Origin of the sequence: Pseudoxanthomonas jiangsuensis (genome assembly GCF_010093185.1) — a bacterium.
In the GTDB taxonomy this organism is placed as follows: domain Bacteria; phylum Pseudomonadota; class Gammaproteobacteria; order Xanthomonadales; family Xanthomonadaceae; genus Pseudoxanthomonas; species Pseudoxanthomonas jiangsuensis.
In genome coordinates this window covers 57,672-102,528 of record NZ_PDWL01000016.1, presented here as the reverse complement: position 1 = coordinate 102,528, position 44,857 = coordinate 57,672, and the positions used below count along the sequence as shown (strand labels likewise).

Here is a 44,857-nt window from a genome sequence, read left to right as displayed (position 1 = left end):
GAAATGTGTTTTAGTTTTTTTTGACAGAAGAAGCCGGCATACGAGAGAGGAGCCCGTATCGTGGGCTCGGAGATGTGTATAAGACACCGGCGTTCGGGTGCATTCGGGGACGGGAGTGACGTGGAGGTTCGAATGTTATAATCTATCAATCACGTCGACCGCCACCCCCCAGAGGTCATGCCCCTCATGTCCGAAGACCACCGCCACCTGCTCGATCGTTTCGGTGCCACCGGTTCGCTGCTGTGCGCGATCCACTGCGCGCTGACGCCGTTGCTGCTGGCCGCGCTGCCGGCGCTGGGCCTGAGTGTCTGGTTCGACGGCAGCGTGGAGTGGGCGCTGGTCGCCTTCGTGACCCTGCTCGGCCTGTCGAGCCTGGGCTGGAGCTATCGCCGGCACCGTGCCCTGCGCGCGCTGGGCCTTCTGCTGCCCGGGCTGGGCGCGCTGTGGCTGGGCCTGCTGTACCCGCCCTTGCACGAGGCGGTGGTGCCGCACGCGGTGGTGATGACCTTCGGCGGCACCCTGGTCGGGCTGGCGCACCTGACCAACCTGCGGCTGAACCACGGCCACGTCCACGACGCCAGCTGCGCCCACTGAGGCCTGCGTGCTAGGCTTGCCCGCCTGACGCGCGCCTGCGCGCTCGCTATTTCATGAGAATCAAGGAGTTGAAAGATGGGCAAGGGTGACCGCAAGACCGCCAAGGGCAAGCGCTACAACGCCAGCTACGGCAACGCGCGCAGCCACGTTGGTACCCGTGCCGCCGCGGGCGCCGATGCGCCGGCGGCCCGCAAGACCGTCGTCAAGCCGGTGGCCAAGAAGGCCGTGGCCAAGAAGACGGTGGCCAAGGCCGGCTGAAGCCCGCCTCGCCTTCGCGATACCGGAAACGCGGCGCCTGGCGCCGCGTTTTTCGTTTGCGGCCCTCGTACCGCCGCGCTTGGCGCGGCGTAGCCGGTCCTACAGCAGACGGTGGGCGCCGCCGAGCTGGCGGCCGCCGATCCAGACCGAGGCGGCCAGTTCGCCGCCGAGCCAGTAGCCCAGCTCGGCCGGCTGGCCGATGTCCCACAGCACGAAGTCCGCGCGCAGCCCCGGCTGCAGGCGGCCGCGGTCGGCCAGGCCCAGCGCGCGCGCGCCGTTCACGGTGGCGCCGCGCAGGGCTTCCTCCGGGGTGAGCCGGAAATGGGTGCAGGCCAGCGCCATCGCCAGCCGCAGCGACTGCAGGGGCGAAGTCCCGGGGTTGCAGTCGGTGGCCACCGCCATCGGCACGCCGTGGGCGCGGAACGCCTCCAGCGGCGGCAGCTGCGTCTCGCGCAGGACGTGGAACGCGCCGGGCAGCAGCACCGCCACCGTGCCGGCCGCGGCCATCGCCCGCACCCCCGCCTCGGAGGTGTGCTCGACGTGGTCGGCCGACAGGCCGCCGAACTCCGCCACCAGCACGGCACCTGCGCCGTCGCTGAGCTGGTCGGCGTGCAGCTTCACCGGCAGGCCGAGCGCGCGCGCGGTTTCGAACACGCGCCGGGTCTGCGCCGGATCGAAGCCGATCCGCTCGCAGAACGCATCGACCGCGTCGACCAGGCCTTCGGCATGCAGCCGCGGCAGCCATTCGCACACGGCGTCGATGTAGGCGTCCGCGCGGCCGGCGAATTCCGGCGGCAGGGCATGGGCGCCGAGGAAGGTGGTGCGCACGTCCATGCCCAGGGTGGCGCCGATCCGGCGCGCGACCTGCAGCATCCGCCGTTCGCCGTCCAGGTCCAGGCCATAGCCGGACTTGATCTCGACCGTGGTCACGCCGTCGCCGAGCAGGGCGCGGGCGCGCGGCAAAGACTGCGCCAGCAGGGCCTCGGCATCGGCGCCGCGGGTGGCACGCACGGTGGAGGCGATGCCGCCGCCGGTACGGGCGATGTCCTCGTAGCTCGCGCCCTGCAGGCGCTGCTCGAACTCGCCGGCACGGTCGCCGCCGAACACCAGGTGGGTATGGCAGTCGACCAGTCCTGGGGTGACCCAGCGGCCGCCGGCGTCGAACAGTTCGCGGGCCAGCGCCGCGGGGGCGCCGGGCAGCTGCGCGCGCGGGCCGGCGAAGGCCAGTTGGCCATCCTGCCAGGCCAGGGCCCCGTCCTCGATCGCGCCATAGCCGGCGTCGCCCTGCAGGGTGGCCAGGCGGGCGTTGAGCAGCAGGCCGTCCCAGCGCGGCGCGGGTATGGGTTCCATCGCCGGATTGTATGCGGCGGACGCGCGCCTGCATGCAAGGCCGGCGCGGGTCCACCGCGTCCGGGTCCTGCGCCGCGGCGCATCGCCAGCGCCGCCGCTTCGGGCGAGAATGCTGGCATGGACGCGATACACGACGCCGCTTTGCTTTGGACCCCGGACGGCTGGCAGGCCGATGCCGGGCTGGCGGTCGCCGACGGGCGCTTCGGCCCCCTGCGTCGGGGCGAGCCCACCGGTTCCGGCGGCTGGCTGCTGCCGGGCATCCCGAACCTGCACTCGCACGCGTTCCAGCGGGCGATGGCCGGCCTGGCCGAGCGCCAGACCGACGTCCGCGATTCGTTCTGGACCTGGCGCGAGACCATGTACCGGATCGCCGCGCGCTTCGATCCGGACAGCCTGCAGGCGGTGGCCGCGCAGCTGTACGCGGAAATGCTGGAAGCCGGCTACACCACGGTCTGCGAGTTCCACTACCTGCACCATGCCTCCGACGGCCGGCCCTACGCCGATCCGGCGGCGATGTCGCAGGCGCTGATCGCCGCCGCGCGCGAGACCGGAATCCGCCTGACCCTTTTGCCGGTGCTGTACATGACCGGCGGCTTCGACGGCCGGCCGCTGTCGGAACGGCAGCGCCGCTTCGGCCACGATCTGGACGGCTTCCTGCGCCTGGTCCAGGACCTGCGCGGGCAGGAGGACGCGACCTTGCGCGTGGGCGTGGCCTTCCACAGCCTGCGCGCGGTGCCGCCGCAGGCGCTGGCCGCGGCACTGGCGGCCTTGCCGGCCGGGATCCCCTTGCACATCCACATCGCCGAGCAGATCGGCGAAGTGCAGGACTGCCTGGCCCTGCGCGACGCGCGGCCGGTGGAGTGGTTGCTGGCCAACGCCCCGGTCGACGCGCGCTGGACCCTGGTCCACGCCACCCACCTGACCGCGGAGGAGACCGCCGGCATCGCCCGCAGCGGCGCCACCGTGGCGATCTGTCCGACCACCGAGGCCAACCTCGGCGACGGCCTATTCCCCCTGCGCGACTACCTCGACGCCGGCGGCGCCTGGGGCATCGGTTCGGACTCGCACGTGTCGGTGTCACCGGTGGAGGAACTGCGTTGGCTGGAATACGGCCAGCGCCTGCACACCCGGCACCGCAACATCGCCGTCGGCGCGGCCGGCGGCAGCGTCGGCCAGACCCTGCTGCGCGGCCCGCTGGCCAGCGCCACGCAGGCGACCGGTCAGGCGCCGGGCGCGCTGGCGCCGGGCCTGGCCGCGGACTGGATCGAACTGGACCGGCAGGCGCCGGCCTTCGCCGGTGCGCGCCCGGAGGACGTGGTCGATCGCTGGCTGTTCGCCGGCAACCGGCCGCTGGTGCGCGAGGTTCACGTGGCCGGGCGAAGGGTGGTCGCCGAGGGCCGGCACCGCGACGCGGAGGCGATCGCTTCGCGCTACCGCGAGGCGGTGCAGACGCTGTTGGCGGACTGATCGGGCGGTTTTCCCTGTAGGAGCCGGTCTTGCCGGCGACCTTGGAGGCGGATGGATCGCTGGTACCCGGTTTCATGCAGACGGCTTCGCCATGGCGGTCGCCGGCAAGACCGGCTCCTACAAGGAAGCACGTGCAAGGCGTGGGGCTTGTACGCCACATTCGTCCTCCCGCGACCGGCGTCCGTCGCCGCCGGTGGGCGGTCCGTCGCAGTGGCCGATGGGGCGGGTGCGCAGGGGCCAGCATGGCGGCGTCCCGACACATTAGGTGCCCGATGAACGTCCATCCCGTCGCCCTGATCCTCGCCCTGTCCGCCTCCCTGGTCGCGCCGCCGGCATCCGCAGCGGCGATGGACGATGCCGCCTTGGCCGAGGTCGTGCGCCAGCGCCTACACGGCGACCGCACCGGCGCCTGCCTGGCGGTGGCGGTGGTGGAAAAGGACAACGTGGCGCGCAGCTTCCAGTGCGCCGATCCGGCCGACGCGGGCCGGATCGGTCCCGACAGCGCGTTCGAGATCGGCTCGGTCAGCAAGACCATGGTCGCCACCCTGCTGGCGCAGCTGGTCCTGGAGGGCAAGGGTTCGCTGGACGACACCCTGGCCTCCTGGCTGCCGCCGGGCACCCCGGTGCCCGACTGGCAGGGCCAGCCGATCCTGCTGCGCCACGTGGTCACCCACACCTCCGGCCTGCCGGCGCTGCCCTCGCGGCTGGGCGCAACGGGCATGGACGATCCCTACGCCAACCTCGATGCGGACGCCCTGCTGGCTTCGCTGGGCGATGCGAAGCTCGCCGCCGCGCCGGGGAGCGCGTTCGAGTACTCCAACTTCGCCTCGATGGTGCTGTCGTACGCGGTCGCGCGCCGCGCCGGCATGGATTTCGAGAGCCTGCTGCGGCAGCGCCTGTTCGTCCCGCTGGGCATGGACGGCGCCTACGTCGATGCGCCGCCGCCCGAGGGCGTGCGCGCCGCCATCGGGCACACCCCCAACCGCAGGCCGACCCCGGCCTGGCACTTTGCCACCGACCTGGCCGGCGTCGGCGGCGTGCGCGCGACCCTGGAGGACATGGTCAGGTACGTGCAGGCCGGGCTGGGCTGGCGGGGCGAGGCGCTGCAGCCGGCGTTGCGGCTGACCCACGCACCGCTCTCGCAACAGCCGCCGATGGCGATGAACTGGATGCTGGCGCGGGCCGGCGAACGCCAGGTGCTGGTCCACGAGGGCGGCACCGGCGGCTTCTCCGCGTTCGTGGCGATCGATCCGCAGCGCGGGCGCGGGGTGGTGATCCTGTCCGACACCACCTGGAACTCGATCGGCAGCCTGGGCAGCCTCGGCCAGCACCTGGTCGACGAGAGCTTCCCGCTGGGCAAGCCGCGGCGCGAGGTGGCGGCCGATCCGGCCCTGCTGCAGGCGCTGGCCGGCGAGTACCAATTGCAGGGCGGGATGAAGATGACCCTGCGCACGCGCGAAGGCAGGCTCCATGTCCAGGCCGAGGGCCAGGGCGAGTACGCGATGGGCCACGACGACGCCGGCGACTTCTATCCGCTGGAACTGGATGCGGTGCTGCATCCGCTGCGCAAGGCCGATGGCCGCTACGGCTTCACCTGGATGCAGATGGGCGCGATGGTGCCGGCCACCCGGATCGAGCCGGGCGCGGCCGCGCCCCCGGCGCCGACGGCCGAGGCGCTGCGCGGCTACGCCGGCGACTATCCGTTGCTGCCCGGCTTCTCGCTGGCGGTGCGCGAACAGGGCGGCGTGCTGACGGCGCAGGCCACCGGCCAGGGCGCGTTCCCTTTGCAGGCCACCGCGGCCGATACCTTCGAGGCGGCCGCGTTCGGCATCGAGATCCGTTTCCTGCGCGATGCCGCCGGTGAGGTGCAGTCGCTGGAACTGCACCAGGGCGGCCAGGTGCTGCGCGGCCGCCGCGAATGAGGCGGTCGACGTTGATGGATGGCCCCGGCGACCGGATCATCGGCACGACCGTGCCGGCGATGCCGACACCGGTAGGATCGATGCGAAAGGAAGGGTGGAACGCGTGAGTGCAGGTCCCGGCTATTCCCTGCGGCAGGCCTTGCCGGCCGAAGTGCTGATTGGCGGCAACGCGGTGTGGAGCCGCTATCGCCAGTACCCGGTGTTCAGCGCGCGCTGGCTGGCCGGGCGCAGCCTGCTGTTCTGCAGCGTGATCGCCGTGGTGGTGGTCTTCACCGGTACTGGCATCAGCCTGGCGCTCCAGGATCCGGGCGTCGGCCTGAGGGTCGCGCTCACCCAGTTCGCCGCGTTCGGCCTGATGGCGATGCTCGGGCCGGCACTGGCCACCCTGGTGCGCCACCGGCGCTGGCCGGAAGCGCGCGAGCGCAAGGCGGTGGTGCTGGCGGTGCTGGCCGGCATGGTGCTGAGCTACGGCATCGACCGGGTGGCCTCGGCCTACGTGGAGGCGCTGGTCCACCCGGGCCTGGCGGCGCTGGGCATGACCCCGCCCAGGCCGCCGGAGCCGGGCGCCGCGCTCAAGGCGTTCGGCATGGCGCTCAACGTGGCGGCGCTGGTGCTGGTCTATGGCCTGTTCGGTGGTGGCCTGGCCCTGCGCGCCTACTTCAGCGAGCGCCGGCGCTGGGACGGGCACCGCCATGCGCAGGCGCTGCACGCGCTGGAAAGCCGGGTGCACGAAGCCGACCTGCGCCTGGGCGTACTGCAGGCGCAGGTGGAACCGCATTTCCTGTTCAACACCCTGGCCTCGGTGCGCGCTCTGGTGCGCCAGGACCCGGCCCAGGCCGAGGCTACCCTGGACGCGCTGGTGGACTTCCTGCGCGCCAGCATCCCGCGCCTGCGCGATGGCCGCGGCCTGGAGACCACCCTGGGCCAGCAGCTGGACCTGTGCGCCAGCTACCTGGCGCTGATGCAGGTACGCACCGGCGACCGCCTGGCCTGGTCGGTGCCGGATGCGCCGGAGCTGCGCGCGCTGGCGTTCCCGCCCTCCTTGCTGATCACCCTGGTGGAGAACGCGGTCAAGCACGGGATCGAACCGCGGCCGGGCCCCGGCCGGATCGACGTCCGTGCGCATCGGGAGGGCGACGCGCTCGAGGTCCGGGTGGAGGACGACGGCGCCGGGCTGCAGCCGGGCCTGGGCAGCGGCATGGGCCTGGCCAATGTGCGCGAGCAGCTGGCGCAGCGCTTCGGCGCGCAGGCCTCGCTGGAGCTGCAGCCGCGCGCGGGCGGCGGGGTGGTGGCCCGCTTGCGGCTCCCGGTGCCGGAACCGGTGGGAGTGCGCGCATGAGCGCGGCGCGCATCACCGGCCTGCTGGCCGAGGACGAGGCGCCGCAGCGCCGCGCGCTGATCGAGCAGCTGGGCCGCGCCTGGCCGGAACTGGAGCTGGTCGCGGTCTGCGAGGACGGATTGCAGGCGCTGGAGGCGGTGCAGGCGTGGCGACCGCAGGTCGCCTTCCTGGACATCCGCATGCCCGGCGTCGGCGGCCTGGACGTGGCCCGCGCGGTGGCGGCGCACGGTGGCCTGGTCGCGTTCACCACGGCCTACGACGACTACGCGGTGCGCGCGTTCGAGGCCGGCGCGGTCGACTACCTGCTCAAGCCGGTGCAGCCGGCGCGGCTGGAGCAGGCGGTCGAGCGGCTGCGCATGCGCCTGGACGAGCGCCGCGGCGGCGATCCCGGCGCCGGGCTACAGGCGCTGATCGACGGCCTGGAGTCGCGGCTGCGCCCGCGCGGCGAGCGCCTGATCCGCTGGATCAGCGCCAGCGCGGGCGACAGCGTGCGCATGTTCGGGATCGAGGACGTGCTGTTCTTCCAGGCCCAGGAGAAATACGTGCGGGTGGTCGCCGCCGACGGCGAAGGCGTGATCCGCACGCCGCTCAAGGAACTGCTGGCGGGCCTGGACCCGGACGAGTTCTGGCAGGTGCACCGCGGCACGGTGGTGCGGGTGCGGGCGATCGAGCGGGTATCGAAGAACGAACTGGGCCGGCACGGCCTGAGCCTGAAGGGACATTCCGAGCGGCTGCCGGTGAGCGGTGCGTTCCTGCACCGCTTCCGCGGGATGTGACGGGCGGGCGTCAGAACAGCAGCGAGGCCATCTTCCGCCGGTACTGGCCGACCAGGTCCTCGTCCTCGACGATCCGGAAGGCGTCGATCAGCGCCTTCTTCGGTAGGCCGTCCTGGTAGCCGCGGTCGCGGCGCAGCATCTCGATCAGCTGCTCCAGGCCGGCCGCGGCGTCGCCGTCGACCAGGTGGTGCACGGCCAGCAGGTGGCGGGCCTTGAGGTCACCGGGATCGGCGGCCACCGCCTGTTCCAGCACCGCCGCCGGCGGCGCGTCCTTGAGCAGGGCGGCGAAGCCCAGGCGCGCACGCGCGCGCACCGCGCGGTCGTCGGTGGCCAGGTTGGCCGGCAGCGCATCGAGCAGCTGCTCGGCCTCGGCCGCCGCGCCGGTCCTGAGCAGGGCCAGGGCCAGGTCGAGCTTGAGCTCGTCCTGGTCCGGCGCGTCCTGCACCGCGTGGCGCAGGCGCACCACCTCGGCGTGCGGGTCCAAAGGCGCTTCCTCGGCGGGCGCGTCCTCCGCACCTGCCTGCGGCTCGACTCCGTGCTGCTGCAGGAACTGGCGCAGCTGGCCTTCCGGCAGGGCGCCCTGGAAGGCGTCCACCGGCTGCCCGCCGACCACCAGGAACACGGTCGGCACCGAGCGGATCTGGAAGGCGGCGGCGATCTCGCGCTGCTGGTCCACGTCGACCTTGGCCAGGACGAAGGCGCCGCCGTACTCGCCGGCCAGCTTCTCCAGCACCGGGGTCAGCGATTTGCACGGCCCGCACCAGGTCGCCCAGAAGTCGACCAGCACCGGCGTCTGCAGCGATTTCTGCAGGACCTCGGTCTCGAAACTGTCGGCGGTGACGTCGATGACGTGGGGCAGGTCGGCCATGGGGGGAGTTCCGGATGCGGTGGGGAATGGCGCCGAGATGGTGCCGGGGGCGGCAGCTTACAAGCGGATGTAAGGTGTAGTTGACATTCTGAGTTCGCGATGTAAATTCAAGATTACATTTTGTTGGCTATGGATGACTTCGATGGGATCGCTGATCGCCGGGCTGGTCGAGTCGATGAACAAGCAGGAAAGGATCGCCTGGCTGGGGGCGGCGGTGTTCTCGACGATGTCGGCCTATCTGGCCTGGCACCTGTTCGCCGGCAACGGGGAAGCACTGGAGCTGGTGCGCGGCCGGATCGGCCACGGCTTCCTCCTGTTCGTCGCCGGCTACTGGTGGATCAGCCGGCGCATGCGCGGCCCGCTGGTCGACGAGCGCGACCGCCAGATCGCCCACCACGCGCTCCAGGCCGGATACGCCGGGTTGGGGCTGTCCCTGTACGTGACAGCCACCCTGGTCGGCCTGGACGATTACTACTCCTTCGCCGGCAGTCGTTCGCCCGCCTGGCAGGAGAATTTCCTGGTGCTGTGTATGGTTTCGTCGCTGGCGCTGGGTTCCTGGGTGCGAGTGTTCCACTACTGGCGCGACCGCCGATGAGCGGCGCCGCCACCCCGGTCGGCAACGACATCCGCCGCTGGCGCTTCGAGCGCGGGGAGATGACCCAGCAGGCGCTGGCCGATGCGTGCGGGGTCACCCGTCAGACCATCATCGCGCTGGAGGCCGGGCGTTACGCGCCTTCGCTGGAACTGGCCTTCCGCATCGCCCGCGCTTTCGGTGTCGGCCTTGAGGAGGTGTTCCATTGGAGGGAGGCGTGAAGCGCCATCGTTCTGGACAGGTGATCGTCCTGGTCGCGATCGCCGGCATGGTGGTCGCGGCGGCCGCGTCGGGCGCGGCGGTGGAGGGCTATTCGCATGGGCGCCATCCGCTGGCCTGGCTGGGCGCGGTGCAACTGGGCACGGCGGGCACGCTGTTCGGCGTGTTCGGCTTCCTCCTGCCCGGGCTGGCGGCGGCCTGGATCGCCTGGGGCCTGCGTGCGGCCTTGCCGGCCGGCAGCGGCTGGATCGCGGGGATCGGCGCGCAACTGGCATTGCTGGCGGCATTGGCCTTCGCCGCGCAGGGACTGCTGCCGCTGGACCTGGAGAATGCCGACGGCGGCGCCGGCCGCGGCCACGCCGCCGCCTGGCTGGGATGGGCGCTGGCCTTCCCGCTGGGCGGCCTGGCGCTGGCGGCCGGACTGCGCGACAGCAATGGAGGACGCCGTCTCGCCGGATGGTCGCTGCTGGCCGGGGCGCTGGTGCTGGCGGGCTGTTTCCTGGTCGGCGGCTGGATCGGCGCGGCCCTGGCCCAGCGTCTGGCGATCGCCGCCTGGCTGGGCTGGAGCCTGGCCGCGGCGCGCGCGCTCAGCCATGGCGCAGCTTGAGCGTCAGGATCAGCACGGCCAGCGCCAGGGTGACGATGTTGGACAGGATCATCGGCCAGGAACCGAGCGCGATCCCGTAGGCCAGCCAGAAGCACAGGCCCACGGTGAACACCAGGTACATGCCCAGCGAGATCGCGCGGGTGTCGCGCGTGCGCAGGGTCTTCACCGCCTGCGGCACGAACGCCACCGTGGTCAGGGTGGCGGCGACATAGCCCAGCCACTCGCCGTTCATGGCGCCGCACCCGGCGCCTTGTACACCACCCCGTCCTTCATCACGAAGGCCACGTCCATGACCACGCCGATGTCGGCCAGCGGGTCGCCGGGCACGGCGACGATGTCAGCGCGCTTGCCGGGCTCGAGCGTGCCCTGGTCGTCCACGCCCAGCACCTCGGCCGCGCGCACGGTGGCGCTCTGCAGGGCCGCGGCCGCCGGCATCCCGGCCTCGACCATGTACAGGAACTCGCGCGCGTTCTCGCCGTGCGGGCCCACACCCATGTCGGTGCCGAAGCCGATCTTCACCCCGGCCCGGTACGCGCGGGCGAAGGTGTCCTGGATCAGCGCGCCGATCCGCGCGGCCTTGGGCCGCACCACCTCGGGGAAGTAGCCGTCGATCTTCGCCTTGTCGGCGACGAAGCGCCCGGCCGAGATCGTCGGCACGTACCAGGTGCCGTGCCGCTTCATCAGCGCGACGATCTCCTCGTCCATGTAGGTGCCGTGCTCGATGCTGGTCACCCCGGCCAGCACCGCGCGCTTCATGCCTTCGGCGCCGTGCGCGTGCGCGGCCACCCGGTAGCCGTAGTCGCGGGCGGTGGCGACGATCGCGCCGATCTCGTCCTCGGTGAACTGCGGCGCGTCGCCGGAGCGGGCGTAGCTGAGCACGCCGCCGGTGGCGGTGATCTTGATCACGTCGCTGCCTTCCTTGTAGCGCTGGCGCACGGCCTGGCGGGCCTGTTCGACCGAGTTGATCACGCCCTCGGTCGGCCCCGGCGGGCCGAGCAGGTGCGAGAGCAGCGAGTTGTAGCCGTTGGTCGGGTCGGCATGGCCGCCGGTGGTGGCGATCGACTTGCCGGCGGCGAAGATCCGCGGACCGCGCACCCGGCCCTGGGCGATCGCGTCGCGCAGGTGCGGGGCGACCTCGCCGCCGAGGTCGCGCACGCTGGTGAAGCCGGCCAGCAGGGTCTTCTCGGCGTAGCCGACGCTGCGGAAGGCGTAGTCGACCGGGTCCAGGCGGAAGCCCTCGGCGTAGCTCTGCGGCCCGGACTGGTCCTCCAGGTGCACGTGCAGATCGGTCCAGCCGGGGGTGCAGGTGTGCCCGCGCAGATCCACCGCGCCGGCGCCGGAAACGGCGGGGATGCCGGCGCTCACCGCGGCGATCCGGCCCTCGCGCACGCTCACCGTGTGCGGCCCGAGCAGGCGGCCTTCGCGCGCCTCGAACAGGCGGCCGCAGTGCAGTTCCAGCGGGGCGGCCGCTTCGGCGTCGTCGGCGCGGGCCGGCGTGGCGGCGAGGACGGCGGTGGCCAGCAGCGAAGCCAGCGGCAGCAGGGCGGGGCGCATGCACGGATCTCCAGGCGGAGCGGGGTGGGCTGCGAGGATGAACGGGCGATGGTCGCGCCGGCAACCATGGCCGGCCGCGGATCGACCATACGCGGCCGGAGCCGCAGGCATGGACAGGCGGCCGTTCAGGTGGAGCGGGATGCTGCGCTGCGGTACCCTTGCCGACTTTGCCGCAGCCGCCGCGACCTGCAATGTCCGCCGTTCCCGAAAACGTCTCCGCCTACGATCCCCGCCCGGTCGAGTCCGCCGCCCAGAACTTCTGGGACGCCACCCGCGCCTTCGAGGTGGACGAAAGCTCCGACAAGCCCAAGTACTACTGCCTGTCGATGCTGCCGTATCCGTCCGGCGCCCTGCACATGGGCCACGTGCGCAACTACACCATCGGCGACGTGATCAGCCGCTACAAGCGCATGACCGGGCACAACGTGCTGCAGCCGATGGGCTGGGACGCGTTCGGCCTGCCGGCGGAGAACGCGGCGATCAAGAACAAGGTCCCGCCGGCGAAGTGGACCTACAAGAACATCGAGCACATGCGCAGCCAGCTCAAGTCGCTGGGCTACGCCATCGACTGGTCGCGCGAGTTCGCCACCTGCACCCCGGACTACTACGTCCACGAGCAGCGCATGTTCACCCGGCTGATGCGCAAGGGCCTGGCCTACCGCAAGAACTCGGTGGTGAACTGGGACCCTGTGGACCAGACCGTGCTGGCCAACGAGCAGGTGATCGACGGCCGCGGCTGGCGCTCCGGCGCGCTGGTGGAGAAGCGCGAGATCCCGCAGTGGTTCCTGCGCATCACCGACTACGCCCAGGAACTGCTGGACGGCCTGGACCAGTTGCCGGGCTGGCCGGATTCGGTCAAGACCATGCAGCGCAACTGGATCGGCCGCTCGGAAGGGCTGGAGATCCAGTTCGAGGTGGTCCACCCCGCCGGCGCCGCGCTGGAGCCGATCCGGGTGTTCACCACCCGTCCGGACACGCTGATGGGCGTGACCTTCGTGTCGATCGCCGGCGAGCATCCGCTGGCGCTGAAGGCGGCCGCGTCCAACCCGGCGCTGGCCGCGTTCCTGGAGGAGCTCAAGCACGGCGGCGTGTCCGAGGCCGAGCTCGAGACCCAGGAAAAGCGCGGCATGGATACCGGCCTGAAGGCCGTGCATCCGGTCACCGGCGAGCAGGTGCCGGTGTGGGTGGCCAACTTCGTGCTGATGGGCTACGGCACCGGCGCGGTGATGGCGGTGCCCGGCCACGACCAGCGCGACTTCGAGTTCGCCAACAAGTACGCCCTGCCGATCGTGCAGGTGATCGCGCTGAAGGCGCCGAAGAACGAGGACGAGAAGGCCTGGGACGCCACCACCTGGCGCGACTGGTACGGCGACAAGAGCCGCGAGGACCTGGAACTGGTCAACTCCGGCGAGTTCGATGGCCTGGACTTCCGCGGCGCCTTCGAGGCGCTGGCCGAGCGCTTCGAGCGCAAGGGCCAGGGCCAGCGCCGGGTCAACTACCGCCTGCGCGACTGGGGGGTGAGCCGCCAGCGCTACTGGGGCTGCCCGATTCCGGTGATCTACTGCGAGGCCTGCGGCGCGGTGCCGGTGCCCGAGGACCAGCTGCCGGTGGTGCTGCCGGAGGACGTGGAGTTCAGCGGCACGGGTTCGCCGATCAAGACCGACCCGCAGTGGCGCGCGACCACCTGCCCGGACTGCGGCGGCCCGGCCGAGCGCGAGACCGACACCTTCGACACCTTCATGGAGTCGAGCTGGTACTACGCGCGCTACACATCGCCGAAAGCCAGGGACATGGTCGACAAGCGCGGCAACTACTGGCTGCCGGTGGACCAGTACATCGGCGGCATCGAGCACGCGATCCTGCACCTGATGTACTTCCGCTTCTACCACAAGCTCCTGCGCGACGCCCGGCTGGTGGACAGCGACGAGCCGGCGACCAACCTGCTGACCCAGGGCATGGTCATCGCCGAGACCTATTACCGGCAGAACCCGGACGGATCGAAGGACTGGATCAACCCGGCCGAGGTGGACGTGCAGCGCGACGAGCGCGGCCGCATCGCCGGCGCGGTGCTGCGCGCCGACGGCCAGCCGGTGCTGGTCGGCGGCACCGAGAAGATGTCCAAGTCCAAGAACAACGGCGTCGACCCGCAGGCGATGGTGGACAAGTACGGGGCCGACACCGTGCGCCTGTTCTCGATGTTCGCCGCCCCGCCGGAGCAGTCGCTGGAGTGGAACGAGGCCGGCGTCGACGGCATGGCCCGCTTCCTGCGCCGGCTGTGGACCCAGGTGCAGAAGCATGCGGCCGACGGCGCGGTGCCGGCCCCGGCGTTCGATGCCGCGGCGCTGGACGCCGGGCAGAAGGCCCTGCGCCGCAAGACCCACGAGACCATCGAGAAGGTCGGCGACGACTACGGCCGCCGCCACAGCTTCAACACCGCCATCGCCGCGGTGATGGAACTGATGAACGCGGTGGCGAAGTTCGACGACGGCAGCGACGCCGGCCGCGGCGTGCGCCAGGAAGCGCTGGAGGCGGCGGTGCTGCTGCTCAACCCGATCACCCCGCATTCCAGCCACGCCCTGTGGCAGGTGCTGGGCCACGCCGAGGCCTTGCTGGAGGACGTGCCGTTCCCGCAGGTCGACCCGGCCGCGCTGGTCCGTGACGCCCTGACCCTGGCGGTGCAGGTCAACGGCAAGCTGCGCGGCACGATAGAAATAGCCGCCGACGCTCCGCGCGAGCAGATCGAGGCCTTGGCCAAGGCCGAGCCGAACACCGCCAAGTACCTGGAAGGCCTGGCGGTGCGCAAGGTGATCGTGGTGCCGGGCAAGATCGTCAACATCGTCGCGGCTTGATCCGCCGCAGGCGGATCAAGCCCCAAAGTTCCGCGTGCGGAACTTTGGGCCCCACGCCTTGAGCTTCCAACCCCCATTCGCGCTATGCGCGAATCGCCCCCGACTCGGGGGCTGGGCGACTCCGGTGGTTGCGCTTTTCCTGTAGGAGCCGGTCTTGCCGGCGACCGCCATGGCTGACGGATCGCTGGCAGAGGGTTTCCACTTGGCGGTCGCCGGCAAGACCGGCTCCTACAAGAAGCGGCCAGACCGGCTGGAAGCGTTCCGGTGCGGTGCCTGCCGACGGGAAGTAAAGGAGGAGATCCTGGCCGCAGGCCGGGATCGGGGGACATGAGTGGCGGCAGGCATCGTGCCGGAACGCCGCTGCCATGCTTCCCGAACGCTGCGCGCCCATCTCAACCCGCGTTCACGCGCCATGCGGCACCCTGCGCGCCTGTTGCCGCTCCCGGCCGGCTCGTCCAGACTTCCCCCATGATCCGAACCGCGTCGATGCCTTCCCGGCTCCTGCTCGTCCTGACCGCCGCCCTGGCCCTGGCCGGCTGCGGCTTCCACCTGCGCGACCGCCTGGCCCTGCCCGAGGACACCCCGCCGGTGCAGGTGATCTCCACCACGCCCTACAGCGAACTGGTGACCATCCTCGAGCGCAACCTGCGCAACGCCGGCGCCAAGGTGGCCGAGGCCGAGGCCAAGAAGGGCGACGTGGCCCGCCTGGAGGTGGTGTCCGAGCGCTGGGGCGATCTGCCGATCGCCATCGACGAGCGCGGCCGTGCCCAGGAATTCAGCCTGCGCTACGCCACCATCTTCTCCTTCCGCCTGGCCGACGGCACCGAGCTGGTGCCGCAGCAGTCGGTCGAGCTGGCCCGCGACTACGTCTCCCCGCCGGAAGACGCCACCGGCACCAGCACCGAGCGCGAGATCCTGGCCGACGAACTGCGCCGCGAGATGGCCGCCTCGATCCTGCGCCGGGTCGACAGCGTGGTCCGCGCCGACCAGGGCCGCCTGCGCGGCGCGCCGCCGGTGCTGCCGGAAGCGCCGGCGGGCGCTCCGGTCTCCGCGCCCGCCTCCACGCCCTGAGCGGGCGCGGGCCGATGGAACTGCGCCCCGACCAGCTGGTCGCCCAGGCCGGCAAGCAGCCCTTGCAGCCGGCCTACCTGATCGCCGGCCCGGAGACCCTGCACGTGCTCGAGGCCGCCGACGCGGTCCGCGCCCGCGCCCGCGCCGACGGCGCCGAGCGCGAGGTGTTCGAGCTGGACGGCCGCGACATCGACTGGGACGCGCTGTCGGCCAGCTTCTCCGCGCCGGGGCTGTTCGCCTCGCGGCGGCTGATCGAGGTGCGCCTGCCCTCGGGCAAGCCGGGCAAGGTCGGTGCCGAGGTGATCTCCGGCTTCTGCGCCGATCCGCCGCCCGACACCCACCTGATGATCGTCGCCGACGAGTGGAGCAAGGCCCACCAGACCAAGTGGGTCGAGGCTCTGTCGCGCTGCGGAGTGGTGTCCATCGCCTGGGCGCTCAAGCCGCACGAGCTGGCCGGCTGGATCGACCGCCGCCTGCGCGAGCGCGGCCTGCGCGCCACCCCCGAAGCGGTGCAGGGCCTGGCCGAGCGGGTGGAGGGCAACCTGCTGGCCGCCGCCCAGGAGATCGACAAGCTGGCCCTGCTGGCGCCGGAAGGCACCCTGGACCTGGAGGCGATGCAGTCGCTGGTCGCCGACGCCGCCCGCTACGACGTGTTCCGGCTGGTCGAATCGGCCCTGTCCGGCCAGGCCGCGCAGGTGCGGCGCATGCTCGCCGGACTGCGCGCCGAAGGCGAGCAGGTGGCCGGGCTGATGCCGATGGTGATCCGCGAGCTGCTGCGCGCCGCCGCCCTGGCCCGGGCCCAGGCGCGCGGCGCCAACCTGGCCGCGGAGATGAAGTCGCAGGGCCTGTGGGAAGCACGCCAGGCGCCGTTCAAGCGCGCCCTGCAGCGCCACGCCACCCCGTTGCGCTGGAACCGCCTCGCCGCCTACGCCTCGCGCGTGGACCGCGCCGCCAAGGGCCGCGCCGCCGGCGACCCGTGGCAGCTGCTCGAACGCCTGCTGCTGGCGATCGCCGAGACGCCGGCGACGCGTCTGCTGGCCGGCGCGGCGCGCTGAGCGGCGACACCCGATCATGGAGCGTCCCGTCACCGAGCAGGCGGCTACGGCGCCGGTGCGCGGGCTGACCCTCTGGTACGGCGGCACCTTCGATCCGGTCCACGAAGGCCACCTGGCCATCGCCCGAGCCGCGGCCGAGGCCTTCGGCGTGGCCGCGACCCTGGTCCCGGCCGCCGATCCGCCGCACCGTGCCGCCACCGGCGCCAGCGCGGCGCAGCGTGCGCGCATGCTCGACCTGGCCGCCGCCGGCGACCCGCGGCTGCGGGTGGACCGGCGCGAGCTGCACCGCGCCGGGCCGTCCTGGACCATCGACACCCTGCGCGAACTGCGTGCCGAACTCGGCGCGCAGGCACCGCTGGCGCTTTTGCTGGGCGCCGACAGCTTCCGTTCCCTGCCGACCTGGAAGGCGTGGCGGGAGCTGCCGGCGCTGGCCCACTTCGTGGTTGCCGCGCGCGAGACCGGCGGCGACCTGGACGACCTGCCGCCGGAGCTGGAGGCGTGGGCCGCCGCGCGCTGGAGCGGAGATCCGTCCGACCTGGCGGCATCGCCCGCGGGCCGGATCCTGCGCCTGCACCAGCCCTTGCGCCCCGAATCGGCCACCACGGTGCGCCGGGCGATCGCCGCCGGCGACCCGGCCTGGCGCGCCTGGGTACCGGCCGCGGTGGCCGGCTTCATCGAGGCCGAAGGGCTGTACCGCGGCGGCTGAGCCGTCCTGCAGCCGTCCCGGGCCCGTGAATACGGCCTGCACCGGGCGGCCCGGTATAATCGCGTCGTCCTTCCCGTGTCCCGACCGAGCCCCACTTGAGCAGCCAAGCCCACGTCATCAAGACCCGCCTTCCCGACCCGCCGCCGCCCGTGGACACGCTGCTGGCCAGCGTCCGCACCGCGGTCGACGAGATCAAGGGCAAGGATGTGGTCGAGATCGACGTGCGCGGCAAGACCAGCGTCACCGACCACCTGGTGATCGTCTCGGGCACCTCGACCCGGCACGTGAAGTCGATCGCCGACGAGGTGATCCGCTTCGCCAAGCAGCTAGGCGCGATGCCGCTGGGCGTGGAGGGCGAGCGCGAGGCCGAGTGGGTGCTGGTCGACCTGGGCGACGTGATCGTCCACGTGATGCTGCCGCGGGTGCGCGAGTTCTACGCGCTGGAGCGGCTGTGGACCGTCGGCGACCAGCCGCGCCAGGACGACGAAGACGACCAGGACTGACGCGTTGGCGGCAGTTCCCGGCGGACGACGCGGCAGCGATGGGTACGCCCGGATCCGGCGAGCGTCCGGCCGTGCGCGTGCCGGCCATGGCCGGCGGCGGCGACGGTACGCTGCCTGACGCGGCTTCGTCGCCGGCACGCCGGCGCTTCGACGGGCTGAGGCACAGGATCGAGCAGGAACGCGCCCTGCTGCGGGCCTGGGGCGAAGCCTTGCCGCGCTGGCACCGGCGCTACCACGAGCAGGCCGTGCCGCTGTTCGAGCGCCGCGAGGCGCTGGACCTGGAACGGGTGTCCCGGCTCGACCACGCGCACGCCGGCTTCGGCCTGGGCAAGGCCGAGCGCGGCTTCCTGTCGGACCTGATCCGCGAGCTGGCCGGTGCGCTGGCCGGGCAGGGCCGGGCGGATCTCGAGCCGCTGCTTGCACGCCACACCGGCTCGGATTCCGGCCAGGTACAGGCGGCCGCCGACGCCCGCATGCGCCAGGCGGTGGCCGAGCATTTCGGCCTGGATCCGGAAGACGTGGACGGGATCGAGGTGCCCGAGGCGCTGCTGCAGCGCCTGCGCGAACGCGAACGGATGCGGCAGGCGCATGCCGAGGGGCGCGGCGAGCGCAGGCGTGCGGGCAAGGCCCGGCGGGCGACGGCCGCCAGCCCCGGCGAGGGCACGGCGATGCCGCTGCGCGAGCTGTACCGCCGGCTGGCCGCGGCCCTGCATCCGGACCGCGAGCCGGACCCGGACGAACGCGCGCGCAAGACCGCGCTCATGCAGAGGCTCAACCAGGCCTACCGCGCCGGCAGCCTGCTGGAGCTGATCGAGCTGCAGCTGGAGATCGGCCAGCTGCAGCCGCAGCAGCTGCGCAGGATGGATGCGGCGCGGATCGACGACTACAACCGCGATCTCGAGCGCCAGCTCGCGGAGGTCGGCCGGGAGCGGGCGCGGATGGAGGCCGCCTTCCGCGCCGACTACGGCCTGGGCGATGGCGTGCGTCTGGATCCGGCGCGGCTGGACACGTTGCTGGCGCGGATCAAGCGCCAGCTGGCCGACGAGATCGCATGGCTGGAGGACGACCTGCGCCGCCTGCAGGATCCGGCGGAATTCAGGCGCTGGCTCAAGGACCAGCGCCGGCAACACGTCCCGCTGGACGATCCCGACGCCGACGGTTGATCGGTGCGGTCGCCGGCAAGCCGGCCCCTACAGCGGCGCGCGCCCGGCGTAGACCCCGAATACCGCGCCGGTGAAGCCACCGGCCACCGCGGTGCTGAGCAGGGTGCCGTCCATGCCGGCGAGCAGGGTGCGCCAGCGGCCTTCCTCGAGCGCGTACTGGAACTCGTAGCGGTCCCCGCGCGCGCGGATGCGCAGGTAGAGCGGCTGCCCGGCGACGCTGTCCGGCAGCGTCGCCGCGGCCAGGCGGGTGCCGGTCCGGTCCTGGCCGCGGACGCGGCCGTCGCGCCGGTCCAGGACCACCGCCAGGCGCTCGCCCTGGCGGACCAGCGCCAGCAGGTACCAGTAGTCCTCGTTCTGGAACGCGGCCAGGCCGGCGGTGTCGCCGTCGCGCGCCGGGGCGAAGCGGACCACAGTGCTGACGTCGGCATCCTGGTGCTGCTGGCGCCGGGCCAGGAACGAGGGATTGCCGCGGTCGCCCAGGCGCACTTCGCGCGCCTGCAGCCACAGCGCACCATCGGCCAGCCGGTGCCATTCCGAGCGCGGATTGCGCGGGGTGATCCAGGACGGCGCAAGTGCCGGGCGGTCGAAGTCGTCGTTGACGGCGAAACTGCCGGAGGTCGGCACAGGCGCCGTACCCGGCGGCAGCCGCGGCGCGTCCAGCGCGTAGGGCACCGGCTGGCCGGGCTCGCCGATCCGCGGCCAGCCGTCGGCGGTCCAGGCCACCGGCAGCAGGAAGGTCTCGCGCCCGGTGTTGACGTAGTGGCCGTCCAGCGGCGGGTAGGGCCGGTTGCCGAGGAACACCGCCCACCAGTCGCCGTCCTGGGTCCGGACGAAATCGGCGTGGCCGGTGGAGGTGACCGGGAACGGCCGCTCGCGCGGCAGGTCGCGCTGGGTCAACGCCGGATTGCCGGACCAGGCGACGTACGGGCCTTCGACCCGGCGGCTGCGCAGGACCACCTGGCGGTGCATCTCGCCGGTACCGCCCTCGGCCGCCGTGAGGTAGTACCAGCCGTCGCGCTTGAACAGGTGCGGGCCTTCGACGTATTCGGGCTTCTGCGCCGGGTTGATGCCGCCGTCCAGGATCACCGTGCGCGGGCCGACGGTGCGCATCGCCTGCGGATCGAACTGCTGCAGCCAGATCGCGCGGTGGCCGGTGTAGCGCTCCTTGCCGCCTTCCGGCAGGTCGTTGTTGACGATCCAGGCGCGGCCGTCATCGTCGAAGAACAGCGACGGATCGATCCCGCCGGCCAGGTCCGGCAGCCACACCGGGTCCGACCACGGCCCGGCCGGGTCGGTGGCGGTGATCACGAAGTTGCCGCCGCAGGCCGGGAAGCAGGTGTTGGCGATCCAGAAGCGGCCATCGTGGTATTCGATCGCCGGCGCGAACACGCCGTTGACCAGGTCGTGCGCGCCGAAGTCCAGCTGGTCGGGGCGGTCGATGGCGTTGCCGATCTGGGTCCAGTGGACCAGGTCGGTGCTGTGGAACACGGGAATGCCCGGGAACCAGCCGAAGGTCGAGGTCACCAGGTAGTAGTCGCCGCCGACCCGCACCACGCTCGGGTCGGGATGGAAGCCCTTGATGACCGGATTGCGGAACTGGCCGGGCGCGGGCGGATGGGCCATGTCGGCCGGATCGCTGCCCTCGTAGCGGAACCAATCGAACGCGGCGACCGGTGCCGTAGGCGATGACGTCTGCGCCGTGTGGTCCTTCCCCTCCTGTGCGGCCCAGGCGATGGAGGCATGGCTGGCCGCCAGCAGCGCGGCGAGCAGCGCGATGCGCCAGGGCGGCGCGTTGTGCGCGTTGATGCGACGACCCATGCGTTTCCCCTCCCAGGGCGGCGGACGTGCGTGCGGTGCCGGACCGTAGCACGCGGCCTGCGCGGCATGGCAGCGCTGCGCTGGCGGAATACGTCGGAACAGGCGCATGCCGACGACATGGGGCTTCCTGGCAGCGGCGTGGCGCATGCGTGCCGGGGGCTATCATGCGCGGATGAAGGCACGACTGATCGCCACCGGCGAACGCGCACCGTCCTGGGTGGCCGAAGGCTTCGGCGAATACCGCAAGCGGCTCTCGCACTGGCTGCCGCTGGAACTGGTGGAAGTGGAGCCGGGCCTGCGCGGCAAGGGCCGCGATCCGCACCGGGCGATCGAGGACGAGGGCCGGCGGGTGCTGGCCGCGCTGCCGAAGAACGCGCACGTGGTCGCGCTGGACGTGCCGGGCAAGGCCTGGTCGTCCGAGCAGCTGGCGGTGCGCATGGAGCACTGGCGCCAGCAGGGCCGCGACCTGGCGTTCCTGATCGGCGGCCCGGAAGGGCACGCCCCGGAGGTGCTGGCGGCCGCCTCCGAATCCTGGTCGCTGGGGCCGCTGACCCTGCCGCACATGCTGGTGCGGCTGGTGGTGGCCGAGCAGCTGTACCGCGCCGCGGCGCTGCTGGCCAACCATCCCTACCACCGCGCCTGAGCGCGGCCGGCACGGGATGCCGCATGGAGCCTGCCCGCGCGCGTCGTCCGATGCGCGCGGGCACGGCCTGTCCATCACTGCAGGCTGAAGCCGATCGGCACCAGGCCCCAGGCCTGGACGGCGCGGCCGTCGCGCATCGCCGGTTCGAACGTCCAGCTGCGCTGCACCTGGCGCACGGCCTCGCGGTCGAGCGAGCGGTGGCCGCTGCTGCGCTCGACGCCCACTTCCAGCGGCCTGCCGTCGATGTCCACCAGCACCCGCAGCAGCACGGTGCCTTCGGCGCCGGCGCGCAGGGCGTCGCGCGGGTAGGGCGGCGGCGGGGCGACGGCGTAGCGCAGCTCGGCGCCCTGCAACGGATTGGGGTCCCAGGCGGGGGCGATGTCGGGCGGGCCGACGGCGTCGGTGGCCGGATCGGCGGGCAGGCTGCCCTGGTCGACGACGGCGGGCAGCCGCAGCGGTTGCGGGGTCTGCACCGCAGCCGGCTGCGGGCGTGGCGGGACTTGGGTGCGCGGCTGCTCGACGGGTTTGGGCGGCAGCGGGGTGGCGGGCAGGACGCGCTCGACCTTCCAGCGTTCGGGCGCCGGTTCCGGTCGCAGGTCGGGCAGGGAGGCCTGGGTCAGCGGCAGCAGCAGGACCAGCAGGGCCAGGGCGTGGACGGCCAGGGCGAAGCTGGTGGCGAGGATGCGGGAGGGATCCAGGCGGGTCTGGGCCTGGGACGGCAGCGTGCGAACCATGATCCACCTCCATTGCGGGAATGACGGGGGAAACAACGCACGGACAGGGCGGCCGGGGTTGGCCGCGATGGCCGGGTTCCAGACTGCGCCCGCAGGGGCGGGGTCTTCAAGCGTCCGCGGCGGGGATTCGACCAAGGTCTTAGGCGGTCATTACCGCAACTGCAACTGCAAAGGCATTGGGTTTGGCTGTCTTCGGGCTGAGCCGCGGCGAACCGGCCGTGTCGTGGCCGCTCGGGCGCACATCCGTGTGCGCACGCGCTACCGCGGACATCCCTGTCCGCTGCCCCAACACAACCGGTCCGCCGCGTCTTCTGCGCGCGGTGGGTTCGTTACTTCTATCAGCCGTCGTCCCGGCGAACGCCGGGACCCAGCGCCTTGCTTCTCCGCTTTGCTGTGCTCCTCCTGTAGGAGCCGGTCTTGCCGGCGACCGTGGAGGCGGACGGATCACTGGCAGCCGGTTTCACGCAGACGCCTCCACCATGGCGGTCGCCGGCAAGGCCGGCTCCTACAAGGGAAGCAAAGACACTGGGTCTCGGCGTTCGCCGGGACGACGGCAGTGGGGAAAGACGCAGCAAAGCCTGAAGAGCAGAAGCAACCGAAGCGGTGACCTCCAAAGCCGCAGAGGCCGTCGTGCCTTGGGTCTGCGGGGCAAGTGGCACAGGGATGTGCCACGGCCGCGCGTTGCGGGCAGGACGCCCGCCCGAGCGGTGCACCGCAGACCCAAGGCACGGCGGCCCCTTCCGAAGCCGGCGCTCTTACGCCATCCCTTCCGTGCGGCGGCCCGGTCCGAAGTCGATGTCTCTGCGCAGGCCACCCTCGACCAAGCCAAAAAGCAGCAGCCCGGCATCGAGCCGGGCTGCAGGTGGAACGCTTTGCAGCTCGAAACCTCAGCGCCCCAGCTCGAACACCACGTCCAGCGAGACCGACACGCTGCTCTCGCCCGCGGCCACCGGCGTGCTGTCGAAGGCCTCGGCCTTCATCATCGCCATCCGCGGCATCGGCATCGGGACCGCGCCACCGCCCTCGCCGATGCTTACGATCCGGCGCACCCGCAGGCCCAGCGCCTTGGCGTAGGTCTCGGCCCGGGCCTGGGCCAGCTTCAGCGCGTCCAGCCGCGCCTGGTCGTACAGCGGCTCGGGCTCGTCGATGCCGAAGCTGGGGCCGTTGATCTGGTTGGAGCCGCTGGCCACCAGCGCGTCCAGCACCTTGCCCATCTTCGACACGTCGCGCAGCTTGACGTTGACCGTGTTGCTGGCCTGGTAACCGGTGATCGCCGGCGGCTGGTTCTCGGCGTAGCGGTACTGCGGCTGCAGGTGGATGCCGCTGGTCTGCACGTCCTTCTCGGCCACCCCGGCCGCCTTCAGCGCGGCCAGCACCTTGTTCATCAGCTCGGCATTCTGGCGCATGGCGCCGTTGCCGTCGGCGGCCTGGGTGACCACCCCGGCCGAGATCGTGGCGATGTCCGGGGCGCGGCTGGCCTCGGCCTGGGCCGAGACCGACAGCAGGGTGGCGTCGGCCGGCAACGGGGCGGTGGCGGTCTGCCCGGCCGCCGGGGCGGACAGGGCCAGGACGGCGAGCGGGGCCAGGATCGAAGCCAGGAAACTGCGCATGGGTGGATCTCCTTGTTGGATGACGGACCCGGCCGGGGCCGGGCACGCGCGTCGGTGCGCGGCAGGGTCGGGTCGCCGGGATGAACGCGCCGTGAGCCCGGGCGGGGTTCGGGCGCCGGATGCCACACCTTGCCACCGTTCAGGCCCATGCCGCGGGTTATCCTTCCGCCCATGCTGCACCTGGCCTCGAAATCGCCCCGCCGGGCCGAACTGCTGGACCGTCTCGGCCTGACCTACCGCCTGCTCGACGTCGACGTCCCGGAAGTCCGGGCGCCGGCGGAGGGCGCGGCCGACTACGTGCGCCGGGTGGCGCGGGAGAAGGCCCGCGCCGGCTGGGCCCGGGTGGCCGCCGAAGCGGGCGCCCGGGTGCTCGGTGCCGACACCGAGGTGGTGCTGGGCGAGGAGGTGTTCGGCAAGCCGGCCGACGCCGCCGACGCGGCGGCGATGCTGCGCCGGCTGTCCGCGCGCGAACACACCGTGCTCTCGGCGGTGGTGGTGATCGACGCCGGCGGCGAGCGCGAGGTCCTGTCCACCACCATCGTGCGCTTCGCTGCGCTGGACGAGGCCGCGATCGCCGCCTACGTGGCCACCGGCGAGGCGCTGGGCAAGGCCGGCGCCTATGCCATCCAGGGCCGGGCCGAGGCCTTCGTCGAACACCTGTCCGGCTCCTATTCCGGGGTGATGGGCCTGCCCCTGCACGAGACCGCGCGCCTGCTGGGCGCCGGTCCGGCTCCGGCCGGGGACCGGGCGGCTGGCGACGGAGCGGCTGCGCATGCGCACGCCGGCGCCGCGGTGGCCGGGTGAGCGCGGTCGTGTCCGAGGAGATCCTGGTCAACGTCACCCCGCGCGAGACCCGCGTGGCGGTGGTCGAGAGCGGCATGCTGCAGGAGCTGCACATCGAGCGCGGCTGGCGCCGCGGCGTGGTCGGCAACATCTACAAGGGCAAGGTCCAGCGGGTGATGCCGGGGATGCAGGCGGCCTTCGTCGAGGTCGGGCTGGAGCGCGCCGCGTTCCTGCACGCCAACGACGTGGTCCGGCCGGCGCCGGTGGACGCCGGCCTGGCCGACGACAGCCCGCCGCACCCGCTGCCCACGCCCTCGATCGTCGAGCTCCTGCGCGACGGCCAGGAGATCGTGGTCCAGGTGGTCAAGGACCCGATCGGGACCAAGGGCGCGCGCCTGACCACCCAGATCAGCATCCCCTCGCGCTACCTGGTGCTGCTGCCGCAGTCGCGCAGCGTCGGGGTCTCGGCGCGGATCGAGGACGAGGCCGAGCGCCTGCGGCTGAAGACCCTGGTCTCGGACCTGGCCGCCAGCCACGGCGGCCACGGCTACATCGTCCGCACCAACGCCGAAGGCCAGCCGGCCGAGGCCCTGGCCGAGGACATCGCCTACCTGTCGCGGGTCTGGAACGTGGTCGAGCGCCGCGGCCGCGAGGCCGCGCCGTGCACCGTCATCTACGAGGACCTGAGCCTGCCCCTGCGCTCGGTCCGCGACCTGATCCGCAAGGACGTGGAGAAGGTGCGGGTGGACTCGCGCGACACCTACGACCGGCTGCAGGCCTTCGTCGCCAAGTACATGCCGGTGCTGGGCGAGAAGCTGGAGCTGTACACCGGCGACCGCCCGATCTTCGACCTCTACGGCGTCGAGGACGAGATCGGCCGCGCCCTGGACAAGCAGGTGCCGCTGAAGTCCGGCGGCTACCTGGTCATCGACCAGACCGAGGCGATGACCACCATCGACGTCAACACCGGCTCGTTCCTGGGCCAGCGCAACCTCGAGGAGACGGTGTATCGCACCAACCTCGAGGCCGCGCAGGCGGTAGCGCGGCAGCTGCGGCTGCGCAACCTGGGCGGGATCATCATCATCGACTTCATCGACATGGTCGATCCGGAGCACCGCCGCCAGGTGTTGCGGACCCTGGAGAAGTCGCTGGCGCGCGACCACGCCAAGACCACGGTGTACGACTTCTCGCCGCTCGGCCTGGTCGAGATGACCCGCAAGCGCACCGTCGAGAGCCTGGAGCGGCAGCTGTCGGAGACCTGCCCGCAGTGCAGCGGGCGCGGTTCGGTCAAGACCACCGAGACGGTGACCTACGAGATCTTCCGCGAGATCACCCGCGCGGTGCGCCAGTTCGAGGCCGCGCGCCTGCTGGTGATCGCCTCGGCCAAGGTGGTCGCCAGGATCACCGAGGAGGAGTCGGCCGCGGTGGCCGAGCTGGAGGAGTTCCTCGGCAAGTCGATCCGGTTCCAGGCCGACGAGCAGTACCTGCAGGAGCAGTTCGATGTGGTCCTGCTCTGAGGCCACGGCCCGGACAGGACGCAGGGACGCGCAGGCAGGCAGGAAGGCGGGGGAGACGATGCGGTTCGCGCCGCAGGCGCGCGTGCGCCATGCCCTTGCAGGCGCCGGCCGCCGCGTCCGGCCGCGGGCGCCGCGCTGATGCACACCCCCCTGCGCCGCCGCCTGCGCCTGGCCCGCCGCTGGGCCGCCTACCTGGTGGCCGTGGCCCTGGTCGTGCTGGCGCTGGTGCTGGGCGCCAGCAGCCAGCTGCTGCCGCTGGCCGAACGCCATCCCGAGCGGATCGCCGCCTGGCTGAGCGAGAAGGCCCGGCGGCCGGTCGCGTTCGAGCGGGTGGAGACCGAGTGGACCCGGCGCGGCCCTTTGCTGCGCCTGGACGGCCTGCGCATCGGCGAGGGCGACGGCGCGGTCCGGATCGGCGATGCCGAGGTGCTGGTCTCGCTCTACGCCGGCCTCTGGCCGGGGCGCTCGTTCACCGAGCTGCGCCTGCACGGGCCGGCCCTGGCCCTGCAGCGCCACGACGACGGCCGCTGGTCGATCCGCGGCCTGCCCACCGCCGGCGGCCGCCGGGTCGATCCGTTCGAGTACCTGGAAGGGCTGGGCGAACTGCAGGTGATCGGCGGCCGGCTGGAGGTGGACGCGCCGCAGCTGGGCCTGGACGCGACCATCCCGCGGATCGACCTGCGCCTGCGGGTGGACGGCGCGCGGGTGCGCGCCGGCCTGCGCGGCTGGATCGACGCCGGGGCCGACGCCAACACTGAACCGCTGGCGCTGGCCCTGGATTTCGACCGCGGCCGCGGCGACGGCCGCGCCTACCTCGATCTGGACAGCGAGGACCTGGCGGCCTGGGCGCCGCTGCTGCGGCATGCCGGGATCGCGCCCAGCGCCGGCCGCGGCCGGGTCGAGGCCTGGGGCGAGCTGCGCGGACACCGGGTGGTGCTGGTCACCGGCCAGTTCCACCTGCGCCACGTCGTGCTCGACGGCGCGCCCTTGCCGGAGCGGGCGCAGCCGCCGCAGCAGGCCTTCGACGAGCTGCGCGGGCGCCTGCGCTGGCGCCTGGTCGCCGGCGGCTGGCGCCTGGATGCGCCTGTGCTGCGGGGGGGCGACGCGCACGGGGCGCAGCAGCTGGATGGCCTGACCCTGGCCGGCGGCCGCCGCTACGCGATCGCCGCCGAACGGATCGACGCCGCGCCTTTGCTGGCGCTGGCCGCGCTCAGCGACCGCCTGCCGGCGGCGCGCCGGGCCTGGCTGCTGCAGGCCGCGCCGCGGCTGCAGGTCTCGGCGCTGGAGCTGGCCGGCGAACGCGACGGTCCCTTGCGCCTGCAGGGCCGCCTGGACGGGCTGGCGTTCGCCTCGGTCGGCAACAGCCCGGGCATGGCCGGGCTGGCCGGGCGCTTCGAAGGCGATGGCCAGGGTTGGGAACTGGCGCTGGACCCGGACAGCACGCTGCGGCTGGACTGGCCGCACGGCTTCGGCGTGGTCCACGAGGTGAAGCTGGAAGGCAGCGTGCTCGGCTGGCGCGAGGGCGCCGGCTGGCAGGTCGCTACCCCGGCGCTGCACGTGCGCGGCCAGGATTACGGCGCGCAGGTGCGCGGCGGGCTGTGGTTCCAGGGCGACGGCAGCCGGCCGTGGATCGACCTGGCCGCCGAGCTGGACGACGCGGCGGTGCCGGCGGCCAAGAAGTTCTGGCTGCGCCATTCGATGCCGCCGGCGGCGGTGCGGTGGCTGGACATGGCGCTGGAGGACGGCACCGTGCGCGACGGCCGCGCGCTGGTCTCCGGCGACCTGGACGACTGGCCGTTCACCCACCGCGACGGGCTGTTCGAGGCGCGCGCGCGGATCGCCGGCGGCCGCTTCCGTTTCCAGCAGGAATGGCCGGCGCTGGAGGGCACCGAGGCGGACGTGGCGTTCATCGCCAACGGCTTCACCGTGCGCGGCCACGGCGACCTGGCCGGGGTGCCGGTGCGGCGCTTCGAGGCCGGGATCGCCGATTACGGCGACGCGCCCCTGCAGGTGCGCGCCGAGGCCGCGGCCGACGCCGCGCGCTTCCTGGCCCTGCTGCGGCGCAGCCCGCTGCACGCGCGCCAGGGCGAGACCCTGGACAACCTCGCCGCGTCCGGCCCGGCGCGCGCCAGCTTCGCCCTGGACCTGCCGCTGCGCGCCGGCCACGGCCCCGCCAGGTTCTCCGGCACGGTCGACCTGGACGGGGCGAAGCTGGCGGAAAAGCGCTGGAACCTGGCCTTCGACGCGGTCCGCGGCCAGGTCCGCTACGACGGCGACGGCTTCGCCGCCGACGCCCTGCAGGTGGCTTGGGCCGGCCTGCCCGGCACCTTGGCCCTGCGCGCCGGGCCCAGCCACGTGCGTGGCGCCGGCCAGGCCTTCGAGGCCGAGCTGCAGGCGCCGATGGACGCGGCCGGCCTGCTGGCGCGGGCGCCGATGCTGGACTGGCTGGGGCCGTACGTGCGCGGCCGTTCGGCCTGGACCCTGGCGCTGGCGATCCCGGCCGAAGCGCCGGCCGCCAAGGCCGCATCGGGGGGCGGCGCGCGTGCCGCCGCGGCTTCTGGAGCCGGTTCCGGTCCAACTGCGGTCGCCGCGCCTCCCGCCGGCGTGCTGCGCCTGTCCTCGGACCTGGCCGGCACGGTGCTCGACCTGCCCTCGCCGCTGGACAAGCCGGCGGCGCAGGCGCTGCCCACCCGGGTCCAGGTCGGGCTGCCGCTGGGCAGCGGCGACATCGACGTGGCCTTCGGCGAGCGGATGGCGGTGCGGGCGCGCGAGCGCCAGGGCGCCACCGGGGTGCGGGTCACCCTCGGCCGCGGCACGGTGGATGCCGAGCCGCCGGCGTCGGGCCTGGCGGTCGACGGGCGCACCCGCGAGCTGGATGCGCTGGAATGGATCGGGCTGGCCAAGGGCGGCGGCGAAGGCGGCCTGCCGCTGCGCCAGGTGGACGTGCTGGCCGCGCGCCTGCACCTGCTCGGCGGCGAATTCCCGCAGACCCGGCTGCGGCTGCGGCCGGTCGCCGGGGCCCTGGCGGTGAACGTGGACGGGCCGGCGCTGGCCGGCAGCATGACCGTGCCCGAGCGCAGTGGCGAAGCGGTGCAAGGACGGTTCTCGCGGCTGTACTGGCAGCCGGCGGCGGCCACGAACGGTGCAGGCGCCAGCGTGGCTGCGGAAGCGAATGGCGGCGGCGACGCCCGCGTGTCTGCGGTCGACCCGGCCACGCCGTCCGGCCCTGCGACCGCGGCAGCCGGCACGGCCACGGCCGCATCGCCGGCCGGCTCCGATGGTGTACCGATGGCTGCATCGAATCCGGCGACCGAGGCACCGGTCGATCCCGGGTTCGATCCGTCGGCGATCCCGCCGCTGGCCCTGGACATCGACGACCTGCGCTACCGCCAGGCCGCCCTGGGCAGCGTCCAGCTGCGCACCCGGCCGGTGGCCGGCGGGCTGCGGGTGGAGCGGCTGCAGCTGCACTCGGACTGGCAGAAGGCCGAGGTCACTGGCGAGTGGCTGGGCCGCGGTCCCGGTGCGCGCACCCACCTGGCGCTGCAGGTGGACAGCGAGGACATGGGCCGGCTGGTCAGCGGCCTGGGCTATGCGGACTGGCTGGCGCGCGGCGAGGGCACGATCCGGCTGGACGCGAGCTGGCCGGGATCGCCGGCCGGGTTCCAGCTCGGCGCGCTGCAGGGCAACCTGCACATCCAGGCGCGCAACGGCCAGCTGCTGGAGGTGGAGCCGGGCGCCGGGCGGGTCCTGGGCCTGCTCAGCGTGGCCCAGCTGCCGCGGCGGATGATGCTGGATTTCCGCGACTTCTTCTCCAGGGGGTTCGCGTTCAACCGGCTGGAGGGCAACGTGCGCTTCGGCGATGGCGCCGCGCATACCGACGACATGCGGATCGAGGGGCCGGCGGCCGACATCGGCATCCGCGGCCGCACCGACCTGCGGGCGCAGCGCTTCGACCAGACCATCGACGTGCAGCCGCGCGCGGGCAACCTGCTCACGGTGGTGGGCGCGGTCGCGGGCGGTCCGGTGGGCGCGGCGGTGGGCGCGGCGGCCAACGCGGTGCTGGGCAAGCCGCTGGGCGGGATCGGCGCGCGTACCTACCACGTCAGCGGACCGTGGAAGGATCCGAAGGTGGAAGTGATCGACCGCGAGCAGGCGCGCGGGGACGAGGACGGCGGCGGGATGCCGTCCAGCGGCGGCGAACCCCGGTAGCAGCGCCGGGCGTCGGCTCAGTCGCGGGTGAACGGCGGCAGGCGCAGCCGGGTGCGGTGCTGCGGCGCGGGGCAGCCGTGCGCGTCCACGCCGCGGAAGTAGCCGCGCTGCCACTGCTCGCGCGCGGCCTGCGACTGCGGGTCGGGCAGTTCGCCGAGGAAATGGCCGCGGCTGCGCGTCCACTGCCGGTACTGCGCCTCCAGTTCCGGCGCTTCCGACAAAGGTTGCCAGCGCGGCTGCACGTCCTCCAGCAAATCGGTCCGCAAAGGCAGCAGGTGGCAGAACGGTTCGCCGGCCTCGAAGCGGATCCGCCCGGGGCGGGTGAACTTCCAGTTCATGGTAAAGGGGAGGGACTCCAGTCGGTCTCGACCAGGCCGCTGAGCGCGCCGATGCCGTCCCTGGGGCGGTTGAGCGGGCCGGTGGCCAGCAGCTGCACGCCGGTATCGCTGCGGAACAGGCAGGGCACGTGGAAGGTCAGCACGCCGTAGCCGAAGTGGCTCAGCGCCGGTGCGGCGGTGCCGGGATCGGGCCAGACCCGCAGCGATTCGAGCGCGTCGCCGCCGTCCCATTCGGCGTTGAAACCGGTTTGGCACAGCAGCTCCCAGCCCAGCGCGTTGGCCATGTCCAGCGGCAGGCAGCGGTAGGCGTAGTGCTGGTCGGTGCGGTCCATCCACTCGCGCTCGCGCGGGGCGGGGCGGATGTCCAGGGTGTGGCCGTCGATGACGTAGGCGGTCAGGCGCATCGCGATTCCGGCGGTGGGGCCGCGGTGAAGGCGCGGCGGCGGGTTGCTGTCATCATAGGCGCCCTTCGCGCAGGCCCCGTGCCGCGCCGCCTGCGCCTGCCGCGCTTGTCCCGCCCCACGGCCGCCCCCATCCAGTGACGATGACCGATACCGCCCTGACCCTCGCCCAATCCCGCCTGCTGGTGCCCGGCGGCCTCGACCCGTCCGGCCTGGACCGCGCCTTCGGCGCCCTGCTCGGGCCGGGGATCGACTTCGGCGACCTGTATTTCCAGCATTCGCGGCGCGAGAGCTGGACGGTGGAGGACGGGATCGTCAAGGACGGCGCGCACTCGATCGAGCAGGGCGTGGGCGTGCGCGCGATCAGCGGCGAGAAGACCGGCTTCGCCTATTCGGACGACATCAATGCCGAGGCCCTGCGCCTGGCCGCCGGCTCGGCCCGGGCGATCGCCCGCGAGGGCGGGGCGCAGGCGCCGCGGCAGCTGGTGCGCCAGGGCGGACACAGGCTGTACCCGGCGGTCGATCCGGTGGACGGGATGGGCAACGAGGACAAGGTCGAGCTTTTGCGTTCGCTCGACCGGCTGCTGCGCGCAGCCGATCCGCGGGTGATCCAGGTCGCGGTGAGCCTGTCGGGCGGGGTGGACACGGTGCTGGTGGCGCGCAGCGACGGCGTGCTCGGCGCCGACGTGCGCCCACTGGTGCGGCTGAACGTGCAGGTGATCGTCGAGCACCAGGGCCGCCGCGAATCCGGCTACGCCGGCGGCGGCGGGCGCTATTCCTACGAGGAGCTGTTCTCCGGCGGCCGTCCGGAGAAGCTGGCGCGCGAGGCGCTGCGCCAGGCGCTGGTCAACCTCGACGCGATCGACGCGCCGGCCGGGACCATGCCGGTGGTGCTCGGCGCCGGCTGGCCGGGCGTTCTGCTGCACGAGGCGGTCGGCCACGGCCTGGAGGGCGACTTCAACCGCAAGGGCACCTCGACCTACGCCGGCCGGATCGGCCAGCGGGTGGCCTCGCCGGGGGTGACCATCGTCGACGACGGCACCCTGGACGGGCGTCGCGGCTCGCTCAACATCGACGACGAGGGCACGCCCACGCGCTGCACCACGCTGATCGAGGACGGGGTGCTGGTCGGCTACATGCAGGACACGCTCAACGCGCGGCTCATGGGCATGGCCCCGACCGGCAACGGCCGGCGCGAATCGTTCGCCCACCTGGTGATGCCGCGCATGACCAACACCTACATGCTCGCCGGCGGCCACGATCCGCAGGAGATGATCGCCTCGGTGAAGAAGGGCCTGTACGCGGTCAACTTCGGCGGCGGCCAGGTCGACATCACCAGCGGCAAGTACGTGTTCTCGGCGACCGAGGCCTACCTGATCGAGGACGGCAAGGTCACCGCGCCGGTGAAGGGCGCGACCCTGATCGGCAACGGCCCGGAGACGATGCAGAAGGTGCGCATGGTCGGCCACGACCTGGCCCTGGACGAGGGCGTGGGCGTGTGCGGCAAGGACGGGCAGAGCGTGCCGGTGGGCGTGGGCCAGCCGTCGCTGCTGGTCGACGGGCTGACCGTGGGCGGGACTCGCGCGTGAGGGGCGCGGCGTGAGCCATGCCTGGCGGGCGCGCGGCCGGCGGCTGCGCGCGCCGGGATCAGTCTTCGTCGCGCTCGGCGTCGTCGTCGAAGTCGAACGCGTCGCTTGCGGTTTCTTCGCCGGCCTCCTGCGCCTGCGCGGCTTCGGCGCTGCCGGCCAGCAGCAGGTTGCGCAGTTCGCGGAACAGTTCGCGGAAGGCGCGCGGCGGCTTGTTGCGCTTGCGTTCCTCCAGCGTGCTGCGGACCAGCTGGCGCAGGTGCTGGCGGTCGGCGGCAGGGTATTCGTCCAGCAGTTCGGCCAGAGCGGCGTCGCCTTCGGCCAGCAGGCGCTCGCGCCAGGCTTCGACCCGGTGCATGGCGGCCACTTCGCGGCGGGCGGCGACGCCGTCCTCGTCGAGGGCGTCGCGGATGGCGTCCAGGGTCTCGTCGTCCTCGCGCCGCATCTGCTTGGCCAGGTAGGCGAGCTGGCGCTTGCGGGCGATGTGGGCGGTGATCTTGCGGGTGTGCTCCAGGTGCGGGAGCAGGTCGTCGGGGATCGGCAGCTTGGCCAGCTGGGTGGGCGTGAGGCTGGCGAGCTTTCCGGCCAGTTCCAGCACGTCCAGCGCTTCGCGGCGCTGCTGGCTGCGGCTGGGGGAAAGGAATTCGCCGGTGTCTTCGTCGCGTCCGCGCATGGGGCTGGGGCTCTATCGGATGCGGGGATTCTACCTGCGCCGGCCTGACCCGCCGCCTTCCGACGGCCGCACGGCGGCCGCTGACGCCACCTCGAACTCTCCTCAACCCCGAATCCAACCGAATCCACAGGACCCCACGTGAACCACATCGCATCCAACGACGACAGCCACGAGCGGCTGGACCGGCTGGCGGACATCTCGCAGAGGCTGCTGGAGCGGGCGCGGGCGCTGGGCGCCAGCCAGGCCGAGGTCAGCTGCAGCGAGGAGCGCGGGCTCAACGTATCGGTGCGGATGGGCGAGGTGGAGACGGTCGAGTCCACCCGCGACCGCGGGATCGCGGTGACCGTGTACTTCGGCAAGCGCAAGGGCAGCGCCAGCACCGCCGACCTGCACGAGGCCAGCCTGGCGGCGACGGTCGAGCAGGCCTGCGCGATCGCGCGGCACACCGAGGACGATCCGGCCGCGGGCCTGGCCGATGCGGAACTGATGGCGCGCCCGGGCGCGGACGGCCGCTTCCCGGACCTGGACACCTGGCATCCGTGGCGGCTGGACGCCGACGAGGCGGTGGACCTGGCCCTGGCCTGCGAGGCGGCCGGGCGGCAGGCCGATGCGCGGGTGAGCAATTCCGACGGGGCTTCGTTCGGCAGCGGCGAGAGCCTGTCGGTGTACGCCAACAGCCACGGCTTCGTCGGCCGCGAGCGCGAGACCCAGCATTCGCTGGGGCTGGCGCTGATCGCCGGGCAGGGCGAGGGCATGCAGCGCGACGGCTGGTACAGCATCGGCCTGGCGCGCGGGGACCTGGAGGCGCCGGCCGCCATCGGCCGCCGCGCCGCCGAGCGCACCGTCGCCCGCCTGGCGCCACGCAGTGTGCCCACCGGCGAGTACCCGGTGCTGTTCGCCAGCGAGGTGGCGCGTTCGCTGGTCGGGCACCTGCTCGGCGCGGTCTCCGGCGGGGCGCTGTACCGCAAGGCCAGCTTCCTGCTCGACAGCGCGGGCACCCGGCTGTTCCCGGAATGGCTTTCGATCGACGAGCTGCCGTTGCTGCACCATGGCCTGCGCTCGACCGCGTTCGACGGCGACGGCGTGGCCACCCGCGACAACCCGCTGGTGGTGGACGGGGTCCTGCAGCGCTACGTGCTGGGCAGCTATTCGGCACGCAAGCTGGGGTTGCAGACCACGGCCAACGCCGGCGGGGTGCACAACCTGCAGGTCTCGGCGAATGCCGATGGCCTGGAGGAGATGGTCCGCGGCATGGGCCGCGGGCTGCTGGTGACCGAGCTGATGGGCCAGGGGGTCAACGGCGTCACCGGCGACTATTCGCGCGGCGCGGCCGGGTTCTGGGTCGAGGACGGGGCGATCGCCTACCCGGTGGACGAGCTGACCATCGCCGGCAACCTGCGGGCGATGTTCGCCCGGATCGAGGCGGTGGGCCGCGAATTCGACCCGCGCTCGCACATACGCACCGGTCCGGTCCTGTTGGGACGGATGACGGTTGCCGGTGGCGGTTGATATCCTCCGCGGCGGGGCGAGCGCGGCAGGGATGCGCAGCGTCCACCACCACACCAACTCTCGGGGAATCAGATGAGCGAATTCGACAACGTCACCGCACCGCCGCCCGCGCCCGCCGGCGGTTCCTCCAACGACGACCGCACCGTGGCCATGCTGGTCCACCTGTCGGCGATCATCCTCGGCTTCATCGTTCCGCTGATCGTGTGGCTGATCAACAAGGACAAGCCGGAAAAGGCATTCCTGACCGACCAGTCCAAGGAAGCGCTGAACTTCAACATCACCCTGCTGTTCGTCTACATCATCGGCACCGTGCTGACGGTGATCCTGATCGGCGCGCTGATCAACCTGGCCGCCTGGATCGCCTGCATCGTACTGAGCATCATCGCCGGCCTGGCCGCGAACAAGGGCGAGGCCTACCGTTACCCGTTCGCGATCCGCCTGATCAAGTAATCCATCGGCGGATGCGATTTCGACGGGGCCCGGGAAACCGGGCCCCGTTTTTTGTGGCCCTCACCAAGGGGGTGTGCGCTGTCCTGCTTGGAAAGCAGGCGGGCGGGAAGGTTTTGTCGCGGCGGTGCGGCACGATGCCTGCTGCCGCTCATGTCCCCCGGCTGCGGCCCGCGGCCGCAACCTCCTCCTTTACTTCCCGTCAGCAGGCATCGCACCGCACCGCTTCACCTGCATCGGCCGCCGAACGGAAGGCGGAGGCGCTGCATGCTTTCCGTGCGGCCGCCAACCAGGCTGGAGCGCTTTGGCGCATGGCCTGCCGACGGGAAGTAAAGGAGGAGGAACCGGCTTCATCGGTTCCGGGGGACATGAGCGGCGGCAGGCCATGTGCCAAAGCGCCGCAGCCATCTATCGGCCTCACCCCGCAGCGGGGAATGACCCACACGCCGCAGGAGAAGGCTCAGTGCGTGCGCTTGACCGCCAGTTCGCCGAGCGCGGCCAGCAGGGCGGCGCGTTCGCCGAGCGGCGCCAGCGCTTCGTCCATCTCCACCGCCAATTGCTCCAGCCGGGCGCGGGCGCCGTCCATGCCCAGCAAGGCCGGGTAGGTGGACTTGGCCTGGGCCGCGTCCTTGCCGGCGGTCTTGCCCAGTTGCTCGGAGCTGGCCTCGACGTCGAGGATGTCGTCGCGGACCTGGAAGGCCAGGCCCAGCGCGGCGGCATAGCGGTCCAGCCTTTCCAGCGTGGCCGTGTCGGCGCCGCCGGCCAGGGCGCCGATGCGCACCGCGGCGCGGATCAGGGCGCCGGTCTTGAGCGCGTGCATGTGCTGCAGCCCCTCCAGCGGCTGGATCCGGCCGGTGGCGTCGATGTCCAGCGCCTGGCCGCCGCACATGCCGGCCACGCCGGAGGCGTCGGCCAGCGCCCGCACCCAGTCGATCCGCAGCTGCGCCGGGGCGTCGGCCGCGGCCAGGGCTGAGAAGGCCAGGGTCTGCAGGGCGTCGCCGGCCAGGATCGCGGTGGCCTCGTCGAAGGCCACGTGCACGGTCGGAAGGCCGCGGCGCAGGTCGTCGTCGTCCATCGCCGGCAGGTCGTCGTGGACCAGCGAGTAGGCGTGGACCAGTTCCACCGCCGCGGCCGCCACGTCCAGCGCGGCCTCGTCGGCGCCCAGGGCGGTGCCGGCGGCGTAGACCAGCAGGGGGCGCATGCGCTTGCCGCCGCCGAGGCTGGCGTGGCGCATGGCCGCGTGCAGGCGCGCGGGCGCGCGGCCGGGGTCGGGCAGCAGGCGTTCGAGCGTGGCTTCGGTGCGCGCGGCCCAGCGCGCGAACGCCTCAGCCGCCATCGCCGGCCGCGAACGGCTGCGAGGCGTCGGGCTGTTCCGGGTCGGTGAGCAGGCGTACGCGCAGTTCGGCCTGTTCCAGCGCGCTCTGGCAGCGGCGGTAGAGGCCGACGCCGCGCTCGTAGGCGGCCAGCGAATCCTCCAGGCTCATCTCGCCCTGTTCCATCTTCTCGACCAACTGTTCCAGCTCGTCCAGCGACTGCTCGAACTGGGCGACCGGGGAGGCATCGGGGGCTGCGTTCTTCGGCATGGGCGAAGTGTGCGCGGTGGCGCCGGGAGGGTCAACGCGGGACGGAGGTCAGGTGGCGCCGGGCGGCTGCCAGGCCAGGCGCAGGCCATGCGCGCGCAGCCACGCTTCCAGCGGTGCGGCGCAGGCGATGTCGCCGGCCGCCAGGACCGATTTGTCGTTGCCGGACGCGACCACCAGCAACGGCAGGTGGGCGCGCCGCCAGGGTGGCACGCCGCGTTCCTGCAGCACGTGCTTGAGCGCGTGCGAATGGGTGCGGCCGGGCAGGACGATGCGCTCGCCACCGCGGCGTGCGCGCACCCGCAGGGGCGCGTCGAAGCCGGTGCCACGTGGATCGCCGTCGTCGCGGGCGTCGTTGCCATGGGTGCCGGCGTCGCCAGCCTGCAGCCACAGGCGGCCGCCGTCGGGCAGGTCCAGCGGCGTGCGGCCGTCCCAGAGGACGGACCAGTCGGACGGAAGCGACGCACGCAGCCGGTCGGCATGCAGCCAGCCGCGCCAGCGCAGGATCCGCGCACCGGACCAGGCGAAGGCGGCTTCGGCATCGGCGCGTGCGCCCAGCAGTTCGGCTTCGATCCGCTCGATGCCGCGGGCCGGCAGGCGCGGCAGGCCGAGTTCGCGCACCCAGCGGCGCAACAGCCGGGCGCGGCGGGCGGGCGGCTGGGCGAGCAGGCCGGCCAGGTCCAGGGTGCGACCCGCGTCGCCCTGCGGCCCGCGGCCATGGTCCGCGCCGGTCGTTCCGGGCATGCGCCCGGTTTCGCCGCCCAGGACGTCCAGCAAAGCGGCATCGTCGGCGTCGAGCAGGGCGTCGGTCTGGGCGGAGAGTTCCGCGCTGCGGGCCAGGGCGGCGGTCGCGTGCGGCCAGCGCCGCTGCAGCATCGGCAGCACCTGCAGGCGCAGGAAGTTGCGGTCGGGATCGGGCAGGGCGTTGCTGGGATCCTCGATCCATTCGAGCGCGTGCGCCTGCGCCCAGGCCCGCAGCGTCGCGCGCGGCAGCGCCAGCAGGGGCCGCCAGTGCCAGCCGCCGGCGAAGCGGCGCCAGGACCGCATCGCGCCGAGCCCTTCCGGGCCGGAGGCGCGCAGCGCACGCAGCAGGAAGGTCTCGGCCTGGTCGTCCAGGTGGTGGGCGGTGGCCAGGGTCTCGCCCGGGTCGAGGGCGGCGGCCAGCGCCGCATAGCGCGCCTCGCGCGCGGCCGCCTCGATCCCATGGCCGCCGTCGCGCGGCACCTGCACGCGCAGCACCTCCAGCGCCACCCCGAGTGCGGCGGCCTGGTGGGCGCAATGCTCGGCCCAGGCATCGGCCGCGGCCTGCAGGCCATGATGGACGTGGAGTGCGCGCAGGCCCCGCGCGCGCAAGGCGGGATCGGCGGCCAGCCGGTGCAGCAGCACGGTCGAGTCGAGGCCGCCGCTGAAGGCCACGACCAGCGTGCCGCCGGCCGCGGCCGGCAACGCGTCGAGCGGGATCGGGAGCGAGGCGACCATCGTCGCCATGGTAGCCGCGGCCGCGCTCAGCGCAGCTGGCGCAGGATCACCGCCAGCGCGCAGATCCAGCACACCGCCACGAACCAGGCCAGTACCCAGCCCTGGTTGAGGCCGCGCCGGTGCCGGAACCGGCGATTGACCACCAGCGCCGCCAGCAGCGGCAGCACGAACAGCGCCAGGGGCAGGATCCAGCCTTCGGGCAGGTGCGGATTCATGGCGTATCCGGTTGGGCGGGCCGCCGCCGGCCGGGGAAGGATAGCGCCGGCTCAGGCCGCCTCGTACGCTCCGTAGCCACGCATGCGCTCGTAGCGGCGCTGCAGCAGCTGCTCGACCGGGATCCGCTCCAGCGCGTCCAGCTCGTTGAGCAGGACCGCCTTCAACCGGCGCGCCATCTGCTTCGGGTTGCGGTGGGCGCCGCCGGTGGGCTCGCGCACCACCTTGTCGACCAGGCCCAGGTTCTTGAGCCGGCCGGCGGTCAGGTTCAGCTGCTCGGCCGCGTCCTTGGCCCGGCCGGCGTCCTTCCACAGGATCGAGGCGCAGCCTTCCGGCGAGATCACCGAGTAGGTGCTGTATTCGAGCATGACCGTGCTGTCGCCTACGCCAATAGCCAGCGCGCCGCCCGAGCCGCCCTCGCCGATCACGGTGCAGACCACCGGGATCCTCAGCTCGGCCATCTCCAGCAGGTTGCGGGCGATGGCCTCGGACTGGCCGCGCTCCTCGGCGTCGATCCCCGGCCAGGCGCCGGCGGTGTCGATGAAGGTCAGCAGGGGCAGGCCGAAGCGCTCGGCCAGCTTCATCAGCCGCAAAGCCTTGCGGTAGCCCTCGGGCTTGGGCATGCCGAAGTTGCGGCGGATCTTCTCCTTGGTGTCGCGGCCCTTCTGGTGGCCGATCACCACCACCGGGCGACCGTCGATCCGGGCCAGGCCGCCGACAATGGCCTTGTCGTCGGCGAAGGCGCGGTCGCCGTGCAGTTCCTGGAACTCGTCGCAGATCACCCGCAGGTAGTCCTGGGTGTAGGGCCGGGCCGGGTGGCGGGCCAGTTGCGAGACCTGCCAGGGGCTGAGATCGCGGAAGATCTGGGCGGTGCGCTTGCGCAGCTTGTCCTGGAGGGCGTGCACCTCGGCGTCCACGTTGACCGCCGGGCCGGTGCTGGCGCTGCGCAGTTCCTGGATCTTGGCTTCCAGGTCGGCGATGGGCTGCTCGAAATCAAGGTAGTTCGGGTTCATCGGGAACCGGGTCGTGCAGGAAGCCGGGGAGTGTAGCCGAAGGGCCTGGATCGGACCGGACCGTACGGTATGGAGGCGGGGCGGTGAGACATGCTATTTCCGGCATGGCAAGCGACGATTTATGTATTTGTTGCATATCGGCCTCCCGACCAGAATGGGCCTGCCCGGGAGGGGGGAGCTTCCCCGCGGCCGGCACCGCCGGCGCGGCAGGGCAAGGCCGTCACCACCGGCGGCGCGCTCGAGGAGGGGCAATGCAGGACCAGAAGCTTTCGGTACTGGAGAAGGTCGGCTTCGGCGCCGGTGACATGGCGGTCAACGTCGTGTTCTCGTCGATGATGCTGATCATCACGTTCTTCTACACGGACGTGTTCGGCCTGCGGCCCGTCGATGTGGGCCTGCTGTTCATCGTGGTGCGGATGATCGACGCGGTCGCCGACCCGCTGATGGGCCTGGTCACCGACCGCGTCGAAACCCGCTGGGGCCGCTACCGGCCGTGGTTCCTGGTGATGGCGGTGCCGTTCGGGCTGGCGGTCGTGCTGACCTTCACCACCCCGGACCTGGACTACAACCTCAAGCTGGTCTGGGCCTACGCCACCTACCTGCTGGTGATGCTGGTGTTCACTGCGGTCACCATCCCCTACATCTCCCTGGTCGGGGTGCTCACCGCCGACCCGAAGGAGCGGCTGGTGGCCAACGGCTACCGGCTGTTCTTCGCCAAGATCGCCGCGTTCCTGGTCACGATCCTGGTGCCGGTGCTGGCCGTGCGCTGGGGTGGGGCCGACCTGGCCCGCGGCTACCAGCTGGCGATGGGGCTGATGGGCGCGCTGGCCACCGTGCTGTTCCTGTTCTGCTTTTTCACCACCACCGAGCGGGTGCGCCACCAGGTCGATCGCACGCCCCTGCGCGAACAGCTGCGCCTGCTGCTGCGCAACGACCAGTGGCTGCTGCTGTGCGCGGTGTGCGTCATCGGCACGATCGGCTACGTGATCCGCGGCTCGGTCGCGGCCTACTACGCCAAGTACTACCTGGGCGGCGACGCGAAGCTGCTGTCGGCGTTCCTGACCACCGGCGTGGTCGCCGCGATCCTGGCCATGCCGGCCTCGACCTGGATCACCCGCCGCTGGTGCAAGGTCGCGCTGTTCCGCTGGAGCCAGCTGGCGGTGGGCGTGCTGAGCGTGGCGATGTACCTGCTGGTCGGGCCCGGCGACGTGGCCCTGGCCTTCGTCCTCTACTTCCTGGTGTGCTTCATCGTCGACCTGCACGCGCCGGTGTTCTGGTCGGCGATCGTGGAGGCGGTCGACTACGGCCACGCCCGCAGCGGCAAGCGCGTGGCGGGCCTGGCGATGGGCGGGATCTCGTTCTGCCAGAAGGCCGGCATGGGCATCGCCGGGGCCATCGTCGGCTGGCTGCTGGCCTGGTTCCAGTACGTGCCCGACCGGCCGCAGGGGCCGGCGGCGATGGCCGGCATCGCCCTGATGCTGACCGTGATCCCGGGCCTGTTCCATGCGCTGATGGGCGCGGTGATGTTCCGCTACCGGATCACCGACGGCTACTACCAGCAGATCAAGCGGCAGATCGTGCCGGACACGCCGGCGGCCTGAGCGCCGCCTCCACGCGGAAGATTCCATGAAGCTGAGCAACCCCTTCATCCTCCAGCGCGCCGACCCGCACGTCTGCCGGCACGACGGCCACTACCACTTCACCGCCTCGGTGCCCGAGTACGACCGGGTGGTCCTGCGCCGCGCGCCGACCCTGGCCGGGCTGGCCGCGGCGGAGGAGAAGACCCTGTGGACCGCACCGGCCGAAGGCCCGGCCAGTTCCCTGGTCTGGGCGCCGGAGCTGCACCGGGTGGACGGGGTGTGGCACGTCTATTTCGCCGCCGCGCCCTCGCGGCAGATCAAGGACGGGCTGTTCCAGCACCGCATGTACGCGCTGCGCAACCCGGCGGCCGATCCGATGCAGGGGCAGTGGGCGTTCGCCGGCCAGGTCGACAGCGGGATCGACGCCTTCTGCCTGGACGCGACCCGCTTCGAGCACCGCGGCCGCGCCTACTACCTGTGGGCGCAGAAGCACCCGGACATCCCAGGCAATTCAAATCTCTACATCGCGCCGATGCGCGACGGCACCCGGATCGAGGGCAAGCCGGTGCTGCTGACCCGGCCGGAGTTCGACTGGGAAGTGCAGGGTTTCCTGGTCAACGAGGGGCCCTCGGTACTCATCCGCCACGGCAAGGTGTTCGTCAGCTATTCGGCCAGCGCCACCGACGAGCGCTACGCAATGGGCCTGCTGTGGGCCGATGCCGACGCCGACCTGCTCGATCCGGCCAGCTGGCACAAGTCGCCGCGGCCGGTGTTCGTGAGCGATCCGGAGCGCGAGGTATACGGCCCGGGGCACAACAGCTTCACCGTGGCCGAGGACGGGGTCACCGACCTGCTGGTCTACCACGCGCGCAACTACCGCCAGATCGAGGGTGATCCCCTGTGGAATCCGGACCGGCACGCCTGCGTGCAGCCGCTGCAATGGGATGCGGACGGAATGCCGGTGTTCGGCCGGCCCTTGCGCGAGGTCGAGATCCCGGGGGCGGCGGCATGAGCGCGCGCAGCGGAGCCGGCGACGACGTCCGTCCGCTGTGGCGGCCGCGGCTTCGCGCGCTGGCGCTGGCACTGGTGGTCGCTGTGCCGGCACCGGTCATCGCCGCCACGCCGCCGGCCAACAACGACGACATGATGGCCGCCCCGCCGGTGGCCGCGCCGCGGCCGGGCTACCACGCCGACGTGCTGGCCCACGATCCGGTGATGATCCGCGAGGGCGACACCTGGTACCTGTTCATCACCGGCCCGGGCGTGAGCGTCTACAGCTCGAAGGACCTGCGCACCTGGAAGGCCGAGCCGCCGGTGTTCGCGCAGATCCCGGCCTGGGCCTACGAGATCGTGCCGGACTTCAACGGCCACATCTGGGCGCCGGACATCTCGTACCACGACGGCACCTACCATCTCTATTACTCGATCTCCACCGGCGGCAAGAACACCTCGGCGATCGGGGTGGCGACCAGCCGCACCCTGGATCCTTCCAGCGCGGACTTCGGCTGGACCGACCACGGCATCGTCCTGCGCTCGGTGCCGCACCGGGACCTGTGGAACGCGATCGACCCGAACCTGGTCGAGGACGAGGTCGGGCAGCCGTGGCTGGCGTTCGGTTCGTTCTGGGGCGGGTTGAAGCTGGCCAGGCTGGCGCCGGACCGGCTGCGCCTGGCCGAGCCGCAGGAATGGCACACGCTGGCCAAGCGCGAGCGTTCGGTGCTGGAGGACGATGCGTCGCCGGAGCCGGGCGCGATCGAGGCGCCGTTCGTGTTCCGCAAGGGCGGCTGGCACTACCTGTTCGTCTCCTTCGACCACTGCTGCCGGGGCGCGAAGAGCGACTACCGGATCATGGTCGGCCGCTCGCGCACGCTGCAGGGACCGTACCTGGACCGGGAGGGGCGGCGCATGGACCAGGGCGGCGGCAGCGAGGTGCTGCGCGGCACCGCGCGCTGGCCGGGGCCAGGGCACAACAGCGCTTACACCTTCGACGGCAAGGATTACCTGGTCTTCCACGCCTACGACGTCGAGGACGGTGGCCGGCCGAAGTTGAAGGTGCTGCCGATGGCCTGGGATGCCGAAGGCTGGCCGCAGGTGGACGCCTCGGCCTTGAGGTAGGGCGCCGTCCGCGATAGGAGCCGGTCCGGCGCCCGTGGGGTGGGTGCGTCACGGATGCCCGTTTTTTACGCAGACGTGTCCGCGATGATGGCCGCCGGTAAGACCGGCTCCTACAGGTGCCATGCTTCGGTGCACGTCCGCGCTGTCACGTCGTCCCGTCGCCCTGTGGTCATGTATCACACATGTGCTACATTGCGTCCGGATCCCCGGCGGAGCACGAGCATGAGCACGACCACCATCCGCTTGTCCGAAGAGCTCAAGGCCCGCATCGCACGGGTGGCGAAGGAAGCGGGTACCACTTCACACAACTTCATCCTCGAGGCGATCGCGGAGAAGGCCGAACAGGCCGAGCAACGGGCTGCTTTCCATGCCTTGGCGGACGCACGCTACGCGCGTTTCCTGGAGTCGGGCGAGAGCATCCCTTGGGAAGACGCGCGCGACTATCTGAAGGACAGGCTCGCCGGGAAGCCCGTGAAGCGTCCCGTTGCCCGCAAGCCCGGCCGCTGACGTGGCACATGTCAGCCTGGACCCGGGCGTGCTCGAGGATCTGGATCGAATCATCGATCACCTCCGTGACCACGACAGCCAGGCCATCGAGACACGCGTCGCTGCCATCGTCAGTGCCTTCGATGTTCTCAGGGACAATCCGCTGATCGGGCGTCCGACCCGCGGCGAGCGGCGTGAACTCCTGATCGGCCGGGGTGTGCAGGGTGATGTGGCCCTGTACCGGTATCTGCCGGTGATCGATACGGCCCTGGTACTGGCGATCCGCGCCCAGCGCGAAGGCGGCTACGGGCGCGACTGAGGGCTGGCGGTGCAAGCGCAAAAGGACAGGGCGCCGGAGCGCCCTGTCCTTTCGCCGGCGGGAGGCCTGGTTCACTCCAGCCGCAGCACCACCACCGACTTCGGCGGCAGGGCCACCTTCAGCGCGCCGCCATCGAGACGGGCGCCCTCGAAGGCGGTCGGCCGCACGCTCTCGGGCGCCTCGAAGGTGTTGTGCGCGGTGATCGATCCGGCGGTCAGCACCCGCCCGGACACCGAGGCGGCGCGCAGGCCGTTCACCGCCGCCGAAACATCCGCGGCGCGGTCGGGATCGAGGTTGGTCAGGGCCACGTAGACCTTGCCGTCCTTGCCGCGCACCGCCGAGCCGTGCACCGCCGGGACCGAGACTTCGCCGTGGCGGTACTGCGGCGCCTCGATCTCCAGCGGCAACCGGGTCGCGTCCTGCCAGGGCAGGTACATCTCGAACACGTGGTAGGTCGGAGTCAGCAGCATCTGCGCGTCCCGGGTCAGGATCATCGCCTGCAGCACGTTCACCATCTGCGCGATGTTGGCCATCTTCACCCGGTCGGCGTGGGCGCTGAATATGTCGAAGTGCAGGGAGGCGACCAGGGCGTCGCGCAGGGTGTTCTGCTGGTGCAGGAAGCCCGGGTTCACGCCTTCGAGGCCGGCGTACCAGGTGCCCCATTCGTCCACGTACAGCGCGACCTTCTTCTCAGGGTCGTACTTGTCCATGATCGCGCCGTGCTTGCGGATCAGTTCGTCCATGCGCAGGGCGCCGGACAGGGTCTCGATCCAGGCGGCCTCGTCGAACTCCAGGGACGAGCCGCGCGGCGGCCAGCCGCCGGGGATGGTGTAGTAGTGCAGCGACAGCGCATCCATGTGCTTGCCGGCGATGCGCATCATCGTCTCGGTCCAGTGGTAGTCGTCGACGTT

41 protein-coding genes and 1 pseudogene (1 of these 42 running past the window's edge) are annotated in these 44,857 nt (G+C 72.3%); 27 read left to right on the top strand and 15 right to left on the bottom strand.

The window, feature by feature from the left end; translation table 11 throughout:
• Positions 1 to 186 precede the first annotated feature (186 nt).
• Both CSC62_RS11320 and CSC62_RS11315 read left to right on the top strand, forming a co-directional pair.
• The gene (locus CSC62_RS11320; RefSeq protein ID WP_425502019.1) at positions 187 to 594 is read left to right on the top strand and encodes a MerC domain-containing protein; all 408 of its coding nucleotides are present in this window, start codon (positions 187 to 189) and stop codon (positions 592 to 594) included.
• Positions 595 to 669: 75 nt separating this feature from the next.
• Positions 670 to 852: a 30S ribosomal protein THX gene (locus tag CSC62_RS11315; RefSeq protein WP_162406378.1), complete on the top strand. Its 183-nt coding sequence runs from the start codon at positions 670 to 672 to the stop codon at positions 850 to 852.
• Positions 853 to 951: 99 nt separating this feature from the next.
• On the opposite strand, the gene hutI is transcribed toward CSC62_RS11315, so the two are convergent.
• Positions 952 to 2,202 (bottom strand): imidazolonepropionase, encoded by a 1,251-nt coding sequence (gene hutI, locus CSC62_RS11310; protein ID WP_162406376.1) that lies wholly within the window; start codon positions 2,200 to 2,202, stop codon positions 952 to 954.
• A gap of 117 nt (positions 2,203 to 2,319) precedes the next feature.
• Between hutI and CSC62_RS11305 the strand changes: the two genes are divergently transcribed.
• From CSC62_RS11305 to CSC62_RS11290, 4 genes are all read left to right on the top strand, one after another.
• On the top strand, positions 2,320 to 3,669 hold the full coding sequence (locus CSC62_RS11305) for a formimidoylglutamate deiminase (protein ID WP_162406374.1): 1,350 nt from the start codon (positions 2,320 to 2,322) through the stop codon (positions 3,667 to 3,669).
• A 272-nt stretch (positions 3,670 to 3,941) separates the two neighbouring features.
• Entirely contained in the window at positions 3,942 to 5,591 is a 1,650-nt protein-coding gene (locus CSC62_RS11300; RefSeq protein WP_162406372.1) for a serine hydrolase domain-containing protein, read from the top strand.
• A 103-nt stretch (positions 5,592 to 5,694) separates the two neighbouring features.
• Positions 5,695 to 6,930, top strand: coding sequence for a sensor histidine kinase (locus CSC62_RS11295; protein ID WP_246194367.1), 1,236 nt, complete (start codon positions 5,695 to 5,697; stop codon positions 6,928 to 6,930).
• A complete protein-coding gene (locus CSC62_RS11290) occupies positions 6,927 to 7,706 on the top strand; it encodes a LytR/AlgR family response regulator transcription factor (protein WP_162406368.1) in 780 nt (259 codons plus the stop codon). The genes CSC62_RS11295 and CSC62_RS11290 overlap by 4 nt, the downstream gene beginning before the upstream one ends.
• 10 nt (positions 7,707 to 7,716) lie before the next feature.
• On the opposite strand, the gene trxA is transcribed toward CSC62_RS11290, so the two are convergent.
• Positions 7,717 to 8,574, bottom strand: coding sequence for a thioredoxin (trxA, locus tag CSC62_RS11285; protein ID WP_162406366.1), 858 nt, complete (start codon positions 8,572 to 8,574; stop codon positions 7,717 to 7,719).
• 142 nt (positions 8,575 to 8,716) lie between these two features.
• Here trxA and CSC62_RS11280 point away from each other — a divergent pair, with 142 nt between their 5' ends.
• From CSC62_RS11280 to CSC62_RS11270, 3 genes are read left to right on the top strand one after another with little or no spacing between them, the layout of a single operon-like run.
• Positions 8,717 to 9,169: a hypothetical protein gene (locus tag CSC62_RS11280; protein ID WP_162406364.1), complete on the top strand. Its 453-nt coding sequence runs from the start codon at positions 8,717 to 8,719 to the stop codon at positions 9,167 to 9,169.
• A complete protein-coding gene (locus CSC62_RS11275; RefSeq protein WP_162406362.1) occupies positions 9,166 to 9,387 on the top strand; it encodes a helix-turn-helix transcriptional regulator in 222 nt (73 codons plus the stop codon). The genes CSC62_RS11280 and CSC62_RS11275 overlap by 4 nt, the downstream gene beginning before the upstream one ends.
• A complete protein-coding gene (locus CSC62_RS11270) occupies positions 9,384 to 9,992 on the top strand; it encodes a DUF998 domain-containing protein (RefSeq protein ID WP_246194365.1) in 609 nt (202 codons plus the stop codon). The genes CSC62_RS11275 and CSC62_RS11270 overlap by 4 nt, the downstream gene beginning before the upstream one ends.
• Here the strand turns inward: CSC62_RS11270 and CSC62_RS11265 are convergent.
• The gene (locus tag CSC62_RS11265) at positions 9,973 to 10,224 is read right to left on the bottom strand and encodes a SemiSWEET transporter (protein WP_162406360.1); all 252 of its coding nucleotides are present in this window, start codon (positions 10,222 to 10,224) and stop codon (positions 9,973 to 9,975) included. The genes CSC62_RS11270 and CSC62_RS11265 overlap by 20 nt on opposite strands.
• Positions 10,221 to 11,546, bottom strand: coding sequence for a metal-dependent hydrolase family protein (locus tag CSC62_RS11260; protein WP_162406358.1), 1,326 nt, complete (start codon positions 11,544 to 11,546; stop codon positions 10,221 to 10,223). The genes CSC62_RS11265 and CSC62_RS11260 overlap by 4 nt, the downstream gene beginning before the upstream one ends.
• 191 nt (positions 11,547 to 11,737) lie before the next feature.
• Between CSC62_RS11260 and leuS the strand changes: the two genes are divergently transcribed.
• The 6 genes from leuS to CSC62_RS11230 all read left to right on the top strand — a co-directional run bounded on the left by leuS (position 11,738) and on the right by CSC62_RS11230 (position 18,893).
• Positions 11,738 to 14,395: a leucine--tRNA ligase gene (gene leuS / locus CSC62_RS11255; RefSeq protein WP_162406356.1), complete on the top strand. Its 2,658-nt coding sequence runs from the start codon at positions 11,738 to 11,740 to the stop codon at positions 14,393 to 14,395.
• 486 nt (positions 14,396 to 14,881) lie between these two features.
• Complete coding sequence (locus CSC62_RS11250; RefSeq protein WP_246194363.1) at positions 14,882 to 15,466, top strand: LPS-assembly lipoprotein LptE; 585 nt, start codon at positions 14,882 to 14,884, stop codon at positions 15,464 to 15,466.
• Positions 15,467 to 15,480: 14 nt separating this feature from the next.
• Positions 15,481 to 16,521: a DNA polymerase III subunit delta gene (holA, locus tag CSC62_RS11245; RefSeq protein WP_162406352.1), complete on the top strand. Its 1,041-nt coding sequence runs from the start codon at positions 15,481 to 15,483 to the stop codon at positions 16,519 to 16,521.
• 16 nt (positions 16,522 to 16,537) lie between these two features.
• Positions 16,538 to 17,227, top strand: coding sequence for a nicotinate-nucleotide adenylyltransferase (gene nadD, locus CSC62_RS11240; RefSeq protein ID WP_162406350.1), 690 nt, complete (start codon positions 16,538 to 16,540; stop codon positions 17,225 to 17,227).
• A 95-nt stretch (positions 17,228 to 17,322) separates the two neighbouring features.
• Entirely contained in the window at positions 17,323 to 17,730 is a 408-nt protein-coding gene (gene rsfS / locus CSC62_RS11235) for a ribosome silencing factor (RefSeq protein WP_162406348.1), read from the top strand.
• Positions 17,731 to 17,768: 38 nt separating this feature from the next.
• Positions 17,769 to 18,893 carry a J domain-containing protein gene (locus CSC62_RS11230; RefSeq protein WP_162406337.1) on the top strand — a complete coding sequence of 375 codons (1,125 nt, stop codon included), beginning with the start codon at positions 17,769 to 17,771 and terminating at the stop codon, positions 18,891 to 18,893.
• 27 nt (positions 18,894 to 18,920) lie between these two features.
• Here the strand turns inward: CSC62_RS11230 and CSC62_RS11225 are convergent, their stop codons facing one another.
• Positions 18,921 to 20,711 carry a glycoside hydrolase family 43 protein gene (locus tag CSC62_RS11225; RefSeq protein ID WP_162406335.1) on the bottom strand — a complete coding sequence of 597 codons (1,791 nt, stop codon included), beginning with the start codon at positions 20,709 to 20,711 and terminating at the stop codon, positions 18,921 to 18,923.
• Between the two features lie 172 nt (positions 20,712 to 20,883).
• Here CSC62_RS11225 and rlmH point away from each other — a divergent pair, with 172 nt between their 5' ends.
• Positions 20,884 to 21,354, top strand: a complete 471-nt coding sequence (gene rlmH / locus CSC62_RS11220) for a 23S rRNA (pseudouridine(1915)-N(3))-methyltransferase RlmH (protein ID WP_162406333.1) — start codon at positions 20,884 to 20,886, stop codon at positions 21,352 to 21,354.
• 74 nt (positions 21,355 to 21,428) lie between these two features.
• Here rlmH and CSC62_RS11215 read toward each other — a convergent pair whose 3' ends face one another.
• Together CSC62_RS11215 and CSC62_RS11210 are read right to left on the bottom strand one after the other, a co-directional pair.
• Entirely contained in the window at positions 21,429 to 22,088 is a 660-nt protein-coding gene (locus tag CSC62_RS11215; protein ID WP_162406331.1) for an energy transducer TonB, read from the bottom strand.
• Positions 22,089 to 22,975: 887 nt separating this feature from the next.
• Complete coding sequence (locus CSC62_RS11210) at positions 22,976 to 23,698, bottom strand: SIMPL domain-containing protein (RefSeq protein WP_162406329.1); 723 nt, start codon at positions 23,696 to 23,698, stop codon at positions 22,976 to 22,978.
• Between the two features lie 171 nt (positions 23,699 to 23,869).
• Here CSC62_RS11210 and CSC62_RS11205 point away from each other — a divergent pair, with 171 nt between their 5' ends.
• The 3 genes from CSC62_RS11205 (at position 23,870) to CSC62_RS18180 (ending at position 30,207) form a co-directional block, all read left to right on the top strand.
• Positions 23,870 to 24,502, top strand: coding sequence for a Maf family protein (locus tag CSC62_RS11205; protein ID WP_162406327.1), 633 nt, complete (start codon positions 23,870 to 23,872; stop codon positions 24,500 to 24,502).
• Between the two features lie 8 nt (positions 24,503 to 24,510).
• Positions 24,511 to 25,998 (top strand): ribonuclease G, encoded by a 1,488-nt coding sequence (gene rng / locus CSC62_RS11200; RefSeq protein WP_162406396.1) that lies wholly within the window; start codon positions 24,511 to 24,513, stop codon positions 25,996 to 25,998.
• 138 nt (positions 25,999 to 26,136) lie between these two features.
• A complete protein-coding gene (locus tag CSC62_RS18180) occupies positions 26,137 to 30,207 on the top strand; it encodes a YhdP family protein (RefSeq protein ID WP_162406325.1) in 4,071 nt (1,356 codons plus the stop codon).
• A 17-nt stretch (positions 30,208 to 30,224) separates the two neighbouring features.
• Here CSC62_RS18180 and CSC62_RS11190 read toward each other — a convergent pair.
• A pseudogene (locus tag CSC62_RS11190) lies at positions 30,225 to 30,949 on the bottom strand (DUF6065 family protein).
• Positions 30,950 to 31,089: 140 nt separating this feature from the next.
• On the opposite strand from CSC62_RS11190, the gene tldD reads away from it, so the two are divergent.
• Positions 31,090 to 32,535, top strand: a complete 1,446-nt coding sequence (tldD, locus tag CSC62_RS11185) for a metalloprotease TldD (RefSeq protein WP_162406323.1) — start codon at positions 31,090 to 31,092, stop codon at positions 32,533 to 32,535.
• 58 nt (positions 32,536 to 32,593) lie between these two features.
• Here tldD and yjgA read toward each other — a convergent pair whose 3' ends face one another.
• Positions 32,594 to 33,205: a ribosome biogenesis factor YjgA gene (yjgA, locus tag CSC62_RS11180; protein WP_162406321.1), complete on the bottom strand. Its 612-nt coding sequence runs from the start codon at positions 33,203 to 33,205 to the stop codon at positions 32,594 to 32,596.
• Between the two features lie 138 nt (positions 33,206 to 33,343).
• Here yjgA and pmbA point away from each other — a divergent pair, with 138 nt between their 5' ends.
• Complete coding sequence (gene pmbA, locus CSC62_RS11175; protein ID WP_162406319.1) at positions 33,344 to 34,714, top strand: metalloprotease PmbA; 1,371 nt, start codon at positions 33,344 to 33,346, stop codon at positions 34,712 to 34,714.
• Between the two features lie 72 nt (positions 34,715 to 34,786).
• Positions 34,787 to 35,164 (top strand): DUF4870 domain-containing protein, encoded by a 378-nt coding sequence (locus tag CSC62_RS11170; RefSeq protein ID WP_162406317.1) that lies wholly within the window; start codon positions 34,787 to 34,789, stop codon positions 35,162 to 35,164.
• Between the two features lie 457 nt (positions 35,165 to 35,621).
• Here CSC62_RS11170 and CSC62_RS11165 read toward each other — a convergent pair whose 3' ends face one another.
• Genes CSC62_RS11165 through CSC62_RS11145 form a run of 5 tightly spaced genes read right to left on the bottom strand, consistent with a single transcriptional unit; the run spans position 35,622 to position 39,446 of the window.
• Positions 35,622 to 36,497, bottom strand: coding sequence for a polyprenyl synthetase family protein (locus CSC62_RS11165; protein WP_162406315.1), 876 nt, complete (start codon positions 36,495 to 36,497; stop codon positions 35,622 to 35,624).
• Positions 36,487 to 36,744 carry an exodeoxyribonuclease VII small subunit gene (locus tag CSC62_RS11160; RefSeq protein ID WP_162406313.1) on the bottom strand — a complete coding sequence of 86 codons (258 nt, stop codon included), beginning with the start codon at positions 36,742 to 36,744 and terminating at the stop codon, positions 36,487 to 36,489. Before CSC62_RS11160 ends, CSC62_RS11165 begins: the two co-directional genes overlap by 11 nt.
• 48 nt (positions 36,745 to 36,792) lie before the next feature.
• The gene (gene tilS / locus CSC62_RS11155) at positions 36,793 to 38,220 is read right to left on the bottom strand and encodes a tRNA lysidine(34) synthetase TilS (RefSeq protein WP_162406311.1); all 1,428 of its coding nucleotides are present in this window, start codon (positions 38,218 to 38,220) and stop codon (positions 36,793 to 36,795) included.
• A 26-nt stretch (positions 38,221 to 38,246) separates the two neighbouring features.
• Positions 38,247 to 38,435, bottom strand: a complete 189-nt coding sequence (locus CSC62_RS11150; protein ID WP_162406300.1) for a hypothetical protein — start codon at positions 38,433 to 38,435, stop codon at positions 38,247 to 38,249.
• Positions 38,436 to 38,486: 51 nt separating this feature from the next.
• A complete protein-coding gene (locus tag CSC62_RS11145; RefSeq protein WP_162406298.1) occupies positions 38,487 to 39,446 on the bottom strand; it encodes an acetyl-CoA carboxylase carboxyltransferase subunit alpha in 960 nt (319 codons plus the stop codon).
• Positions 39,447 to 39,697: 251 nt separating this feature from the next.
• On the opposite strand from CSC62_RS11145, the gene CSC62_RS11140 reads away from it, so the two are divergent.
• The 5 genes from CSC62_RS11140 to CSC62_RS11120 all read left to right on the top strand — a co-directional run bounded on the left by CSC62_RS11140 (position 39,698) and on the right by CSC62_RS11120 (position 43,946).
• Positions 39,698 to 41,047 (top strand): MFS transporter, encoded by a 1,350-nt coding sequence (locus tag CSC62_RS11140; RefSeq protein WP_162406296.1) that lies wholly within the window; start codon positions 39,698 to 39,700, stop codon positions 41,045 to 41,047.
• A 25-nt stretch (positions 41,048 to 41,072) separates the two neighbouring features.
• Positions 41,073 to 42,038, top strand: coding sequence for a glycoside hydrolase family 43 protein (locus CSC62_RS11135; RefSeq protein ID WP_162406294.1), 966 nt, complete (start codon positions 41,073 to 41,075; stop codon positions 42,036 to 42,038).
• Positions 42,035 to 43,141, top strand: a complete 1,107-nt coding sequence (locus CSC62_RS11130) for an arabinan endo-1,5-alpha-L-arabinosidase (RefSeq protein WP_211368979.1) — start codon at positions 42,035 to 42,037, stop codon at positions 43,139 to 43,141. Before CSC62_RS11135 ends, CSC62_RS11130 begins: the two co-directional genes overlap by 4 nt.
• Before the next feature lie 222 nt (positions 43,142 to 43,363).
• Entirely contained in the window at positions 43,364 to 43,648 is a 285-nt protein-coding gene (locus CSC62_RS11125; protein ID WP_162406292.1) for a type II toxin -antitoxin system TacA 1-like antitoxin, read from the top strand.
• Position 43,649: 1 nt separating this feature from the next.
• The gene (locus tag CSC62_RS11120) at positions 43,650 to 43,946 is read left to right on the top strand and encodes a type II toxin-antitoxin system RelE/ParE family toxin (RefSeq protein ID WP_162406290.1); all 297 of its coding nucleotides are present in this window, start codon (positions 43,650 to 43,652) and stop codon (positions 43,944 to 43,946) included.
• A gap of 71 nt (positions 43,947 to 44,017) precedes the next feature.
• Here the strand turns inward: CSC62_RS11120 and CSC62_RS11115 are convergent, their stop codons facing one another.
• Positions 44,018 to 44,857, bottom strand: partial view of an alpha-N-arabinofuranosidase gene (locus CSC62_RS11115; protein WP_162406288.1) — the 3' portion only. 717 nt of this gene lie beyond the right edge of the window; only the last 840 of its 1,557 coding nucleotides appear in the window; its start codon lies off the right edge, out of view; the stop codon is at positions 44,018 to 44,020.

Coding starts and splice junctions, on each gene's coding strand:
- CSC62_RS11250 (WP_246194363.1), top strand. CDS start 14,882: ATGCCTTCCCGGCTCCTGCTCGTCCTGACCGCCGCCCTGGCCCTGGCC.
- CSC62_RS11275 (WP_162406362.1), top strand. CDS start 9,166: ATGAGCGGCGCCGCCACCCCGGTCGGCAACGACATCCGCCGCTGGCGC.
- yjgA (WP_162406321.1), bottom strand. CDS start 33,205: ATGCGCGGACGCGACGAAGACACCGGCGAATTCCTTTCCCCCAGCCGC.
- CSC62_RS11205 (WP_162406327.1), top strand. CDS start 23,870: ATGCTGCACCTGGCCTCGAAATCGCCCCGCCGGGCCGAACTGCTGGAC.
- CSC62_RS11150 (WP_162406300.1), bottom strand. CDS start 38,435: ATGAATCCGCACCTGCCCGAAGGCTGGATCCTGCCCCTGGCGCTGTTC.
- CSC62_RS11280 (WP_162406364.1), top strand. CDS start 8,717: ATGGGATCGCTGATCGCCGGGCTGGTCGAGTCGATGAACAAGCAGGAA.
- CSC62_RS11230 (WP_162406337.1), top strand. CDS start 17,769: ATGGGTACGCCCGGATCCGGCGAGCGTCCGGCCGTGCGCGTGCCGGCC.
- CSC62_RS11260 (WP_162406358.1), bottom strand. CDS start 11,546: ATGCGCCCCGCCCTGCTGCCGCTGGCTTCGCTGCTGGCCACCGCCGTC.
- holA (WP_162406352.1), top strand. CDS start 15,481: ATGGAACTGCGCCCCGACCAGCTGGTCGCCCAGGCCGGCAAGCAGCCC.
- hutI (WP_162406376.1), bottom strand. CDS start 2,202: ATGGAACCCATACCCGCGCCGCGCTGGGACGGCCTGCTGCTCAACGCC.
- tilS (WP_162406311.1), bottom strand. CDS start 38,220: ATGGTCGCCTCGCTCCCGATCCCGCTCGACGCGTTGCCGGCCGCGGCC.
- CSC62_RS11170 (WP_162406317.1), top strand. CDS start 34,787: ATGAGCGAATTCGACAACGTCACCGCACCGCCGCCCGCGCCCGCCGGC.
- CSC62_RS11290 (WP_162406368.1), top strand. CDS start 6,927: ATGAGCGCGGCGCGCATCACCGGCCTGCTGGCCGAGGACGAGGCGCCG.
- CSC62_RS18180 (WP_162406325.1), top strand. CDS start 26,137: ATGCACACCCCCCTGCGCCGCCGCCTGCGCCTGGCCCGCCGCTGGGCC.
- CSC62_RS11215 (WP_162406331.1), bottom strand. CDS start 22,088: ATGGTTCGCACGCTGCCGTCCCAGGCCCAGACCCGCCTGGATCCCTCC.
- nadD (WP_162406350.1), top strand. CDS start 16,538: ATGGAGCGTCCCGTCACCGAGCAGGCGGCTACGGCGCCGGTGCGCGGG.
- rlmH (WP_162406333.1), top strand. CDS start 20,884: ATGAAGGCACGACTGATCGCCACCGGCGAACGCGCACCGTCCTGGGTG.
- CSC62_RS11165 (WP_162406315.1), bottom strand. CDS start 36,497: ATGGCGGCTGAGGCGTTCGCGCGCTGGGCCGCGCGCACCGAAGCCACG.
- CSC62_RS11300 (WP_162406372.1), top strand. CDS start 3,942: ATGAACGTCCATCCCGTCGCCCTGATCCTCGCCCTGTCCGCCTCCCTG.
- trxA (WP_162406366.1), bottom strand. CDS start 8,574: ATGGCCGACCTGCCCCACGTCATCGACGTCACCGCCGACAGTTTCGAG.
- CSC62_RS11160 (WP_162406313.1), bottom strand. CDS start 36,744: ATGCCGAAGAACGCAGCCCCCGATGCCTCCCCGGTCGCCCAGTTCGAG.
- CSC62_RS11125 (WP_162406292.1), top strand. CDS start 43,364: ATGAGCACGACCACCATCCGCTTGTCCGAAGAGCTCAAGGCCCGCATC.
- CSC62_RS11265 (WP_162406360.1), bottom strand. CDS start 10,224: ATGAACGGCGAGTGGCTGGGCTATGTCGCCGCCACCCTGACCACGGTG.
- tldD (WP_162406323.1), top strand. CDS start 31,090: ATGACCGATACCGCCCTGACCCTCGCCCAATCCCGCCTGCTGGTGCCC.
- CSC62_RS11210 (WP_162406329.1), bottom strand. CDS start 23,698: ATGCGCAGTTTCCTGGCTTCGATCCTGGCCCCGCTCGCCGTCCTGGCC.
- CSC62_RS11140 (WP_162406296.1), top strand. CDS start 39,698: ATGCAGGACCAGAAGCTTTCGGTACTGGAGAAGGTCGGCTTCGGCGCC.
- CSC62_RS11320 (WP_425502019.1), top strand. CDS start 187: ATGTCCGAAGACCACCGCCACCTGCTCGATCGTTTCGGTGCCACCGGT.
- CSC62_RS11305 (WP_162406374.1), top strand. CDS start 2,320: ATGGACGCGATACACGACGCCGCTTTGCTTTGGACCCCGGACGGCTGG.
- CSC62_RS11145 (WP_162406298.1), bottom strand. CDS start 39,446: ATGAACCCGAACTACCTTGATTTCGAGCAGCCCATCGCCGACCTGGAA.
- CSC62_RS11130 (WP_211368979.1), top strand. CDS start 42,035: ATGAGCGCGCGCAGCGGAGCCGGCGACGACGTCCGTCCGCTGTGGCGG.
- CSC62_RS11135 (WP_162406294.1), top strand. CDS start 41,073: ATGAAGCTGAGCAACCCCTTCATCCTCCAGCGCGCCGACCCGCACGTC.
- leuS (WP_162406356.1), top strand. CDS start 11,738: ATGTCCGCCGTTCCCGAAAACGTCTCCGCCTACGATCCCCGCCCGGTC.
- CSC62_RS11225 (WP_162406335.1), bottom strand. CDS start 20,711: ATGGGTCGTCGCATCAACGCGCACAACGCGCCGCCCTGGCGCATCGCG.
- CSC62_RS11315 (WP_162406378.1), top strand. CDS start 670: ATGGGCAAGGGTGACCGCAAGACCGCCAAGGGCAAGCGCTACAACGCC.